Source organism: Halobacteriovorax sp. ZH5_bin.2 (genome assembly GCF_043196375.1).
GTDB lineage: Bacteria > Bdellovibrionota > Bacteriovoracia > Bacteriovoracales > Bacteriovoracaceae > Halobacteriovorax_A.
Genome location: NZ_JBEBMJ010000001.1, coordinates 366,070 through 423,740, shown reverse-complemented (window position 1 = coordinate 423,740; position 57,671 = coordinate 366,070). Strand labels below are relative to the sequence as shown.

The following is a 57,671-nucleotide window of genomic DNA, read 5'->3' as shown; positions in this document are numbered from 1 at the left end:
TTTAATCTTATTGTAAATATCAGAAGGATTGATTCTGTAGCGGGCCATTTTATCGACATTAAGCTTAATATAGAGATCTTTAGTGTAGCCGTAAGTATCAACTCTTGAAACACCATTAACCCTTTCAAGTTCTTCTTCAATTTTTAAAAGCCAATTCTGGTGGAGATCGCTATCTTGATCAAAATTTAAAATTGCATAGTAGTTAAACCAAGAATCTGTTTGCTTAATATGACGAACAACAATATCTTTAGTTTCAGAAGGAAGGTCTCCACGAATTGTTTCAATAGCGTCTTTAATACGTGTTTCGAGATCATCAATTTCTTCAAACTCATCTTTTACATCAACATTGATTCGCATATATCCTTGCTGAGAATTTGACCAAATCTTATCAATTCCAGCACTACCTTTAATGGCACGCTCAATCGGATAAGTGAGAAATCTCTCAACTTGAGAAGCACCTGCACCGGTTAAAGTGGCAGTTATTTGAATTCTTTTTGATGACCAGTTTGATATTAAGTCTCTTTTCATATGGGCAAGGGAGATAATCCCAAAGAGCACCATCATGATACTTAATAAGTTTACTAGAAAGCTATTTCCAACAAAGTATGAAACTAGTTTTTTCACAAGCTACTGTCCTATTTAGATTTTTAAAAACAGTAGCTTGTAGCATTAAAAATGTGAATTTATTTAGTTTTTGAGATGTTATATCGAATTTACACTCACTAACCTATTGAAAATAGGTTAGTAGGCCATGATATAAGTCACCCAAGACTCACAATTTTCTTCAACTGTTGAGCGATAGAAGATCCCGTCACCTGAGCCATCATCATCCTCACCTTCCCAGTATGTGATAATATTCTCAAAACCAGCATCTTTCATGATGTCCTTAATCTCACCAATTGACCAATGTCTCCAATCATAAGAGAAGGCCTTGCGATAAAGTTTTCCATCACTATGTGTTTTAAAGTGAATATAGTATTGAACTTCTTCAGTTAAAGGATTGTAGCTATCGCAATCCCAGAAGTATGTATGATCGTCGTGCTCTGTTTCTTCCTCTAACTCTTGACGACACTCTTCTCCACCAAAGATATCGACCATGAAAACACTCTCTGGCCCCATATTCTTCTTTACCTGCTTAAAGTAATTAAGAAGAACATTTCTTTCTTTGAAAATGAAGTATGAAAAATTAAAGGCAACAGTAACATCTGCTTTAAAGTCGTAATCATCAAGCACGTTTCCATTGATATAATGCATACGTGTTTTCTCTTCATCTGTTAGACGAGAGTAGTGATTTTCAATTCCATACGCTTGTGGCTCTTCATCAAGATCAATCCCCCAAGCTTCACGATCACCACCTTCTTTTACCCAGTCACATGCCATTGCGGCCGTTCCACCAAAGTCTTCTCTTAGAGTTCTTGGAGAGCGCCCAAAAATCTTTTTATACTCTTTGTTGATAAATTCAATATCAGCTTCGTGATTTTGAACTGACTTTTCATAAAGTTGGTACTTCAAATTCGTTGGAATTTTCGACATTAAATACTCTTTTGTTATCTATTTATATGATTTGACTTCTTTTATGCCAGAATTGTAACTCATATTGATTGAATTTTTAACCTTAAATCTCAAATCATTTGTTTTATAGACACTACGTGCCAGAGAGATAAATTCATCACCAAAGTCACTGGCCTTCTCTTTCAAACGAATATCATCTTCAATTACCCAAAGCTTCTCATTAATATCTTTAAGCTCACTGATAAACTTGTCCATACCTTCTAGGTTTAGTTTGGCCAAAGTATTTGCAAGCTCATCATATTCTGCTTGAGCAAGACGGACATGCTCAGCGTCCTCAATTCTTTCCGTCTTAATTTTTAAAATTGTCATTTTATCAACTAGCTCACCGAGAGAAACGGGACATTCAATTATCATCTTATACCTCAATATCAATATAATTAATTTCTACAATAGTGTATTCAAAATCATCACCAGGAGCCTGAACAATAACCTCATCCCCTTCTTCCTTGCCAATCATGGCCCTTGCAATCGGAGACTTCCAACTAACGAACCCTTTGGTCGTATCAACTTCATCAACTCCTACAATGGAGTATTTCTTCTCGTTACCATCCTCATCTTCCAAGACTACCGTTGCACCGAACTGGATCTTATCAGATGAGATAGAAAGTGGATCGACAATTAAAGCCGCGTTTATTCGAGTATTTAAAAAGCGGATACGTCGATCAATTTCACGAAGTCTTTTCTTTCCATATTGATAGTCAGCATTTTCTGATCGATCGCCTAGTGAAGCGGCCCACTTAACAGTCGCTGTCACTTCAGGTCTTTCTGTTTTCATTAGAAAATTCAATTCTTCTTCAAGCTTTGCGTACCCACGAGGAGTAATATAATTATCTTTCTTTATTGCCATATTGATTTAGAATTCCTTCTACTCCATTTTCAACTAGGTCCATTACTTCTTCAAAGCCTCTTGCCCCACCAAAGTATGGGTCAGGAACTTCTTCATATGAAGTATAAGCTCCACTACAAAAACTACAAAATAACTTCACCTTATTCTTATACTTTCCTTCAGTGTCAAATTTAAGAATATTTCTATAATTTGACTTATCCATTGCAATAATAAGATCAAAATTTTCAAGATCTTCTTTAATAAAACCTCTTGAAATACTAGGAAGAGTATAGCCTCTTTTTAAAGCATGCTCTTGCATACGTCGATCTGCACCTTCTCCAGCATGGTATGCACTCGTACCAGCAGAGTCCACCTGAATATGTTCAACCAAATCGAGCTCTTTGATTCGATGAAATAGAACCCCATCAGCGGCCGGTGAACGACATATATTTCCAAGACAAACAAATAAGATTTTCATATTAAAATTATGATAGAATCGAAGGTGAAAGTAAATTTAAAGGAATAAAATTATGACAGTTCAAAGAATCAGAACAATGGGTGATCCCGTATTAAGAGAAATAGCGCAAGACTTTACAAAAGAAGAGATACTAAGCGAAGAAACAAAGCAGCTTATAGAAGATATGAATGATTCAATGATTGCAGTTGGTGGCATAGGTATCGCAGCTCCTCAAATTGGAGTTTCTAAGAAAGTTACAATAATTGATGTACCAGAAGACTCTCGCTACGAAGACGCTAGTCCAAGTGGAAAAATGATTATCTTCAATCCTAAGATAGAATTCTTAACGGAAAAAGAAGATGGCTATTGGGAAGGATGTCTTTCTGTTCCAGGCCTTAGAGGATATGTGGAAAGACCAAACCATATTCGCGTGACGTACTTGAATGAGAAAGCAGAGGAAATTACTTTTGAAGCTAGGGACTTCTTAGCAACTGTTTTTCAACACGAGATCGATCACCTCTACGGAAAACTCTACGTCGACAATGTCAAAGATATCAAGAAACTCGTTTACGAAGAAAATTTATAGCAATAACAAAAGGCCCTCAAAAGAGGGCCTTCTTTTTTTGTAGAAGATATTATTTATTCTGAAACAATCGCACGCATTACATCTAGTGTTTCAGGAGAAAGAGAAGATTCGTAGCGCGCCCAAATTTCTTTAGTCTCTGCTACAGAAGTATCACGATCCATTTGAGCAACAACTTCTTCTAGTATTAAATTCGCTTCTTCAACTTCAGAGTTGTAGATTGCAATTTGATCAGCACTCACTCCTTTAAGAGATCCGTACACTGGACCAAATTCAGCTAAGCCTTCATCATCTAAAAGAATTAATCCTGCTAGACCAATTTTTGCAGCTTTTACCCAATCACTCGGATCACCACTAAAGATTGCCTTAACAGAGTAACCAACGCCTACCTTCATTGCAAGTAGCCCAGTGTAAGCGATATAGCAGTTACCAGTTAACATACCTACTGCTGCAGACGCATTAAACGAAAGACCTGTTGCAAGAATTAGACTTAGAATTACCTTTTTCATTTTTTTCCTCCATGTTTTTTTTGGTTGTAAATAACGATAACGTCCATCCGAATTTTTCTAAACTTAAATAAAGGTAATATGTAGAGAGACATTTTATAAAAAAAGCCCCGTGTTTTTTACAAGTGATAGAGTCTGACTTTACCACCAGATCGTGTTTTCAAGACATTACGAATTAGAAGTAAAGTTTTTGCATTTAAAAACCGACAAGAGAAGAAGGATAATTACTAATTAGAGAGACATATTATGAGTGAAGGTAAGAAACAAAGTTTTATCGCTTTAGCGTGCGTACTTAGTGTTAATACATTTGTCGCGTATCAATTCTTTTCAACATCAAAATTTGATAACGTCTATTCAAAAGAAAAGATCCAAGAGCGAAGGGCCCCTGCCTCACAAAAAGTTCCAGGCGAATACAAAGAATACCAACAACTCTTCCCCTTTGAAGACTTTGTCATCTACGAGGACTTCAACGGAAACGTTGACTACAAGATGTCTGTCGACTTCTGGTCTGACAAAGGCGCAAAGTATTTCACAAAAAATGGAAAAGAAGCAATTGAAAAGGGTCTCACTGCCGGTTTCAAAAGACTCATTGAAAAAGGTAATCAAGGTGGGACAACTCTTAAGTCAGAAGTTCTTCCCGAGCTAACAAAGGAATTCCTTAATACTTTTGTCTATACAATTAAAGTTCACAAACTTATCGATTCAAATTTTGAATTCGATATTATGTTTACGCCTTATAACAAAGATACTATTTCATACAAAGACGAGCTTAAAACAAACCAGCTTATCAACCTTGAATCTCAAGGAACACTTTATGAAGCATATCAAACATATAACAAGAACTTTTCTCATCGTGTACTCGACACTCAGATTCCAATTTCTAATGATGTCTACCAATACCTTGGTGGAGCAATCACACTGACATCGGAATTGATTGATACAGATTGGAAAATTTCTCAACCTATTCCAAAGCCTAAGAAGAATGGTGTTAAAGGATATGTACGACTTCGTAAATACTACAGAGTGAACTACCCTACTGACTTAAAAATTGATTCATTCAAATCGAAGTACCTAAATATTACAGAGCAAGAATTTGAAGCTAAGAAAGAGAAGCCTCATGTTCTTACTGTTGATACAATTTATGAGTACAATCTTGCCAGCCTAATTCCAAAGAAGACAAAAACTATCTTTCACTTTGGTGAAATCGTTTCCCTTGATAAGAAGCACGATAGCTTTTTCAAAAGAATCTTTAGTTTCTTTAGCAAGAAGAACGATATTAAGACATCCAAATTTAAAATCAAAGGCGATTACTCAAACGGTACAATTCGTACAAACTTCAATGGTGAAATTAAAACACTTGTATACAGTCACAAAGACAAGAAGTTCACTAAGAAGAGTCGTATAACAACTAATCCTAGAGATTATGATTTAAGAATGCATGTTAAAGATGCAATCAAGAAGACTCTTCTACAAGAGAATACTGAGTACCTAGTAGAAAAACTTAACTTAGAAAAATTTATTAAATAATAGGATCGACTATGAAATCGACGAAGAAATTATTAACAACAGCTCTACTTTCGACACTTGCAGTACAATCATTTGCCGCAAGCTTCAACATCAAGGATCGACTTGACTCACAAAAATTATTTCTGGAGTCTTACAACTCAGTCTATGGCCAACGTGATTATGCTCATGCGCCGTCTTTCTTTGATACGATCAAAGAGCTGGACAAGTCAAAAGAGAAAGATACTGTTAATTTTTTAAAAGAAGTCGACAGTGTACTTCCAAGTAAGATTGCCATGCCTGTTACTTACTGGACAAAGGTATCACCAAACGAGAAAGAGCTTGGTAAAGTTATCTACTACTTCCTGGCCTACAAACTCTTTATCCTTAGAGACTTTATTGATAATCCACTTACGAAAGACAAGGACAAGAAAGAGGCCCAGAAGCTTCTTTCTAAAATAACAAGAAAGGGAATCAATTCAAATTCTATTTCAACATACTTTCCTACTCTAAAACTTCAAGCAATGAAGATCGCCAGTAGCAAAGATGTTATTGAAAGCATTAAAGAAAATGAAATTGCAACGATCGACTTTTCAGAGACATTTAGTGATATTAATAATTATTCACTCTCTGCTCTTGGCTTTGTGCCATCAAATAAAACAGAGATTGTTTCAGAAAATGAACGCTCTCTAGAGCGTATCGATTGGCTTAATCAAAGAGTCATCTTTGCTGGCGGAACACTTGATTTTGATTCAGATTATATCAAAATGCCAACGGCCGATGATCCTACAGGAAATATCATTTTTCAACAGGATCCAATCTACATCAAAATTCGTGATATGATTGCAAGCTCTAAGGATTCAATCTTTATCGATATTTTTCTCTTTGGAGGAACACTAGGTGCAACTCTTTCGGAGTACCTTCTAGATCAAACCAAAGAAAAACTTAAGGCCAATCCAAATTTTAAAGTTGTCCTACTTCACGACTATGCAACAAACTACAATATGCTAGATGAAATGATGCCAATTTTTGAGTATATCAAAGAGCGTCGTGAAAAAGACCCAGTATTAAAAAAGAGTGTATCTCTACTACAAGCAAATATTCAGCGCCACCCTCCTGGGATTCCTTTTGGTATTACAAAACTAATTCCAAAAACAGCTGAAGCAATCAAGTACTTCGAATCAGGTAGTACGTATTTTGAATCAAAAATCGACCACTCGAAAGTTATTGTCGTTGATGGAAATACAGAAAATGCTCAGGCATATTTTGGTTCAAAGAACTGGACCGATCACAGTGGTGGTTACTATTATGATGACGCTATCTATGTTACAGGAGCTGCAGCTGGACTAGTTCAGGCTTCATACTACCGTGACCTAGAAGCGGCCCTAACAGAAGATCCAAAAGAGCTAATCGGTTTCTACTACAAAGAACAAGGCTTTGATAATCGCGCTTACCTCTCTAAGAAGGATCAAATCCTTGAGGATATGAGGATTAAGAAAGAGAAGTATGAAGTTAAGGGCGACTCAGTTATTCGTCTTGCTGAAGCTGATGTTGATGGAACAATTAAGAATGTTAGAAATATCTTAGTTGATATGATTTCAAAAGCAGAAAAGAATATCTTCATGGAACAACTATTCCTCTATGATTCGTATGTAATTGATGCTCTTGTTAAAGCAAAGAGACAAAATCCTCTTTTAGATATTAAACTTGTTATCGACCACAACGGAAATTTTGGCATGAATGGCCTTCCAAATACTCTATTCGTTAAGAAGCTAGTAGATGCTGGAATTCAAGTACGTGCTCGTAAGACTTATGGTATTACAGCGAATTTCCCAGATGGGTCAACTAAAGAGTATCACCAAGAAAACCACAGAAAGATTACATCAATTGATGGAATCACTGTTCTAGGTGGTTCATCAAATATCAACCCAGACACTCTCCAAGGTTCATTTAGAGAATTTGGTGCACAGATCTTTGATAAGAAGGAAGTCGCTAGTTTTGAAAGACGCTTTAGTCGCGACTGGCACGACTCTGATAAGATGGAGATCTTTGATATCGAAAATTTTGAGGCAAATATTCAAGGTGTTGCTCTTGGCAAGCGCTCTTCGGCAATTATCAACGGTCTTGGAAGTATGATCTACAAATCAAAAGACGATATCGAAAAACGTCACAAATAAAGAGTTCTATATTTAAACAGGTAGCTGTTATCCGCAACAGCTACCTGAATTTCCTTTATCTTCAAAATATTTTTTAATTCTTTTTGGAAGCTCGACAAATACAAGCGAGCGAAGAAGTAACAGTGTAAATGCAACTGCTAGAGAAATCTCCCACCAGCTTGATGAATCATGATTGTGATGAGAAATATTAAAATTAAGTGGCCAAGAAAAAGCACTGTATAGGTAATCCGTTAAGAATGAAAAACCTAAGGCAACAAGTGCAATTGAAAGAAGATTAATCACAACTCCCCTTTTTCCAATATACTGACCAATAACGAGAATATTTGAAATATTAGTTGCAGGACCCACAAGTAGAAATAGTAACGCCATTCCCGGGCTCATTCCTTTCATCACAAGAGAGGCTGCAATTGGCGTCGTTGCCGATGCACAAATGTAGAGTGGTATTCCAACAAGAAGGATCGCTCCCCTTCCTGCCCAACCAGAAAGGCCATCAAAGAAATTTGCAGGAAGAGCAAAGTCAATAAATGCTCCGGCCACAATACCAAACGCAAGCCATATGGCCATATCATCAACAAGTTCAATAAAACCAAAATGAAAAGAAGCCTTAGCTTTTTTTCCAATGCTTTGCTTTACAATTACACTTTCATCTTTTTTATTAGAACTTCCACAACAGCTTGGCTTAACTTCTGCTTGCACCTGTTCAACATCTTTATCAGTTTTAAAAACTAATTGGAGTGCTCCTGCAACAAATGCTGAAACGAAAGCTGCAATAGGGCGGATAATTGTCATCGGAATATCCATCATTCCATAAGTCATGGCGATTGAATCAACCCCAGACTCAGGTGTTGCGATTAGAAACGCAGATGTGGCGGAATTTGAGGCTCCCTGCTTTTTTAGGGTAGCTGCCGTAGGAATAACCGCACAACTACATAGAGGAAGAGGGATTCCAAGAACCGATGCTTTAATGGCACCCATTAGGCCCTTCCCACCCATGGCCTTCTTTATTCTCTCAACTGAGATGAATGCCTTAATAATACCTGCAACAAGAAGCCCAAACATTAAAAATGGGGCAGAGACTAAAATATAATTCCAAAGTGACGTTAAAAAACTCATAATATTTACCTTTTCTTAGTGCCCTAATCTTAACAGAAATAATCTAAAACGTCCTTTATTACTGGCTTTTTCACACTTCCATAGACAAATTTTATAGAAGGGCGAAAAAAAATTGAACTTTTTTTAAATTTTTCTATTGACGAATGAAACCGAAATCCCTATATTAAGTCTTACGAAATGCGGGGGCGTAGTTAAGTTGGTTATAACGTCTGCCTGTCACGCAGAAGGCCGAGGGTTCGAGTCCCTTCGCTCCCGCCATTTTCATTTCGTAACATTCAAGTTTTAATCTCTTCGGAGACTAAGATATTAAAAGCCGAGTTAACCCACTCGGCTTTTTTTGTTTGCGGCCATCTGCAGGAGCAGATGACGCAATTCAACCCAGAAGCGACCACGATGGGAGCTTTCGGGTAACCAGCTCTGCAATCTCACTAACATTTTCGATAACACTAAATTTCAAGTAAGAAGTGCCAGTATGGCAATTTGATGCTGAACAACTCATGGCCGACCACGACGGGGTCTGCTTCGGCTCCTGCCTCTCGCAGACATACCGGTCATCGTGACCATAAGGTCAGGTGAACCAACTAAGCAATCTCAATTACATTTTCGATCAAACTTACTTTTAACCAAAAAGTACCACGTACCTTAAACAAAAAAACAGTACCCTAAAGTACTGTTTTTGAACTCTATCTAACTTTTTCTTGATTAATATGAAGCGGACATATTCGGTGTTGTTTCTTTTTGAGAGTATAGTTCATAAAAATAGCCTAGTGAATCTTCTACTTTACTATATTGGCCTCCAAATATAACTCTAGAAGCTCCATTACGACTAAGCTTGAAACTTACTTCCTTAGCTGAATAAGATATAGTGTTATTGAAGAAAGTACTATGAGACACTTTAATCTCTGTCTTATTTCTATGAATTTCTTTTAAAGAATCAATATAACTATTTTCTGATAAGAAACTAATCGGAAGAAGATACATACTTCTATGTGGAATATATTTAGATTTGTCGTACTCACGTACTGGTTTGTCTTCTAAATGAGCAATGTCTTTAATAATATCAATAGTACAGTTTGTAAGAGAAGTCGAAATACATTTATTACCAGCATGTAATGTTCTACCTCTGATTAGGCTTTCTAAAGTATTGCATAGGTTTGAAGTTTTAGATTTACAAAGCTGTGCAATCTTCTTGTGAGTTCTATTCTCGACATCTTTTTCCCATCCATTAACACCTTCAGACTTAGTTCTAAGTTCAGACATTTCTGAATGAATTTCATTAATCTCCTGAAAAAATTGTGCAATATCATTTTCTAGTGATTCATCTGCTGTGTAAGTATTCTTTCTTCTTTCGTATACAGTTTTGATTTTATTTTTTAGAAGAAGCTTAAGTTCTCCATTGAATGACATATTAATATGCTCAACAAGGTCTCGATAATCAGATTCGTTGTTTTCTTTTAAGACTTTAGATCGCTCTAATGACATAGTTAATATGTTCGTTACTTTTTCTTCGACAAGCTTAACTTTTGCAGGGTTTACTAGTGAGTCAAATGTCAACACAGGTGTTGCTTGAGCTGTAATGCTTGGTAATGTTAAGAGTAGTGAATGTGAATTTGGTACGTCGATACTTTTCGCATAAACAGCTACTTAGCGAACGACTTCCGCCAATATTGACCATATTTTCGCATTTATCACTCTAGATCGATGAAAGAAGCTAAATATCTTGTGAAGAATACAGTTTTCAAATGCAAAAAGAAAAAAACCATCATTCAAAAGAATATAAGTCGTTAAAAATGCCAAAAGTATCGACGTACCGACAAAAGAGATTGCCTGTAGTTTTTACAAAATACTGAAATTATATTTATATAAGTTGCGACTCATATTTAGATTCCTTATAAGAACGTATGTATCTATTATTAGCTCTTGTATCTATTTTCATATCGCTTAGGGCTTTTCCTTATAACTTTGCTAATCAATTTAAAGATCACCGTATGGTCACATGTCATAGTAAAGATTCTCAAGGTCAGATTCAGGTGTTTGACGTTGTTGAAAATATTTATACTGCTCAACAATACCTTCACTCCAAAGAATATAAAGTTACAACTACTACAGGTCACAGCAATGGCAACCTAAACAATGATCCATTGTATTTCCTCTCTGATGATTTTTGGGGAGTACCAGGAAAAATTGTACAATCACAAAATTGCTTATTCTCAAATCCTGCTCTCGTAGATACTCATGTTAACACTATAAAAACAATAAGGATCGTAAAAGAGCACCTAGGGTTTAATAGCTTTGATAATAAAGGGGCGGAAGTAATTTCAGTGCTTTTAAAAAAGGGCTCATTTAATGATAATGCTAAGTGGTGGGATAAAGATAAAAATATAATTACATTCGGGCAGAGTTCAGATATTTCAGATCACACACACTTGTCTTCAAGTATTGGAATCGTTGCCCATGAATTTGCTCATGGCATGTTAGCAAATACAATAGAACTTGCTTCCGATGGTGACCAGGGATCACTCAATGAAGCATTTGCAGATATTATCGGTGTTTTTGTTTGCTTTAAAAATAATCCAAGTGCAGATTGCTATCAGTTAGGACATGAAGCATATATTGGTCAGGGTAATTGCTTACGTGATATTTCAAACCCAGAACAAAATGATCAAGCAAGTAACTTTGACGAATACAAGCCTAATGGCCCTAATGTTTATTATAATGCAGGCATAGTAACGAATGCTTTTTATCTCTTGTCTGAGGGAACAGCTGAATTTGAGGGTGTAGGATATGAAGTTGCAACTGAAGTTTTTTTCAATACTTACATGAAATATCTTAATAAGAGTTCAACTATCAGGGATATAAAGTTGGCAACAGTTAAATATTTAAATGAAGATCAAGACTTAAATCATAAGCAAACACTTAAAACCCTTCTTTCTGTATGGAAGCATATTGGGCCATAAAAGAAGCAATCCCACTAACCTATTTTAATCGACTTCGCTTTACTTGCAGCACGTCTGCGTCTCGCACTTCTTTGTTGATTATTCGACTTACTCGTCTTATTGCCTTTAGACTTCCCACCACTTCTTGAAGATGACTGCTTCTTCTTTTCTGGACGTCGATTATTTTGGGGTTGTGCAGGAGCTCCTGCGACACCATGAAACGGGTGATCCTTATCTTGAGGAATTTGATACTTAATTGTTTTCTCAATATCCTTTAAAAGATTTTTTTCTGTGTCATCACAAAATGAAATAGCAACTCCATCTCGGCCAGCTCTTGCTGTTCGCCCGATTCTGTGAACATAACTCTTTGGATCATCTGGAAGATTGTAATTAATGACGTGAGTGATGTGAGAAACATCAATTCCTCGAGCAGCAATATCTGTGGCAACAAGAACTCTAATGTCACCTTTTCTAAATCCACCGAGTGCCTTCTCACGTGCACTTTGCGATTTGTTCCCATGAATGGCCGCGGCCGTAATTCCCACTTGTTCAAGATGTTTTACGACACGATTTGCTCCATGCTTTGTTTTTGTAAAAACAAGCACGTGCTCAATTGTTTGATCTTCTAAAATACTTTTTAAAAGTTTTGGCTTATTTGTTTTATGAACGAAATTAATTTTTTGATCAATTCTTTCGACAGTTGTTGACTCTGGAGTAACCTCTACTTTCTTTGGCTTCACAAGAAGCTTCTTTGATAGGTTCACAATATCTTGAGGCATTGTTGCTGAAAATAATAGAGTCTGTCTCTTCTTTGGAAGCTTAGCAATGATCTTATTTACATCGCGAATAAAGCCCATATCAAGCATACGGTCGGCTTCATCAAGTACAAAGGTTTCAAGTTGAGTAAATTTGATATGATCATCACCCATGAGATCTAAAAAGCGACCTGGAGTTGCAATAATGACATCCATTCCCTTCTTTAACTGTTGTATCTGAGGTCTTGGTTTAACTCCACCAAATATAACCGTACTTTTTATGCCTAGGCCTTTTCCGTACTCCTCGATATTTTCATGAATCTGTGACGCTAATTCTCTCGTAGGAGTAAGAATTAAAGTTCTCATATGTCTTGGCTTAGTTTTTACTTTATTAGAGCCTAGGTTATTCAAAATAGGCAATGAGAATGCCGCTGTTTTACCTGTACCAGTCTGGGCAATACCTAAGATATCTCCACCTGTTAATAAGTGAGGGATTGAGCCCGCCTGAATTGGAGTTGGTTTTGAATATCCTTTCTGCTTAAGACTTGAAAGAATTTCTGGTAATAGATTAAGAGTATCAAATGAATTGATTGATGACATAGTAAATATCCCTGCTTTTAGCGTTAGTGCCAGTGCTTAATCCAAATACTAGCAGTGGCGAATATTTAAAATGTATCTAGATCAATACCCTTCATCTCTTTATTTATGGTACAAGTCAATCTTTAATAAGCATATTGTAATGTATATTATCTAATCCCCTACATAGAGGAGCATTAGAAAGAATATTCTGAACCTTTACTCGTTACAAATACAACAATCTTCAATAATAACAGAGTTATCTGGTTTTATTGCCGGTTATTGAGCAAAAGACTGTAGAGAAATTAAAGATAGTAATTCCACTTTAAGATTATAAGTTACAATTTTAACAAATTTAGTATCATATACTAGACATAAATTAATGTCGTTTAATAGATACGTTAACGAGAGAGAACTATGAAGATAATTGTTTTTAGTACCCACAATTTTGAAAAAGAATATTTATTAAAGCAAGCGAGTGGGCACAATATAACATTCATCAAAGAGCAGCTTAATCCAGAAACAGCCCCACTTGCCAAAGGTCATGATGTCGTTTGTGTTTTTACAAATGATAAAGTGAATAAAGAGGTACTAGACCAGCTAAGTGACTTTGGTATTAAATTGATCACTCTACGATGTGCGGGCTTTAATAATGTCGATCTTGACTATGCTAAATCTAAGTCCATCCCAGTAACAAGAGTGCCAGAATACTCTCCTCAGGCCATTGCTGAGCATACGATGGCAATGATTCTAACTTTAAATAGAAAAACTCATAAGGCGTATAACCGCGTTAGAGAAAGTAATTTTAACCTCGATGGCCTTGTCGGCTTTGACCTCTATAAGAAAACGATTGGAGTCATTGGTACGGGAAAAATAGGAAAGGCCTTTTGTAAGATAGCCCTTGGTTTTGGATGCCGAGTTCTGGCGTTTGACCTATCAAAAGACTCTGAGTTAGAGAAGCTGGGTGTTGAGTATGTTGGATTTGATGAGATTTTAAAAGAATCGAAGATCATCTCTCTTCATATTCCTCTTAATAAAAACTCATACCATCTCATAAATGAAGTAAATATTTCGAAGATGCAAGATCGTGTCGTCTTCATCAATACAAGTCGTGGTGGACTCGTCGACACAAAGGCCCTTATAAAAGGCTTAAAAGAGAAGAAAATTTTAGCAGCCGGTCTTGATGTATATGAAGAAGAGGAAAACCTATTCTTTGATGACCATTCTCAGGATGTACTCCAAGACGATGATCTTGCAAGACTAATGACTTTCCCAAATGTTCTAATTACTTCTCATCAGGCTTTCTTAACTCATGAGGCATTAAGTAATATTGCGCAAACTACATTTGAAAGTATTAATTCGATTGAGAGTCAGAATTTTAAATATCTTGTTTGATATTATTTTCTGATATCGGCCAAAAAGCGGTCCCATCTAAATGAGATGGGATCAACTGCGTGCTTCATGACATAGTCATAAGACATATAGCCATAGCCTTCATCTCCCCACTCACTTGACCAGCTATTTTTAAATTGAAAGATTCTCTTTTCTTTATCAAAACCAGTAAAGTGAATTGCATGGCCATAGCAGGCCACTTCACCCGACTCGCATTTTGCAAAAGTTTCATCAGGAAGTGTAACATGGGCATTTTCCCAAAGTGGAGAATAAACTAGAACTGTTGCAACAAGGCCATTACCGCTTCTAATTTCATCTTCGTATAAATCTGTTTTAGATTTCCAAGAACTCCACAAATTTGTGACCATTTTTACTTCTAACCCATCCATCTTTACTCTCTTAAGTGAGCTAGTATCGACCGGAGCATGAGAGAAGCAATAAGATGGCGCACTTTCATCGAATGGATCGTATTGTGAGCAAGGGCCATTATTTTCAAAATAACTCATTTGGTAAGGAAGCTGGACCTCCTCGATAAAGAAATATTGATTGCGAAAGTTACGTGCAATTTCGTAAGTATATCCATGCTCAGCATTTGAATATTCACCAAAATGCTCTTTCCCATAGTAAATTTGAAATTGCTCTGAAATATCAAATTCCATATCAAATCTCTTCTTAATAGCACCCTCAAGCATGGCCGTTACCGCAAAGTATGCACATGTATTTCTGTCTTTTTGGTTCTTCACTGGAGTTTGATATTGTCTAATCGACACCATTTCAGCGTTAACACCAAGAGATAATAATAGGCTTAAGATTATGATTTTCATGAATTTCCCTTCTTTATTCTCGCTGAATTTAATAGAAAGGAAGAGCTTCTTCAAACGACTTCTAAGGAATCAGTTACTTTTACAATATTGTTGAACTGTAAAGACTTGAAAATATGTACAAATAAGAGAGCCTCCACTTAAGGAGGCTTCGAAATTATTAAATAATGATAGTTCCTAAATAGTTAAACATGATACGCTCCTAAATTTATCCATCTTGATCGATGATGAATAAATGATAGCTCATACAAAGGAAACGCTAAACAACTGAATTCAAAGTACCAAAATGTGGAACTAATCCAAGTTGTTAGTTTTTAAAAATTAGAAAGCATTTGATCCAAGTGCACACCTTGTAAAACTCCACTTTGTGAATGTGCAAGTTTGGCCTCTTTAAAAATCAGAGTGGTCGGGATTCCACGAATGCCATACTTTACAGAGATCATTGGATTCTTTTCTGTATCAATTTTATAAAATTCAGCAGATTGCCAATTCTTTTGTGCAAATTCAGTAAAGATAGGTCCATACATTTTACAAGGGCCACACCAGTCAGCATATGCGTCAACAAAAACAGGAAGATCTGAATGCTGAATAATCTTCTCTAGCTTATCAAAGGTAATACTTTGAACCTTTGCATTTGTATCTAAATCTTTAGAGCACTTTCCACATACTGCTCCACTGGCCGAAAGCTTTGTTGTATCAATTCGATTAATTGCACCACATGAGTCACAGATAATAATTTTCTTCATTTAATTCTCCTCACTTAACTATATCAAAGAGTATTGGCTTTAATTAGTGAAAAATAATATATAAACAAGCGACAATAGAAAGTAAGCACTCAGTTAGACTTATGTCCTTTATGCGTCCAGCTACAATATATAAAATAGTATGAACAAATAATCCCCACATAATACCCGTTGTAATTGAGAAGCTCAGTGGAATAAGAACAATACATAAGAATGCAGGAATCATTTCTTCAAATTTTTCAAAGTTTATAGATGTGATATTCTTAAACATGAGAATACCAACAAAAATAAGAACAGGAGCTGTTGCATAGCTTGGAATGGACTGTGCAAATGGAGCAAGAAAGAGAAAAGGAAGAAAACAGATTGCTGTAATAATTGATGTTAATCCTGTGCGGCCACCAACACTTACGCCGGCCGAACTTTCAACAAAAGTTGTCGTCGTTGATGTTCCAAAGAATGCAGAAAAGAGAGTCGCAAGCGCATCTACAGTTAGGGCCTGTTTCATATTCTTTATTTCACCCTTTTCATTTTTAAGATTAGCTGTCTCAGCAACTCCAATAAAAGTCGATAAAGAATCAAAAAGATCAGTCATCATAAGAGTCAAAATACTTGGAATATAGGCAATCTTTAAGGCGCCTATGATATCCGCTTGCATAAAGTAGCTAAAGTCAGGATTTGCAAAGAAACTTTTAGGAAGAGTTGATTTGCCAAAGAGTGCTCCTAGTGTCCAAGTAAAAAGTATGCCTATCAAAAGACTTCCCGGAATATTCTTTTTAAATAATGCAATAATAAGAACAAAGCCAAGTATTACGGCAGTCCCCTCACTTGAAAGAGGTGCAGTTTGAACAAGAGTCACTGGATGATCAATGATGATACCAGTATTCTTAAGCCCAATAAATGCAAGGAAGATTCCAATCCCAACGGCCATGGCCATTCTTAAGTTCTTTGGAATCGATTTTACAAGCTTTTCTCTAAATGGCGTCACTGACAAGATAACAAAGACTACACCTGACCAAAAAACTAAGCCTAAGGCTTGTTGCCAAGGTATTTTCTGATCGAGGATTAAAGTATAAGTAAAGAAAGCATTAAGTCCCATTCCTGGAGCGAGGGCAAAAGGAAGCTTTGCAATGAGCCCCATAAGAAGAGTTGCAACAAAGCTTGCCAAGATCGTTCCTGTCATGACCGCAGAAAAAGACATTCCTGTGCCATCTGAAGATAAGATGAGTGGATTGACAAAAATAATATAACTCATCGTTAAGAAGGTTGTTATTCCTGCTATGACTTCCGTGCGAATACTATTTTCTTTCATATATGTATTCTATCATTTAAGTTTAGGACAAAAAAACTTAAATATATTTACACATACGATAATTAATAAAATCTACACCACGTAGAGTCACTACTTGCTTATTCATGATCTCAAAACCCATTTTCAAAAAGAAAGGTTTTGCAGTGATACTGGCTTCAAGAAAGAGCTTTTGAATAGCATAAGATTTAGCACATTTTTCAATTTCAAGATAAAGCTTCTCACCTACTCCTTGTCCTATATGATCTGAAGAGATGTAGAAGCGGTCGATATGACCATTTAATTCAATATCACTAAAGCCTGCAATCACTTGATCGACTTCGATAATAAAGACTTCTCGGCTAGAGAAAGAGTCGCGCCACTCATTGAGATCACGATCGTTGGGGGCCCAAGCATTTACTTGAGTCGAATTATAGTCATTTATATTAACAGTATGGATAGTCTTGTTAAATAGCTTAAGTAATTCGAGACTATCATCTTCTCTATATTTTCTGATACTAATACTCATGGGCCTTCCTATTTTCGATTAAAATACCACAAACAATAATGAAGGCCCCGAACAAGAATGATATCCATTGAATCCTTGCTCCCCAGAAGATGACGTTAACAAGAATAGCTGCAGGTATAACTGCATTATTCATAACAGCAAGCTCCCCATAAGAAACTAATTTAGCTCCGGTGTTCCAAAGGTAGTAGCACACACCAGAGGCGACAAAACCAAGCCACAGTAAAACTCCCCATTGCAAAGTTGAAATTTGAGAAAGATCAACAGTTGGCCTTGAGATTAAAACGAAAGAAATTGGAATTAGAGCACCTAAGAAGAACAGTGCAAAATTCTGCATTTGATTTTGATCTGAAGCTATCTTTCGATAAAGTACCTGCCCAACTCCAAAAGAAATATTTGCTCCCTGAACCAGCAAGAAGCCAATTATATAGTCATTAGAAATATGACTCCATTTCATAATGGCAGCACCAATGACAACTAAGAGAACACTAATGAGTTGTCTTAAGACAAATCGTCTTTCAATGATATTTCCGATGATTGAAATAATTAGTGGTGTCGTCACTGTAAAGAGGGCCACTTCAGAGACAGTTAAGAACTTAAACGAGTTATAATAAAATAAGTACATCACACCAATCTGGAGTGTTCCGATAAGCATCTTTTTGAGAGATTCCACTTTGAAGAAATTTTTAAAATTAAAAAATGGAACAAAGACTATGAATGCAAATAAGAGTCTAAGAAAGATGGCAAGATAAGTGTCCATCTTACCTGCGATATACTGACCTATTAAACTAAATGAGAACGCCCACAAGACGGTGACAAGTATTAACCTCTTCATTCAGTAATACTAGCTTCTAACTAATCGCTTGAAAAGTTCCAGTGAAGAAATAATCGAGTTGCCATTTTTGTGAACTGATTGCCTGTTTACTAGTAGGTTGATCCCATTTTGGGTAAAGGCGAAAGCCACGCTTTCCTTCTTTACCTGCACTAGAAAGTATCCCTTTTTTAACTAGGGCATCTTTTGGAAATAAGAAGTAACCCTGTTCACTTTCCGTATCACAAATAATGACGACATAATCGAGGGAGTCCTTCGAGTGATAAGGAATGGTCTTTCCACCAGAGTCTCTTTTCCACAAAGTAACAAATTGTCCAACTTTCTTAGGGGTGACTTTAGAACAACGTTGAATATAGTGCTTGCCTTCATATGTATATGAACAACCATTATATTCCTGCGCTTCTTCATGAATAATACATGAATCGAGTTTTTCACTTACCTTTTTTATGTCAGTCTCTCCGATAAAAATTCTTCCAATACTTCTAACTTCTTTGAACTAGAAGGTTTTCTTGAAGTTAGAAAGAATAAGCTGTGTGATGGAAGCTCCCAACTCTTAAATAGCTCAATCAATTCACCACTTTGAATTTGTTCATCAACTAAATAGCGAGGAACATTTAAAATTCCAACACCTAGCTCACAGGCCTTTATGAGTGACATCAAATTATTCGATTTATATGAGCCTTGTACTTGAATATGACTGATTTTCTGTCCTTTCTTAAAGCTCCAGATAAAGGGACTATCACCTCTTAAGTATAACAAACAATTATGCTTACTAAGAGATTCAAGACTCGTTGGCCTTTTAAAATGATCAATATAATTAGGAGAAGCACAGATAACACGGTCAATCTGAGTGACTCTTTTCATATATAAAGAGGAGTCCTTTAATTGAAAGGCGGTTCTAATACTTAAGTCGATATTATGCTCTACTGGATCAAGTACACGATCCGTTAAGATGAGATCAATCTCAACATAAGGGTAATGTAGTTGAAACTCAGCAAATATTGGGGCCAAGAAGCTCTGACCAATTGTTGTCGGAGCAGTAATACGGATTACTCCCTTTACCGAATCAACAACTCCATGGAGCTGTTCTTCTAAGTGATTTAATTCCTCTAGCAGATTTTTGGACTTCTCTAGTGTTATTAGCCCCTCTTCAGTAAGAACAAAAGATCGAGTCGTTCTTTTAAAAAGTACAACTCCAAGATAATTCTCTAACTTCTGAATCTCTTTAGTTATATTTGAAGCAGATGTTCCTAAAATCTTCGAAGCTTTTGCAAATGTCCCCTCTCGCGCAACAACAATTGCAACTTGTAGCGCATATAAACGGTCAAATGTTGTTTTTTCAATTATTTCCATATTGGAAATAAATTATTTCAAATTAGCTATATTGTTTCAACTACAAAGTTGATTTAAATTTGGCATGTAGCAGTTCAAGGGGGTCCATAATGAAAAAAATAAAAGTAGTAATCATAGGAGCAGGCTTTGCTGGAATTGCTTTGGCCAAAGGACTTGCCAATAAAGATTCATTTGAAGTTGTTATCCTAGACAAGAAGAATCACCATCTATTTCACCCTCTCCTCTATCAAGTTGCCTCGGCTTCTCTCTCGCCAGGTGATATCTCAATGCCAATACGTGAAATTTTATCACATGCAAAAAATATCAAAGTGCATATGCAAGAAGTTGTTTCCATCGATAAAGATATTAACGTTGTAAAATGTAAAAGTGGTGATAAGTATCAATATGACTACCTTGCTGTAGCAACAGGATCAAGACCTTTCTACTTTGGTAATGATAATTGGAAGAAGAATGCACCAGGATTAAAGACACTAACTGATGCTCTCAATATTCGAGACCGTGTCCTTGATTCATTTGAAAAAGAAGAGATAAAGCTTAATGAAAAAGAAAAGAAACTAAATATTGTTATCATCGGTGGTGGCCCTACTGGAGTAGAATTAGCTGGTGCTTTTGCTGAGGTCGCATATAAAACACTTGTAAACGAATACCATGACTTCGATCCCAAGCTAACTAAGATCTATCTCATTGAAGGGGGGCAGCAGATTCTTTCTAGCTATACTCACCCGATTTCCGAAAAGGCAAGAAAGTACCTAGAAGATCTTGGAGTAAAGGTTTTAACAGATGAGGTTGTAGAGGATATTGGTGACGACTATGTGCAAACTAAGAATCAAAGAATTGAATCGAAAAATATCATATGGGCAGCAGGTAATCGTGCAACAAAATTAATCTCTAAGCTTGGTGTCAAACAAGATCGAATGGGACGGGCCGTCGTTGAAAAAGATCTAAGCTTAAAAGATTATCCTAATATTTTTATTTTAGGAGATGCTGCAAGTTTTAAGTCTCAAGATGGTAGCCCACTTCCCTCTCTTGCCCCAGTCGCTGCTCAACAAGGAAAGCATCTGGCCCAGCAATTATTAAAGGATAGGCGCTTTGTCTTCAAATACCTAGACAAAGGCTCGATGGCAACTGTGGGCAAATATAAGGCGGTGCTAGAGTGGAAAGGAATAAAATTAACGGGACCAATTGCTTGGCTTGCTTGGAGTCTTGTTCATATATTCTTCTTAATCAACTTTAGAAATAAGGTCATGGTCTTTATGCAGTGGGCGTGGTCACTTATTTCTAACAAAAGAAGAATACGAATTATAAAGTAGCGACAAAGCGGCCCTTAAAACTTGCTCTTATGCTGTCTCCTACCATGATTTTCGAGTGAACATTTAAGCGGCCAATCTTTCGGCGCTTAAGTGATCGAATGAAGCTAGCAACTGAAGCTTCATCAATTTCTGCCACAGCTTCAAAGTCTGAATCAACTGGCATAAGATAATCGATTTCACTATTTTGAATAACAAGGGATTTAAAATCAATATCGTGAATTTTCATCGTATGATGAGTTAGGAGGTAGCAAGAAAGGATTGCAAGAGTGTTGATACTTCCACCAAATGCTGTTCCTTCATAGTTTATATTCTTATTTAAAGGAGCTTTTAGTACGATTTTCTGATCTTCTACAGTCTTAATCTCAAGGTTCATTTCTGAGACGACAGGAATCGACTCTAGTAGATCACGCATATATTGTTCGGAAATCTCTTTCATTTCAACTACCTCCACTCTCCATATTATAGCATAAATACCTAATATCACTTCTGTCCAATATTAGAACAGGCCCTCTTTTTTTCACTTTTTTACTCCTGACTTAGGTAATTAGTTAAGATATTCAAAATAATTTAAGAGGACGATATATGAAGAAATTGATAATACCACTAACAATCCTACTTTCTTTCTCAGCTCTTGCTAATTCGCAAGCCGACTCGCAGGCCCTCAGGGATATGCGATTTAACATCAAACCAAATATGATGCTGGCACAAGAAGATTCTTATTCAAGAATGGCCAAAGAGTATGTTGCACTTTCTGAAAAGTACAAAGATATCGTAATTGGAGATAGTGAGGAGTCGGCTCAAGCTGCCTCGATCTTCTTTGAAAAATATATTAAGAATAGCGAAGAAAGACCACAGGACTTTAAAGTCTTAGGATTAAGTCGCAAGTCGGCCCTTTTCTTATCTAACTCTAGATCAGACTATTTCATCGAAAACGATGACCCTTGTAGTGCGCTTCACAATCAAGGTGATATTTCAAATAAATGGTGCCATGCCGGCTTCTCTAAGGTTGCCTATGCTGTGGCCAAAGAAAATGGCCTAGGAGAATTTCTTTCGCAAGGTGCAGGGCTTCTAGTTTTTGTAATCAAAGAATTTGGTGATAAGAATTATGATTTCTCAGATATTAACACTGCTCCAATTGGCGGAAAGATTGGAGAAAACACAGAAGTTTACACGACTTTCATGTTAGATGGTGCAACTTACTTTGAGTTCCTTACGAGATTCTAGAGAATCAAGGATATTTACTTATATCCTTTCTTAGAGAGAATTTTATTTAATGAGTTTGCGAAATTTGCTTTATCCTTGACTCCAAACGAGTCAGGGCCGCCAGTGATAACACCACCATCTCTAAGCTCTTTCATAAAGTCACGCATAGACAAACGCTCACCTATATTTTCTTCGTCATATAGCTCACCTCTAGGATTAATAGCAAGTACTCCATTCTTAACGACTTCTGCTGCCAGAGGAATATCAGCAGTAATAACGAGATCCTCATCTTTGGCGTTTTCAGCAATGTACATGTCAGCGACATCGGCACCACTTTCAACTTTAACAAAGGAAATTAATTCGTGAAGAGGAATATTCATATAAGAGTTGGCCACTAAAACTAGTGGAATTTGCAGACGAATTGCTGTCTTGAAAAGAACTTCTTTTACGGCCTTTGGACAGGCATCAGCATCGACCCAAATCTTCATTTCTTTACTCATTAAAGAAATCCCAACTTAAATCTTCTCTTCTTAATTTTTCCTTTTCGAAGACTGTGAACAACATGCTTAATTAGATCAGCTTTTACAGCAACATAGCTCATATTCTTTGTTACTGATATATCACCAATATCTTGAGAATCAATACCAGACTCACCAACAATTGCTCCCACAAAATCGCCTGGCCTTAATTTATCTCTTTTTCCTGCATGAATATAGATAGTCGCCATCTCTGGCCTAATATTATATTCACCAGCATCATCAAAGGCATCAGGTTTAATAACTTCATAGTTTCGTGCCTGATACTCTTTTATACTTTCTAAGCTGTCTGCTTCTTGTTCGACAAAGAAGCTTACGGCCCTTCCTTCATTACCAGCTCGTCCTGTACGACCAATACGGTGAACATAGACTTCAGGATCATTTGATAAGTCAAAGTTAATAACGAGATCTAGATCTTTAATATCAATTCCTCTGGCCGCAACATCTGTTGCCACGACACCAGAAAGACTCTTATTTGAGAACATTGTAAGAACAGCAGTCCTTTCATTTTGATCAAGATCACCATGAATAGATTCCACGGCTACACCAGATTTATGAAGTTCATCAGCAACGACGTCTGTAATTTTCTTTGTTTTACAAAAGATAATGAAACGCTTGGCCTGGTACTTACCTAAGACTTTAAGAAGCATCGTCATCTTATCTTTATGAGAATCTAGCTTAATGAATTCTTCTTTTATATTTGTTTCTTCGTGAGCGACATCAACGCTTAGCCTAACGGCATCGTTTTGAAGTCTTTTACTAAGCTCTTCAATATCATCAGGAAATGTAGCGGAAAAAAGCAGGGTCTGTCTTTGTTTTGGCACAAATGCTGAAATACGAGAAATATCTTCATAAAATCCCATATCAAGCATTCGGTCTGCTTCATCAAGAACATAGTTTTTAACAAAATCAAGAATAAGAACTTTTCTTTTTAAAAGCTTCAGTATCCTTCCAGGAGTTCCAACAATAATATGGGCCCCATGAGAGAGGGACTTTTCTTGGTGGTACTCAGATCTTCCACCAGTGATGGTTAATACTTTCATATTAGCAATTGAGCGAGCAAGTTTTCTCAACTCCATCGCCACCTGCTCTGCAAGCTCACGAGTTGGGCATAAGATCAGACACTGAGGTCTCGTTTGTTTAATATCAATAGAATTTAGTACGCCTAGTCCAAAGGCCACAGTTTTGCCACTTCCAGTTTTGGCCTGAGCGATAATATCTTTCCCCTCGAGAATAATGGGTAAAGACTTTTCCTGAATAGGTGTCATCGTCTCAAATTTCAAATCATTAAGGTTACTTTTTAATCTCTTATCTATTTTTAAATTAGTGAAGCTATTGCTCATATGCTTATTATCTCTTTTTTTACGTTTTATTAACTCATTAGTCTCTTTTTATGCGCTTCCCGTCAACCAAAAGAATTTAAGCAAAGCACCTTAAGAAAACTTACTAACAATATCGAAAAGATAATGACACTCTTCTTTTGTAAAGTTAACACTGAATGCATCGACTATAGTCTCATAGAGCCCATCTGCTGAGTTAATTTCAATATTTTTACGATCATTTTCACTAATTTCAGAATATAACAAATTGCTAATAAATCTTGTTCCACTTTCAGTTTGTTGAGAGAGAACAAGAGATGTCGTAAATTTTGAATCATCATGTGTATTGGTATAGTAATTTGCCACTTTAAAGTCAGCATCATTATAATTAGCAAGGTTGAATTGATAGAGAGAAAAGAAACCATCTTTCTTTTCAACCTCTAATTGATAATCAATCTCATTTATTTTTGTAACTCGATACACTCGATTATTAAAGCTCTCAACCTCTTCTCCACTCAAAGGTATAGCTGCTCCAGGAGTATAAGGGCCAAAGCCAACATCGACTAGATATTGCTTATTATCAATCGTAATGACTGTAGCCTGATGAGATCTAGGCTTATCATCTGATGTATCTCCATAGACTACTCGACCGAGAACTCTCCTAACCTTGTTTCCACCTTCTTTTAATTGTGTATAGAAGTATTGATTATTTTCAAAGCAATAGCCTCCACGTTTTCTTACAATTAACTTATCGTGAAGACTTTCAGTATCGAGTTTTAAAATGGCCCTATTACTAATTAATATATCAATATTATTGAAAGTATTTTCAACTAAGAATTTTTTGATTTCATTATTTAACTGTTTCATTAATTGCACTCCAATTGATTAAATAGACTCCAGTAAATAAGAAGGCCACGCCAAGAACTTTATAGCGATTTATTTCAATCACAGGTAGCTCAAAAAAACCGAAATGAGAGACAATCATTCCCGTAATAATTTGTCCCGTGATTATACCACTTAGTACTTTTGAGACCCCTAATATTGGCATAAGCCAATAAACTAAAGTTAGACCGATAATACTTAAGATACTTCCAGTAATCCAAAGGTGCAAAGGAATCCCTTTTAAAACCTGTATGCTTGGAGCCTTAAGTCGTGTGCTTAAGAATATCACGATCATGAAGACGGCACTAAAGAAATAAAGCACAAAAGAGGAAAAGAAAGGATTCTGTGTATACTTAGAAAGTTGGCCATTTAGACTACTTTGTAAAAGTATAAGGCCCCCAGATAAAATAGATAGTAGAACTAAAGCAAAGTTTGTCATGTCCTTACTATATAGAAATATCGGAGCGACTTCCTTTACATATGTTGAAAAGAGTCAATTAATAGACTTTCTTATTCGGCTCAATTGAGTTGGCGTAATTCCAAGCTTCGATGCTAAGTGATAAAGAGGAACTCGTTTTGCTAGGCCAGGGTTTTCTTCAATAAACGAGAGGTAGCGCTCTTTAGCTTCCCCATCCAGAAGAGAGATTTCAACAGGCTCTTTCTCTTTTACCCAATGCCTTTCAAGATACTTGATATGGTACCACTTTAAGTCTTCATATTTATCTAGTAGCTGGCGATATTTGGCATGATCAATTTCTACTAGAATTGAATCCTCTAGTGTTTCGATACAGATCTCTGAAGAGCTCTTATCAAGTGAGGCCACTACTGCAGCTGGAAACCTTCCTTCATCAAAGAAATTCTTATTAACTTCCTTGGCGGCTTCATCCTGGCCCATCGAGTAGGCCCTAACAAGACCTTTATAAACAAAGTAGAACTTAGAAGGAATATCGCCAAAGTCGACTAAAACAGTCCCTTTTTTAAACGACTTCACACTAAAGGCTTCTTGTAGTTCATCCCAACAATCACTTGATAGTTCGTGGTATGAATTCATGACTTCATTTAAAAAACTTATGGCTTCCATAGCAAAGATTTTAATGATGAAACTAAGCTCAGACAATAGTCTTGCTAGAGCTTAATAATTTTTGCTTAGAGTTTTTTTATAATATAAATCAGGAATTTTTACCAAAAATCTTCTAACTAACAGTTATTAAAGGGGTTAAACAGCTTCAACAAAAACTATCTATAAAGAAAATGCCAATATATTCTATAAAGTTATTTAGAAAATACTCGATAACTCAGTTAACAATATTATTTTATGCTAATAAAAAAGGATAGTTAATGAGTATTAGTAAATTTTCCCTAAACAAAAAATTGGTTCTCGGGTTCTTATTGGCGGGCCTACTACCTTCATTAACAATAACATTCGTCGTTCTTAACAATGTCGACAAGACACTAAATAAGAATGCTGAAAATATGCTTATTTCGATACGTGAAGGGCGAAGCTTTCAACTCGAAGAATTATATAAGACAATGGGCGGCCAAGTCTCGGCGCTGGCCCAGAATATTTCAACTATTGCTGCTGCAAGAAAGTTCAAAAAATCTTTCCAGACTTATGAAATAGAAACGAGAACAGATTTTAATGCTGCAAAATCAGCACTCACATCTTTCTATGCCAATGACTTTGGCAGCCAATATAATAAAACAAATATTGGGAAAGAATTTGATAGGACAAGTGAGATTATTAGTGAGTTAAGCAAGAATGAATTACTTCTTCAGAACGCCTTTATTAGCTCTAATAACAATCCTCTTGGTTCAAAAGATGCGCTAGTTTCACTTAAAGATGGATCAAATTACTCTAAGACACATGAAAGATATCATGATGCATTTCGTACATATTTAAATAAGTTTGGTTATTACGATATTTTTCTAATTGATGCGCAAAAAGCCGAAGTTATTTACTCTGTCTACAAAGAAGCTGACTTTGCGACAAACCTTAAAACCGGTCCCTATGCAAACTCGGGCCTAGCTCAAGCATACAACTTAGCACTTAATGCTAAATCTAAAGATGCAATCTTCTTCACTGATATTCAAAAATACTACCCAAGTTATGAAGCACCTGCTCAGTTTATCTCAGCACCAATCTATGAGGATGATCAAATAAGTGCAGTGCTAGTTTTCCAAGTTCCTGTTGCTAAGATCAATCAGATATTAACAAGTGGTGAAAAGTGGAAAGAACAAGGTCAAGGGGACTCAGGAGAAACTTATATTATCGGTAAAGATAAAGTGATGAGAAGTGTCTCGAGAGCTCTTGTTGAAGACGAATCTAACTTCTTTAAGACGATGCATAAAGTAGGACTAAGCGAAAGTGCTATCAATTATATGAAGTCGAAGAAAACATCTGCCCTTGCTGCTAAGATTGAGACTCTTGGAGCAGATCATGTTGTAGGCGGAAAAACTGGAGCTGAAATTTTTGAAGATTATCGTGATGTAAATGTTATTAGTGCATTTAAGCCACTAAATATTGCAGGACTTGATTGGTATATCCTAAGTGAAATGGATGAAGATGAAGCACTGGCATCACTTTATACAGTAAGAAAAGTAATCATGACTTTAATTACAATTTCTGGAATTGCAATTTTGTTTCTTGCCCTAACATTTTCAAAAGCGATCTCTAATAGTCTTGTGAAACTTGCAGAAGGACTTAAGCTTGGAGCACATAATGTTCTAAACTCGGCAAACGCTCTTGCACAGAGTTCATCTGATCTCTCTTCTGCAACAGAACAACAAGCGGCCAGCCTACAAGAGACCTCTGCTTCAATTACTGAAATTTCAGCGATGGTCGATAGAAACTCAGAAAATGCTAGTACAACTTCTGAGCTTTCTGAGAAGAGTCAAGCTAAAGCACAACAAGGTAAAGAGTATGTTAGCAGTGTAAAGCATAAGATTGAAGATATTCACAAAAATAATGAAGTTCTAATTCAAAGTGTAGAAGAAAACAATGTTGAGATTCAAAATATTACAAAAGTAATTGATGAAATCTCAGAAAAAACAAAAGTTATCAATGATATTGTTTTCCAAACTAAGCTACTCTCTTTCAATGCTTCTGTTGAGGCTGCAAGAGCTGGAGAGCATGGAAAAGGATTTGCTGTCGTAGCAGAAGAAGTTGGTGCCCTCGCAGCGATGAGTGGTACAGCGGCCCAAGAAATTACAGAACTACTAGAACGAAGTATAGGACAAGTACACCGTACTGTTGAGAACTCTAAATCTAAAATGTCTGGAATTATCGAGCATGGTAAAAAGTCTGTTGACGAAAGTTTAGTTGAGATTAAAACATGTGACTCTGTCTTAAGTGAAATTCTAGAAAGCTTTAACGAAGTTAATAGCTCCGTTAGACAAATTGCTGCTTCATCAACTGAGCAATCAGCAGGTGTAAACGAAATCACAACAGCAGTTCAACAGCTTGACGCAGTAACGCAACAAAATACATCCGTTGCGCATACTTCTTCATCAAAGGCGGCAGAACTTAAAGAGCAATCAAATGACCTTTCAAGAATTGTCGAAGATATTCAAATGATTGTATTTGGTCAAAATGTTTCAGATGCGCAGCCGGTAGCGGCAAGTCCGGTGAAGCCAGTGATCAAGATGCCATTTGCTAAAAAGAAGAAAAATTTAGAATTAGTTGATGCAGATTCAATTAGTGCAGATGACGCAAGATTTAAAGATGTAATATAAGAGATAGCGCCACGTAAGTGGCGCTTTTTTTCTATATTCTATTAAGACTCAAATTTTACACTGATATTCATTTTAGAAGCATCCTTAGGCTCTAGAATAAGATAGACATCATCCTCACCTATAACTCGTCCCTCTATTTTTAAATTCTTATCATCTTTTATTTCGACAACAAGGTCCTTCATTACTTTAATGGTCTTTTCTTTTTCATTAACTTTGATTTTGAATTATTTACTTAGAGAATACGTAGTCTGATGCCCTAAAATCAGTGGCCAGATAAGACATAAAAGTTATATTTTCAAGCTTCTCACTTCCATAAAGAAGCTCCTCTCTCTTTGACCTCTTAGCAAATTCTAATTGTAAATCATCAAGGGCCTTAAGATAGTCAGTAACTGACTCTTTTTTTAAATAAAGACTTCCTCTAGATCCACGTGAAGTTTTTTGCTCTAATTTGAATTGTTCTTGGGCGTATTCGAAGAAATATCGATCAATATCGAAGCTTACCAAAGCACCCAGTTTAGAAGAGATATTGATATCACTTCCTTTAAATAGTAGCTTTACTCGATCATTTTCTCCCAACTCAATAAGATTAACCTTATCTAAGCTTCTTAACATTGATAGAGACTTGCTCTTATCAAGACGGTGCTTTTTAACTACTTCCTTCCAATCTCCATCTTCAGAGAGTAGTTCAGTAAAGAAGTGATAGATAATTGGCTCTTTAAGGAATAAAGCTTCTTGTTTATTATCAAACTTTAGGGCCGATTCATTGGACTGCTGGGCAATCGAAAAGAGCTCTCCTAAGTTAATATTTAGAGCATCACATATTTGGTCTAATTTACTTATAGAACAGTCCTGACTTGCCATAAGCTTCTTAAGCCCAGACTCTGACATTTCAATTCTAGCGGCCAAGTCCTTATAATTAACCTTGCGGACTTTCATTACATCTTTTAGAGCTAAAAATACATCATTTCTCATTCCATTCTCCTTGCTAAGTAAGTTAATGAAGAGAAAATAGTTCACTCTTGAACTTTTTTAAACAAATACCACAAAAGTACCAAGAAACGGAACTCGAAAGTTAATTTAGGATAAAGTTTACCCTCATTTTTAATTTAGGATACGAGATAGAGCGTGAACACCACCAGCATTGACTACATTCTTAAAGCCTAGTCGCTTCAAGTGTAGTCTGGCCATCGAACTTCTTCCACCAGAGGCACAGTAGACAATCACAGCTTTGTTCTTATCAAGTTTTTCGTAATCAGAACCTAAGCGATCAATTGGAATATTTATTGAATTAGGAATTGAGAAGCCTTGAAACTCCCCTTCGCTTCGAACATCGACTAATTGATAATTATTCTCTTTTAATATTCTTTGAACTTCGTTCCTGGCCTTGAAAAAACGATAAACTCGCCACATGACAAAGGCAATAATAAAAACAAAAATCATATTGTGTCGTATAAATTGAATAAGTTCTTCCATATAAATCATCCTATGCCACTATCTTTAATAAATATTTGATGTAGGTCAAATATCATTTAACTATTTAAGTGTATCCTAACTTAAAGTTAAATAAAAAAGGAATTATATATGAAAACGATGACAGCTCTTTTTACAGCTATTCTCATGGCAGTGTTCTTTACTGGGTGCTCAACTTCACATAATGTTGAAAAAACACCAATTGTTACAACTTATGAAGAAGCAAAAGTTGTAAGTCACTTAGCTATTGCCCCACAACCAACAAAGCTTACTTTAAGTAAGGCCAAGAAAGATGGTTATGAAGTCGTAATAAATCTAAGAGGAAAAAATGAATTCAAGGGTTATGATGAAGAAGCAACAGCGAAGATGCTTAATCTTGAATATCATCAAATTCCTTTCTTCAATAAAGACAAAGAGATCGATGAAAGATCTTTAAGTAAGATCTCAAAAGTCATCAACAATAACAAAGACAAGAAGATCTATGTTCACTGCTCAAGTGGTAATCGTGCCGCTGCTTGGTACTTAACTCATCTCTATCAATACGAAGGACTATCAAAAGAAGAAGCGACTAATACGGCCAGAAAAGTAGGCTTAACAAAGGCCCCTTTAGAGAAGAAGGTTATTAATTTTCTAAATGAGAAATAATACCTATTTTAGAATTTAATAAATCCGATATAATGAGTTAATAACGCTATTTTTTAAGAGGGAGAAGACATGAAGAAGTGCATGCTTTTAGGTATGTTCGTACTTGCTATTAGTTGTAATAAGCAAGAGATTAAACAATTTGATGATAAGGGATTACTTTCAGAAGTCGATGGAGTTCTTTCTCCACTGCCTGCATCTTTAATTGATGCAAAATCTAATAAAGATCTTATTCACTTAGGAAAGACACTTTACTTTGAAAAGAAGCTATCAATAAATGACACGATTTCTTGTAATTCATGTCACAAACTCGACCAATTTGGAGTCGATAATCTTCCGACATCACCTGGTCACGACGGAACTCTTGGCGGGCGTAACTCTCCAACTGTTTACAATGCCGCCCTAAACTTCTTACAGTTCTGGGATGGAAGAGCAAAAGACGTCGAAGAGCAAGCACTAGGACCTATTCTAAATCCAGTTGAACATGGTTTAGCACATGCTTCAGATGCAATGAAGAAAATCGATACACAAGAATATCGTGCACTTTTTGAAAAAGCATTTGGTAACAAAGAAGCATTCAACTTTAACAATGTAGGAGTTGCTATTGGTGCTTTCGAAAAAACACTTCTAACGCCTAGTCGTTACGATGAATACTTAAACGGTGATCATTCAGCTCTAAGCTACCAAGAAAAAGTTGGGCTTAAAAAATTCAATGAGATTGGATGTACGACATGTCACGACGGTGCCAACGTTGGTGGTGGAATGTTTCAAAAGCTAGGGCTTGCTGAAGAGTACCCGACTAAAGATGAAGGGCGTTTTGAAGTAACGAAAAATGAAGATGACAAATTTTTCTTCAAGGTGCCAACTCTAAGAAATATCACAAAGACAGCTCCATACTTTCATGATGGAAGTGTCAAAACACTTGATGAGGCCATTACTATTATGGCCAAGCACCAGCTCGGTGTTGAAATCTCTGCAGAAGATAGAGAAAGCATTAAGGCCTTCCTTGGTTCACTAGAAGCTAAAGCTTTACCAAAACTATAAGTAAAAAAGGCGTGAGAAATCACGCCTTTTCTTCAATTTCCTGATAATAATCATCTAAATACCATTAAATTTATCTAGCCCAATCCGATAATATATTTATGGGAATTCTAAAATTTAAAACATATTTCAAAAAAGAAGAACTAGAAACACAACCGACTCAAGAGCATATTGAGCTTACTAATAAATTAGCAAGCTCCCAAGGGAAGGTTCAAGAGCTTGTCAGTGAGAATGAGTTTCTTTTGCAAAAAATTGCACTATTAGAAACAGAAAATTACAAACTTAAAGATGGGCTTTCACAAATTCAAAAGAATTTAGCTGATTCAGTTGGAAACAGCACCCAAGCACTAGATAGATTGACTGAGGTAGACGCTTCTTTTGACAGTATTAGAACAGACTCAAAAGAGATTCTTGAAGATGTCTCAAGCCTTAAGAACAATATGGAATACACTTCGAAATCTTCACTTAATATTGAAGAAGGTGTGAAAGATATTCTTGATGCAATTGAAGGAATTTCAACAATCGCCTTTCAATCTAAGTTACTCTCTTTTAACGCTTCTGTTGAAGCTGCTCGTGCAGGTGAAGTTGGAAAAGGTTTTACAGTTGTTGCAGAAGAAGTTCAAAAGCTTGCAACATCCACAACTGACTTACTTGAGAATATTAGAAGTAAAACAGATTCTTTTATCTCTATTTCAAAGCAACTTCAGAGTTCAGCAAACGAATCTCTTAATAAAACAAATCATATCAATGATAAAATTAATCAATTTGATGAAAGTATTTCTCAAACAACTGTTAAGAATAAAGATGCACTCTCAGATATTTCAGCAACAAATGATGAAGTATTCATGAGTTTAGCTAAGCTTGATCACGTTATTTGGAAAATAAATACTTATATTTCAGTCATCGAAGAAAGACCTGCCTTCAACTTTGTTGATCATCACAATTGCCGTCTTGGGAAGTGGTATTACGAAGGAGATGGAAAGGCCAGCTTCTCTCGCCTATCAAGCTTTCCTTGTATTGAAGGAGATCATGCGGCAGTTCACTCAGGAACAAAGGTTATTTTTAACTACCTAGACGATGTTAAAAATAATATCGATGTTATTACTGATGGCTTTCAGCAAATGGAAGACGCCAGTGAAGAAGTCTTTAGAGGACTTGATCGAATCCTGGCCCAAAAGAAAGAAAGTTAAAAATTTACTATTTTAACTTCTATAATATTTCAAAAGCTTGTCATTCTCTCTAAGGGTGGCAGGCCTAACATCGCAATTTAGGATTCACATCTTGTGAAAACATAGTTTGCTATATCGTGAAATTTTATTTACATAATTCTCACCACTACATAGTTTTAGTTTAGATTTTTAGAACACATGATTCGACAGAGTCAAACTAACTATAGGGAGAATTTAAATGAAAAAGTTAATTACACTAATTGCAGCACTACTTGTCTCAACGTCAGTCCTAGCAGGAATGCCTACTGAACATGACTCTTGGGAAACTATCAAAGACAACTTTATGAAAGTTACTTTCAATGAGCCTGCATTAAATCTAGATAATGGTGGCGCGATTTCTGTATTCTTCGCTTGTCTTGATGGAGACACAATTAGAACGAAGAAAATGCTTAAAAGATGTGTTGAGTGGCAACACCGTGGCGGAGATAGAGATAGTATCTGTACTGCTTATACAAGCTACTATGGAACAGCTGAAATCGTAACTGAAAGAGAAAGATGTGTACGTTGGTCACATCAAGGACAAAGAGATGGCCGTCAGTATTGTATGCAGTACGAAACATATACTTATACACACCCACTTTCATACGATATCGATGTACATAAAACACTTCACGGTAGAAGACATGACAATAAACTGGGTAGAAAACTATTCACGAAAAATTACACAATCGAAGCTTGTGAGTAATTAAAGTTGAAGGGCCCTTCCCTAAAGGGCCTTTCTTCACTTAGGGAACAAATGGAAGAAAAGCTTAAAATAAAAGATCCAAGAGTTTCAATTTTTGACTTTGAAAGTTATTGTGACTTCCTTATTAAGGCCGGTATGCCTGATGGGCTTTATTCCCATACTGCAAATAACTTAAAAACATGGGCAAATCGCCTTGGGTACAAATCCCCTAGTTCACTAACAATGGTCATCAAGGGACAAAGATCACCTAGTCTTGAAATGATCCATGCTCTTTCTGAAGACCTGAAATTAAATATGAAAGAGAAGCAATATTTCATGCTTCTTGTTCAGCTAGAAAAAGCACAAAAGAAGAACAAAGATACTAAAGAGATCTTAAAGAAAATTGCCGCATTAAATTTAAAAGAAAATGCTATTTCACTTAGTCTAAAAGAGTTTAATGCGATAAGTGACTGGTATTTTCTAGCAATTAAACAACTTATCTCAATGCCTTCATTCGTTGAAGATATTCAGTGGATTCATCTAAAACTTAGAAAGAAAGTTCCCCTCAAACAAATTAAGTACGCAATAGAGACAATGCTTGAGACTAAAACTATCGGAAGAGATGAAGAAGGTCGCTTAATTGTTCTTAAAGAAGGACTTATTACAACAAATGATGTCCCAAGCTCAGCAATTAAGAGACACCATCACGGGATGATTAATCGTGCTCTTGAATCAATTGAAGAACAATCTGTAAATGAAAGACAAATAACAGCAGTCACAATGAAAGTGAAAGAATGTGATATTGCTGAAGCTAAGAAGTATATCTTCGATTTTATTAAAGATTTTAATGAGAAGTTTTCAACAAATGATGCTGACAATCTTTATCAGCTAAATACACAATTCTTTTCCCATACGGGTCAAGTTGTTAAGCACTAGGAAGAACGATGAAAATTTACTTAATTTTAACAGTACTACTATTTTCAAATTCTATTTTTTCAAAAGAACTTGAAAGACTCACCCCTTCCCAAAGCTATATCTTAACAAAGAACTTTAATAAAAAATCGATGCCTATCATGAAGGCATTAGGCTCTGGTGATATTGTTGGTAATGGTTCAGGAGTTATTGAACAAAACTTCATCTTTGCTTATCACAATCTTCAAAGCGCAATCTTTAACTGTCTTGGCGATAAGTATGATTGTCAGATAGATGCTCTAGAAGAATCGATCTTAAGAGAGATAAATCAGCTATTCATCACTAAAGCCTATATGAAAAGACCTCTTATCTTTGTTAGCAAAGAGTTTGCTGGGGATTTCTTTCACAACGAAGTCGATATCACTTCTCGTATTGCAAAAACGGGCTTTAGTCACCGTGGTCATATCTTTATAAACTTAGAAGATTCTAAATTTATTGCTAATGATATTCCCGCCATGATTGGTATCTTGATACACGAATTAGGGCACCAAATTGGAATTATCAGTCATAGTTTTCTAGATCAATTAGGAACAAAAGTTAGGAATCAATGGAGTAAAAATTGGCAATCTTTTGAATTTGTAGTTAATGGGACACCATTAACACTTCGTCTACTTTCAAATGCAAATAACTATATTAGTTCGAACCTTAGTTATACGTATAATGGAAAATTTGAACATTTAGGAGAGGCCATTTATAAGAACTTGTCTTGTGGAGATAAAGAAGTTGTTTATGGTTTTAATTTGAATAATGGCCATTGGCAAAGGCCTACTTACAGCGACAACGAGATGATGATTAGAATGAATTTTTGGTTGGACACTTATTGTGAGAACCAAGACAAGATGATGAGAGTTAAGCAAAGCGACCTATCAATTCAATTCACTCACAAAGATGGTAAGATTCAAACAAAGATAATCATTTTTTAGTAAGGCCCTATTATCTACATGATCGCTGCTTTAAGTACCAAGTCGTTGATATTGTATTTTATAATTCTAATAAAAACTATACTTAACCTTTCTTAAGATTTGGCCGACCAAGCTTCTGTACTAAAATCTAAACAATAACAAAGGAATTGTGATGGAATCTAGAATTGAGACAGATAGTATTGGTGAAGTTAAAGTTGAATCTTCTCGCTACTGGGGAGCACAAACTCAACGTTCATTGCAAAACTTCAAGATTGGCAAAGACCATTTTACACGTGAAATGATAAGGGCCCTTGGAATTCTAAAAAAAGGTGCAGCTCTTGCAAACCTAGAACTAGGAAAACTTCCAAAAGAAAAAGCCACTCTCATTATACAGGCAGCTGATGAAGTGATAGAGGGAAAGCTTGATGAGCACTTCCCTCTTGTTATCTGGCAAACGGGCTCAGGAACACAAACAAATATGAATGCAAATGAAGTTATCTCAAATCGCGCTATAGAAATTAGTGGCGGTATCATGGGGTCAAAAAAACCAATTCACCCCAATGATGATGTCAATAAATCACAATCATCAAACGACACCTTCCCGACGGCGATGCATATTGCAGCTGTTGAACAAATTGAAGATCGATTAATCCCATCACTAAATGGCCTTATCACAATCTTTGAAAAGAAAACGGAAGAATTTCAAGATATCGTAAAGATAGGAAGAACACATTTAATGGATGCTACGCCTCTTACTCTTGGACAAGAATTTTCTGGTTACAAAGCACAGCTTCAAGGTGCAAGAAGAGATATTCTTCACTCAATTGAAAATCTAAGAGAACTTGCACTAGGAGGAACTGCTGTTGGAACAGGCCTTAATACACACCCCCAATATGCAAAACTTGTGGCACAAAAAATCTCAGAAATTACGGGAAGAAAATTTATCACTGCACCTAATAAGTTTGAATCCCTTGCAGCACATGATGCTCTTGTTGCAGGTTCAAGTACTTTGAGAAGACTTGCAATTGCCTTAATGAAAATTGCAAATGATATTAGATGGCTTGCTAGTGGGCCACGATGCGGGATTGGAGAGATCTCAATTCCTTCAAATGAGCCGGGGTCTTCAATCATGCCAGGAAAAGTAAACCCCACACAATGTGAGGCCATCACGATGGTTTGTGTACAAGTTTTAGGAAATGATGCGGCCATCGGATTTGCTGGATCTCAAGGAAATTTTGAACTCAATGTTTATAAGCCCGTGATGATTCACAACTTCCTACACTCTCTCACATTACTTGCCGATTCAATAGATTCTTTTAACAAGAATTGTGTTAGTGGAATTGTCCCCAATCGTGAGAATATAGAAAAGAACCTAAATAACTCACTTATGTTAGTCACCGCTCTTAATCAATATATTGGCTATGATAACGCTGCTAAGATCGCAAAGAATGCACATACTAAAGGTACGACCCTTAAGGAGTCAGCAATTGAATTAGGACTTCTAAGTGCAGATGATTTTGATAAATACGTTGTGCCATCTAAGATGACACAACCTTTATAAAAGATATTATTGTTTATTGTAGTGATAAATTGGTGAACCGCCGGCTTCACGACATGTTTTATAATTTGTAAAAGTGTCTTTCACACTAAGGACAAGCTTTCCATCGTTATACTCATAGTCAAAGATTGATCCATTTGATTCAACACCAAAGTGTTGCTTCTTTAAAATTCCTTCCCATACACCAAGGTTACATTTAACTTTAGTCATTTCAAGTCCACCTTGATACTGACCTGGGCCAACATACTTAAACTCACCTGAATTAACTTGAGTACAATTTAGTAAGTATGGTGCCCACTTAGCGCTTTTTGCAACTGCCGTCATTTCAGCTTTTTCTTCTTCAACCTTAAGAGTCACATTATATCTCATAAATGCTCCACCAAGTTTAAGAGTCTCACCTGTCGTACACTCAATACGATCAAGAAGATATGTCCCTTGAGGGATCGATGCAAACGCTGATGCTGCCATTAAGAATGTTAAAATTGTTTTCATTGAAACTCCGTTTATTAAAAATGCTTTATTTTATATTGAATACTCATTTTAAAATTTTGACCAACTTCATGAATATAAGAGCCGTGTCTTCGATATGACTTATCAGTTAAATTATCAAGCCTAGTCGTCACCTTTAGACCGTTAAGCACTCCAGAAGAGAACTCTTTTGAAGCAAAGATATTATGAAGTGTATAACCAGCTGTGGCCGTTGTTCTTTCAAGGGAAGCAGGATTTACACGATCTTGCTTCATGGCCATTAGAGCATCGTAGCCAAGTTTTATACCATATTGATCAAGGTGATAATTGAATCCTAGAGTATAAGTATTTGCTGGCATATTAGAAAGCCACATCTTTCTTGAATTGTCCCAACCAACACTTCGCGAATAACCGATAGCAAACTCAACTTGATCATATAGATACCTAAGGTCAAACTCCTGTCCATAAAGAGTCACTTCATCACGGTTAACAAATTGAGTTGTTCCATTTTTTCCATCAAAAATGGCATAATCAATAATCTCTTGATCAATATAATCACGGGCCTTTGAGACATAACCGCTTGCCCTAAATGTAAGAAGATCTAAATCAGAAAAGATTTGCTTCTTAAATTCTGTTCCAAATTCAAGTGTGGTTGATGTTTCTGGTTTAAGGTCTAAGTTTGTCACAAAGTAGTTATCAGATATAAAGAATCCATCTCCTGGACGATGTAGACCAGTAGCATAGACTTCTTGAACATCTGGTGAATTAAAACCTTGTGCAAAGTTAGAGAAGAAATTAAAACCATTGTATTCGTAATTCACTAAGATTTTTGAAGAAAGATTATTATCTTTTACATCCTTAAATCTTGAATCCTTTGACTCAAGCTTATAGTCACTAAAACGGACACCTGGTGCAATGCTAAGTCCGCCTATTTTATAATCCAGCTGAGCAAAAGCCGCGGCTTCAGTAATTTGACCATCTGGATAATCTGAAACACTACCAGTTGTACTCTTACCAGTTACCTTATCAACTGTTGCGTCAGCACCGATAACAAGTTTTAAATCATCTCTTAAAACGAGTTGATCTTTTAATCGAGTACCTATTGTTTCGATATTTCTCTCTTCCTTACGGCCATCACTATCACGCTCCTGCATATTAAATTGCTCAGAGAAATAGAGATTTCCTACAAGGCCCTTTCGCTTATACTCAGCACTAACAGACTCACGCTTTATGATCGTTTTTCCGTGAAGAGTTGTTAGATCACTTGGTGGATCAAGAGTTGCATTTAGCGGAGATTCATCTTCAAGATGATAAAGTTCTGCACTAAGCTTTATTTTTTGAGAATTCTTTAAATCAAAATTAAATTTCGTTGAAATATTATATGTTTCAAAAGCAGAATTTTTTAAAGTAGTCTCATCGCTAAGTTTTAGATCTTTTGAATCTTTAAAGCTAGCACTCAGAAGATAGTCTCCACCACTCATTAGTCCAAAAGTTTTCACTGACTCAGCATTCATATTTGAAGCTTCTTCAAAAGAATACTTTACGATACTCCCAGACTTTTCACCGGTATTTAGATAGTCGCGTCCATCTTTAGTCACAAAAGACATTCCACCACCAAGACTAATTCCTTGTGAGTAGTCTGTATTTGACTTAAATATATCTACTTTTTTAATGCTATCTGGATCAACTGCAAGATGAGAATAGTTGTGATTTGAAAAATAAAAAGTTTGTTTTACACCATCGATATTTACAAATAACTTATTTGCTTCGAGACCACGAACTTGTGGGGTTTCGCCAATGGCACGTGGACCACCTTTAGTTGTAGCACCAGATGTATTCTTTAGAACATCATCAATACTTTGAGCGACTTCTTCTTCAAGTTCATCAGAAGAAATCTCATCCTGTAATCCTAAAGCAGCACTTTGCCCATCTTCATAGACCTCTACCTCATCGGTAATATAAATCGACTCAAGACGGTTCACGTCTTGCGCAAAGATAAGTGAATTTGTGAGAAGGCCCAGAAAGACAAATTTGTATTGGCCATCAAACTTTTTTATCATGCAGGCAAACTATCATATTTGAACTGATTTTTGGAATGGTTTTAATAAAGAAGTTAGTTTTTACAGTGCGTTACTATAATTACAATAACTCATATTTAATAGGAATTGCGACCTTTAGAACTTCTGACTTTAGAAAGTCTGGCATGTGAGGAAGATCCCCAAGGGCCTCTATTGTTTCAAGGGCCGACTTATCGAGAATGGCATGACCACTTCCCTTTTGAATTTGAATATTAGAAAGGTTACTTGGATACGAAACCTCAAAGTAGATATCAACAACCCCTTGTTTTTTTAACATCTTGGCCACTTTTGGATAGCGTTTCTGGGCAAGTATTTGATCTCTAATCGTTTTGAGGTACTTGGCCTTCTCACTTGCTTCTCCAGCATCGACGACTTTTTTAATCACTGGAGCATTCTCTAGGGACTGCTCAACTACCTTAGTAGCTTTCTTCTGTTCTAGCTGCTTTGAACGGGCCTTCTTTTGAATGAGCTGTTTTGGTGATTCAGTAACTGTCTTTACCTTCACCAATCGTCTAACCTGAATGGCCTGGGCCTGATTTACTGAAAAATGCGTATTCGAAGACTTTGGCTTCAAAGCTGAAGCTGTCCCAAATATTAATAGTCCATGAATTCCTATCGAAAAAATTGTCGAATAGAGAAAACGATTCTTGCGCATAGCTCTTATTATCACCAAATGGGCCTAAATTCACAAATGCTTTTCTATTCATGAAGAATTTTCAAGAAATGAGAGGGAGTTAAGGCTCCCTCAAGACTAAGCGGCTTTGTTCTTTTGCTCGGCCTCTTCTTTTTTTTGATCTTTTTGTTTAGTTTCACTGGCCTTAATATCATTTGGACCAATGATATCAAAAGTTGGAACAATGGTTTTCACACGAGTTCGATAGTCCATATAGCGATTCCCCCATTGCCTAACAAGATCTCTTTCTTCAATAGACACCCCACCGACAATATAAGCAGAAAAGATTCCGCTAAACATCAGATGGTCTACGGTCATCTCTGGAGTAAACCACATTCCGATAAGTGCGCCTGTCATAATCGGGTGACGATCAAAACTGTACATCCAACTCTCTTGAAAAGGGACACGCTGAATTGGCCTTCCTCGATAATAGTTATAAGCTTGTTCTAATCCAAATAACTCAAAGTGATTTAAAGCAAAGCTTGCAACAAATAGATAGGCCCATCCAGCAACTCCAATACTCATGATGAGAGTTGAGGCCATTGTGTTTTCGATACTCCACATAACAACACCATTTTTTGGCCAAAATAAAATGGCACAATGAAGTGTGATTCCAGACATCATTACATAGAGAGATCGTTCCGCGGCCGCTGGAATATATTGATTTATAAATTTTTTAAATCTTTTCCTGGCCATTATTGTATGTTGAATCGCAAATAAACTGGTAAGACCGATGGCAATAGCAAATGCACTACCAAGAGAGTCCGTTGTGTAATCCACAATTCCATATTGAAATGGAATTAAACCTAACATGCTGCCGATCCAACCAACGAGAGCGGAAAAGCCTACTAAATAACTAATCACCCCAAATGCTAAAACACCTGTCTTGTTCGTCATATTATCCTTCCTATGTTGTTGTGAGTTCCTTCATTATAAATTGAATAACAACACGGAAGTAGAGCACCAAAATCGCCATACGAAATAAGTATAAACACTTAATTGCACAGTAAGTTTAGACAAATTAGTAAAAATTGGCTTTTTATAAATTCTTAATTACTTTGCATCTCTCTTAGAACCATTTGCAGAATACCACCATGTATATAATAATCGACTTCCGCTTGAGCATCGACTCTTAGAATGACTTCAAAATTCTCGACACTACCATCTTCACGTTTCATCCTAATTGAAAGCTCTTTACGAGGTGTAATTCCCTCTTCAATCCCTTCGATCGAAAATGTTTCAAGACCTGTGATCTTGAGAGACCTTGCATTTTGACCTTCTTTAAACTGCAAAGGAAGTACACCCATGCACACAAGGTTACTTCGATGGATTCTTTCATAACTTTCAGCTAGAACGGCCTTAATCCCTAAGAGAGTTGTTCCTTTGGCCGCCCAATCGCGAGAGCTACCTGATCCATATGCTCCCCCGGCCACAACAATTAAAGGAACTCCCTCTTTTTGATAGCGTTTAGAAGCATCATAAATGCTCATTTGTTCACGACTTGGTAAATGGGTTGTCCAAGGCCCTTCGGTTCCTGGGGCCATTTCATTTCTTAAGCGAATATTTCCAAATGTCCCACGAATCATAACTTCATGATTTCCTCGTCGTGAACCAAAGCTATTGAAATCTTTTTGCGAAACACCTTGTTCTATTAAGTACTTACCAGCTGGAGAATCTTTTCCAATCGTTCCTGCCGGCGAAATATGGTCTGTTGTAATTGAGTCACCGAGTAAACACATAACCCTTGCATCACTAATATTTTCTAATGGTGCAACTCTTTCAGGTAGATTTACGAAGAAGTCTGGTTCTCTTACATAAGTTGAGTCATCTTGCCACTCGAAGAGGTCTCCTTTAGGAACGGCCATGCTCTTCCACTTTTCATCTCCTGCAAAGATTCGTCCATACTCATATTCATATTGTTCAGAGCTTACAGAGGAAGAAATGAGATCTTGAACTTCGTTTGCAGACGGCCAAATATCTTTAAGGTAAATATCTTTACCATTTGCATCCTGGCCAATTGCTTCACTAGATAGATCGCAAAGAAATGTTCCAGTCAGAGCATAGGCAACACACAGAGGAGGAGAAGCCAAATAACTAGCTTTAATCTGACTATGTACTCGTCCTTCAAAATTTCGATTTCCGGACAAGACAGAAACAACAGCAAGATCATTATCAGTAATATCTTTAGCAACATCTTCTGGCAGTGGCCCAGAGTTACCGATACAAGTAGTACAACCGTAACCAACAAGATTAAAGCCTAACTCTTCAAGATATGGTAAAAGCCCAGCTTTTTTTAAGTAATTAGTTACCACTCGAGAACCTGGAGCTAAAGAAGTCTTAACCCAAGGTTTGGTTTTGAGACCGGCTTCAACGGCCTTCTTTGCCACAAGACCTGCTGCTAACATGACAGATGGGTTTGAAGTATTTGTACAACTTGTAATTGCAGCGATTGCAACATCACCGTGTTTGATAACTTTGCCATCATTTTTTTCTACTTTAAAATTATCATCAAATGACTGACGAGCATTATCAAGACCAACTCGTTGCTGAGGAAGCTTTGGTCCAGCTAAACTTGGAACAACAAGACTTAAATCGAGATCTAGGACTTCACTAAATTGTGGTTCCTTGTCTCCATCTCTTCTAAATAGCCCTTGTTCTTTTGAATACTTTTCGACTAGTTCTACCTTATCACCTCGACCAGTCATAACTAAATAATCGAGAGTCACTTGATCCACTGGAAATAGCGTTGCTGTCGCACCAAATTCTGGAGACATATTTGAAAGAGTTGCGCGATCTGCGATACTTAAATTACTTAGACCATCTCCAAAGAATTCAACAAATTTCCCAACAACACCGTGAGTTCGTAACATCTCAGTAAGTGTTAGTACTAAATCAGTAGCAGTAGCACCGGCCGGAAGAGTTCCCTTAGTTCGGACACCAATAACAATTGGTTCAGGTAGAAACATCGGTTGCCCAAGCATTGCCGCTTCTGCTTCGATACCACCAACTCCCCATCCGAGAACTCCTAGTCCATTAATCATAGGCGTATGAGAGTCCGTCCCAACTAAAGTATCAGGAATGGCCCAGCCTTTTTTTCTTTGGACAACATGACCAAGATGTTCCAAGTTTACCTGGTGACAAATTCCCATGCCAGGAGGAACAACACGAAAGTCTTGAAAAGCTTGCTGTGCCCAATTTAAAAGAGCATATCTTTCAGCGTTTCTTTCATATTCAAGCGCAAGGTTTTTTTCATAAGCTTGCGCATTACCAAAATTATCAACTTGGACAGAGTGATCGATAACAAGATCAACCCCTACGTAAGGATTTACTTTCTTCGGATCACCACCTGCTCTTGCCATGGCACTTCTCATTGCTGCTAAATCAACGACAGCAGGAACTCCCGTAAAATCTTGCATTAAAACACGTGCGGGCATAAATGCCAGTGATGCATTCTTATCGTAACCACTTCCCCACTTAACTAAAGCCTCAACATCAGTTAACTTCACATCCTTTCCATCAACTCTTCTAGCGATATTCTCAATTAGAATTTTAATGGTATGTGGAAGAGTTTCTAACTCGACATCATACTTTTCACATAAGTTTTTAAGACTTACATATGAAAGTTTTTCGTTTTCTATCTCTAATAACATCTCTATTTCTTTGGCCATATTTTCCATGAAGAACCCTTGATATAAATTTAAAAATGTTTTTCTATATTTTACTTTTCGGATAAATATTAATGATATTAAATTTTTATCATTTATTTTTTTTTGATTTAAGTGATAGAATAAGAGTAATTAACTAGACTAATAAGGAATGTATATGAGTTACGAATTACCTCCGCATAACGTCGGTGTTGAAGAGTTTAAAGGCAATAAGATTTTTAAAATTTATAAAGTCGATGATGAAGGTAACGAGCTGGAAAAGTACGGTACTGTTATGAGCTTTGGTTTAACAAAGGCAAAGTATATTCTTGAGCACGTTGATGAAATCAAAAAATTTGTTGATACTTTTTCTAAGGAATAGAACAAGGAAGTTTTAAATGAAAAAAGTAATCGTTATTTTATTAATAACAATGCCTATTTTTGCTAGTGAGTGCTACAAGTCGCTTTGTAAAGATGATAAGGTCATGGATATCTTTGGCTGGTCAGGGTTTGTGACTAGCTTTGATGAAGTAAAGGATATGGTAGAAGTAGAGCTTGCCCATGGGCCAGGTACATATTCTTTCCCATATGCGCAGCTAGGTAAATCTGTTGAATGTTTTGAAAAGATCTGTGTCGAAGATAAGGTCATCGACAAATATAATGAAGTCGATATCGTTCTTGAGATCTATACTCACGGGAAGGCCCGTGTCTACTCGCCTGATCGCGATGGTGAATTTATCATGGATATATCAACTCTAATCAAATACTAATAAGTGATGCCATTCTGACCAGGAAACTGGTCAGATTACTTAATTTTTCTTAAGTTTCTTACTTTTGACAGTTTCTACTCCAAAAGTCTCCTCTCATATTTGCAATAAACAATTTGAACTACTATAGTTTTTCCAAATTAACTTAGGGATAAAAATTTTAATTTGTAATACATAGGATAGTAATATGAAGTACTTTTTATTCCTTGCCGTTTTAGTGCAAAGTTATTCATTCGCGTTTTCTCATGAAAGCACTCTCAACAACGAATTAAAGTCATTATTCAATGGTTTCAAAAAAGATATTATTTTCAATATCAATAAAGAAGTTAAAGAAAATTTTAACAATAAAGAAATTGGAAGCAATTTAAAGCTTATGAGTGCAAATATTGCTGAAACCAATATTCTCGACTTTCCTATTGAGTTCTATGAGATTACAGATAATAAAATTGTTGTCGGGATTCCGGACTCTAATAAGTGGAAGTTAAAGCTTAGAACTCGCTTAAGATATAAAACAAAATGGTTTCGTATGACAAAACTTATTAAGCTAAATATTAATGAGCTTAAGTTTAAATACGTTATCAACTACGTCAGAGACGAAAATAGTGTCATTAGAGTGAAGTCAATTGATACCATCGATAAAAAATTAAAAATTGACCTTAAAGCGTCTAATGTTCTGATAAATGGTATTCTTGTTGCTGCCAAGAAAGTATTAAAAAAGAAGATAAACAAGTCTTTTGATAAGCTCCTTATTCAAGGTAGTGAGAAGCTTAAAACAGTGTTTGTCCTAAACGAGCGTTTTAGGCAAGCAACACCAGAACGCCTTAAGTCTCCCCCTAGATATAGTTTTTCGGACCTCGAGGAAACGATTGAGAATATCGAAGATAAAATTGCTCAAAAGCATATGATAAATGGAACAGTTTTAAACCTTAGATATAATCAAAATGACTATATCTCTTGGTTTGATGCCTATGGGCCGAATGGACAAGGAACAAAGGGTGAAGTTGTTGGCTTCGGTACATTTTCAGATGCAGCGATTTGGAATGGTGCCTATCTTGCTTCACAGGCCTTTCGTTATAGTGTTTCACAAAATGAGAAGGCCATAAATAATATCAGGACAAATCTAGAAGGAATTGGAAACCTTCTTGGTGTAAATGGCTTTAGCGGCCTCCTTTCAAGATCTGCTCAACCTCTAAATAGCATGGCCGGCCGTGCTCTAATGAAAGACAGAGACCCCCTTGATTATGAGATCGTCGACTACAAAGGTGAAAAATGGGTTAACCATCACGAGAAAAAAGGTATTACAAGAGATCAGTATACTGGAATTATCTTTGGCCTAACAATTACTTATGACTTAATTGAAGATGAAGAGATTAAGACAAAGGCCGCTTCATATTATCGTATGATGCTTGATTATCTAATAAGAAATAATTGGACGATATCTGAGGATCGTGAAATCAGCATAACTCCTGCAAAAGTTATCGCACCGACAGTTTGGTTTGGAAGCCCTGAGCAGCAACTTAATATGCTTGTCATTGGCGAACATATGTTCCCAGGACAGTATACGCAAGAGCTCAATCGTATGTCAGAGCTTAGCAAGACGGCCTATATTTTTCATAATATTACGGCCAAGGATAATGTTAATAAGTATTACAAATTCAACCTGCTTAATATGCACTTTTATAACTACTTTAGGTTAGAAAAAGATCAAGAGCGTCGTGCGGATATGCTTAGGTCTTATAAAGTCATTAAATATAGTACAGGTCATCACGACAATTCTTTCTTTAATTTAATTGAGTATTCTTTTAACCCTGAAGCTGTTTCTCAGGAAAAGATCACACGCATTCAAGAAAACCTTGTGCGTTTCTTAGAGCGTTCGCCAAGGAATGTAAGTATTGTAAAACCACCACTTGAGGATATCGAGCTTGTCCAATACCCTGAATACGGAGGAAAAGGTTTTATGTCGATCTCTGCGGATCCTCTTGATATCAGACATCGCTACCCTGGAGGATCATTCATGTGGCAAAGAGAGCCTTATACTGTTGGTTATGATAAAAGAGGTGCAGCCGCAGATGAAAACCCTGGCTACGATATCACGCTAATTTATTGGATGAGTAAGTACTACGGACTATAAAAAGTTAGAAATTCATAATTGGTATACTTACTATTCTAGGTAGGAATAAAACCTGACCGAGTTGTTTCACTCGGCCAGGCATATTGTATTATCTTTTCAGATCAAAACGATCCGCTTGCATTACCTTAGTCCAGGCCTTAACGAAGTCTTGCATGAATTTTTTCTGACCATCATTAGAAGCATAAACTTCTGCTACAGCTCTTAGTTCTGCGTGAGAACCAAATACTAAGTCAACAGGAGTTGCTGTATACTTAACCTTACCAGACTTTCTATCGACTCCATTATATAGACCAGGAGTACTCGACTTCACCCATTTGTTATCCATTGTTAAAAGATTAACAAAGAAGTCATTTGAAAGCTTCCCTGGACGATTTGTGAAGACACCATTTTTTGATCCATCAGCATTTGCATCAAGAGCACGCATCCCACCGACAAGAACAGTCATTTCAGGAACAGTTAATCCCAACATATTTGCTTTATCAATTAGCATATAGATTGGTGTTCTTCCTGACTCTTCAGCGTAATAGTTGCGGAAAGCATCAGCTTTTGGCTCAAGATAAGCAAATGAAGTTACATCTGTTTGTCTTTGAGTCGCATCACCTCTCCCAGAAATAAATGGTACCTTAACTTTGTTACCAGAAGCCTTCTCAATTGCAGCGGCTCCACCAAGAACAATTGTGTCGGCCAGAGAGACTCCATATCTTTTACTAATTTTTTCAAGCTTAGGAATGACTTTATCTACATTAGATACTTTATTAATGGCCCAATCTTTTTGAGGAGCCAAGCGAATACGTGCACCATTAGCACCACCACGCATATCAGTTCCACGGTATGTAGAGGCCGATGCCCAAGCAGTTCTAACAAGATCAGATACAGATAACCCTGACTTTAAAATATCAGATTTAATTGCCGAAGCTGTTGTCTTAGATATCTTCTTACCTTTAGGAGTTGGATCTTGCCATTTAAACGACTCCTTCGGAACTTCCTTACCAATATAGCGTGCCTGTGGTCCCATATCACGGTGAGTAAGTTTGAACCAAGCTTTAGCAAATGCATACTCAAATTTCTTTGGATCATCTAAGAAACGTTGTCCAATTTTGTTATAAATAGGGTCTTCTTTTAAAGCTAGGTCAGTTGTGAACATAATTGGTGCATGACGCTTACCCTTTATATGAGCATCAGGAACCATTGCCGCAGCACCGTCATCAGTTGGTATCCACTGGTGTGCTCCTGCTGGAGACTTAACTAACTTCCATTCAAAAGAAAATAAATTATCGAGGTAACCTGTTGTCCACTGAGTAGGTGTTGCATTCCATCCACCTTCAAGTCCTGAAGTGATTGTATCTTCAGAGTGACCTTTTCCACACTTATTCTTCCAACCAAGGCCCTGGTTCTCGATTGGAGCTCCCGCTGGATCAGATTCTAAACAATCTTGTGGCCTGTGAGCACCGTGTGCCTTACCGAAAGTGTGACCACCAGCAATTAGAGCTACAGTTTCTTCGTCATCCATTCCCATTCTTCCAAATGTTTCACGAATATCTTTCGCTGCTAGTAATGGATCTGGCTTTCCGTTTGGTCCTTCAGGGTTAACATAAATTAATCCCATCTGAACTGCCGCAAGAGGTCTTTCAAGCTCACGCTCACCTTTATATCTCTTATCTCCTGCTAGCCACTGAGTTTCTGGCCCCCAATAAACAAGATCGGCTTCCCAGTCATCTTCACGGCCACCAGCAAAACCAATTGTTTTAAATCCCATATCTTCAAGAGATACGTTCCCAGTAAGAACCATTAAGTCGGCCCATGAGATTTTATTTCCGTATTTCTTTTTAATAGGCCAAAGTAGCCTCCTGGCCTTATCTAGTGAAACGTTATCTGGCCAACTATTAAGTGGTTCAAAACGTTGTTGACCACCACCGCCACCTCCGCGGCCATCATGACTTCTATATGTACCAACACTGTGCCAGGCCATACGAATAAAGAATGGCCCATAGTGACCGTAGTCAGCTGGCCACCAGTCTTGAGATGTCGTTAATATTTTTCTGATGTCTTCTTTAACTGCAGATAGATTTAGTTTTTTAAATTCTTTCGCGTAGTTGAATTTTGGCCCTAGTGGATTTGACTCTGTAGCATGCTGCCTTAGAGGTTGGAGATCAATGCGCTTCGGCCACCAAAAGCTATTCGGCTTGGCTTCTCCGCTTGCAAATTGCTGGCCCATATTCTCATTTGAGTTAGAGTTAGAGTTAGACGCACAACTTAAAAGCGTAACAGCAGCAATTAACAAAGGTATTTTACTTTTCATATTTTGCTCCTTTAAATATCTATGTTTCGATGCATTCAGTATCGATGGAAGACAGGTCTAAAGATAATATATTTTTTCTATATCAGGATAGATTTTGACTATAGAAGCTCAAACTTAATTTTTCTTAACTATCAAATCAATAGGTCAAAGGATTGGTAAATAAATAGAATGATTAGGTATGATGAGGAAAATTGAAAGACTACCCTCAATACAAAAGTGTATCGAGGGCATTGATATTTACTTTTTCTTTTGTAGTTGGGCCAATTTTTTAGAGACATGGTCTGCATCAAGCATTGGATCAACATCACGATCAATCGCAACAATTTTTAGATTTGGATCAATGATAAAGGTCCATCTCTTTGAAATATTGAAAACGGCCATCTTCGCTCCAAACTTCTTTGTCACTTTACCATCCTCGTCAGAGAGAAGATCAAACTGAAGAGCGTGCTCTTCATGAAATGCAGCTTGATCCTTTACAGAATCAGTACTGATTCCATAAACCTCAGCGCCTAGCTTTCTAATTGATTTTATACTATCGCGAAAAGCACAAGCTTGTTTTGTGCATCCAGGAGTTCCTGCTTTTGGATAGAAATATAGAACAGTCCACTTCCCTTTTCGTGACATCATTGAAAAGTTTTTGCCTTCGTGATTCTTAATCGTAAACTTTGGAACATTTTGTCCTAGCTTAATTTCTTCCCCGTAGGCAAAAGAGAACATGATACATATTGCAATAAATAAACGACTGATAACTTTCATCTTTCCTCCAGGAATTAAAAATTAGTTAATTTTATCTCTCTTAACTATATATACGCAATAAACTTCAAAATAGATCACTTAAACATAAGTTCTTTTTAAGATTTGATAGTGCTATAATCCCCCCATGACTGATAGACAGATTGAATTCCATTCAAAATTTGGCACTCTCTATATTTGTGCAAATGAAAATGGCCTCTCCTACCTTGGTTGGCAGGAGCAAGAATACGATGGGCCACATTATGAAGACGATGAAAGAATTGTGAAGTATCTCAATACCGCCCACGACCAACTTGAAGAATACTTTGCAGGAAGTCGTAAGAAATTCTCAATCCCTCTTAGTATTTCAAAAGGCACCGACTTTCAAAAACAAGTTTGGGCACAACTTCTCGATATTCCTTATGGAGAAGTGACGACATATGCCGATATCGCTAAGCGCGTAGGCTCTCCTAAAGCTGTCCAAGCGGTTGGCAGTGCCAATGCGAAAAATCCAATTAATTTAATCATTCCTTGTCACCGCGTCATAGCTAAGTCAGGAGAACTCTCAGGCTACGCAGGTGGAGCTGATATCAAGGAAGCCTTACTCAATTTTGAGGGTGGCACACGAACACTTTTCTAATAGACGAAGATAGGCTCAGAGTGTTAAATTACTCCCTATGAATAATGAAGTAAAAAACAAAAAAGACATGCGTCCGAAGCAGGACATTCCAACAATTCTATCTCGTGTAAGCCGCCCGAAAAAAGCAGTTATTACAGCAGGTATGCCATATGCAAACGGGCCAGTTCATATTGGCCACTTGGCCGGTGCCCATGTTCCAGCAGATATTTACTCTCGTTGGATGAGACTCCTTATTGGTAATGACAACGTACTATTTGTTTGTGGTACTGACGATCATGGATCAACAAGTGAAGTTGCGGCCAAAAAACTTGGGAAGACGACACAAGAATTCATTGGTGAAGTTCATGCAAAACAATCAAAGACAATGGAGCGCTACTCGATTGGCCTAGATACTTATACAGGAACTTCGAAGGAAGAAAATTACGAAGCTCACAAAGAGCTTTGCCAAGACTTTCTTAGAAAAATGCACGCTAATGGAATGCTAGATAAGAAAACAAGCCAGCAATGGTTTGATCCAAAACTTAATATGTTCCTACCTGATCGCTATGTTCAGGGAGATTGTCCAAATCCAGATTGTTCAAATACAAAAGCATATAGTGATGAATGTGATGTTTGTGGAAAGAACTACGACCCACATGAATTAAAGAACCCAGTTTCTGCAGTAAGTGATGCAACCCCAGAGCTAAGAGACACGGACCACTGGTATCTGAATATGTGGAAAGTAACTGATCAATTAATTGAGTGGTTAAATACAAAACAAAGAACTTGGAGAAAGCCTATTCTTCAAGAAGCTTTTGGTACAGTTTATCCTTGTGTAACTTTCACAAATAAGTCTGAACCAACATATAAAGAAATTAAAGAAGAACTTCCAAAGCATAAGAGTCGTTATGCTCCAGGAAGAAAAGTTCTTGTTCAATTTGAGAACTTAGCTGATCTTGCATCAGGTAAGAAACAATTAGAAGATAAAGGAATTGAGTGTGAACTGAATGATGGTTGGGCACATAGAGCGATTACTCGTGATGTCTCATGGGGGATCCCTGTTCCGACCGATATTGAACCAGGCATGGAAGGTAAGACTTTATATGTATGGCCAGAGTCTTTAATTGCACCGATTTCATTTACAAAAGTTGCTCTTAAGAAGAAAGGTCTAGACCCTGATCTTTATAAAGAATTTTGGACTGATCCAGAAGCAAAGGTCTTCCAATTCCTTGGAACTGATAATGTTTTCTTCTACGTTCTTATGCAGGGAGCGATGTGGTTTGGAGTTCAAGAAGATCCAATGAGACAAGCGCTAAAAGGTGAATTCCAACAAACTGACGTCTTCTCTAACTTCCACCTACAAATCAATGGTGAGAAGATGAGTAAATCAAAAGGAAACTTCTATACAGGAGATCAGCTTATTGATGAAATGGGATATACAGCAGACCAAGTTCGCTACTTCCTATCAACTCTAAGCCTTTCAGAGAAAGCTTCTAACTTTGACTTTGAGGTTTTCAAGGCAAAGAATGCATTTCTAGCAGGCCCTATGAACGCTGCGTTTGAAAAGCCAATCTCAGCTTGTCACAAGCAATTTGGTGGCGTGGTTCCAAAGGGTGAGCTTATTGGCAAAACTGAAAAAGAAACGCTTAAGATTGTTCAGCAATATACGAAATTCATGGAAAAGGGAGAATACCCGAAAGCACTTGGTGCCCTTGAGAATTATGCTCGTATTATTAACGGACTATTTAATCAGTACAAGCCTCACGATGACCGCTTTGATGAGAAAGAAAGAACAGATGCACTTTACTCATGTTTCTATATTCTAAGAAATATCTTAGTAATGCTTAGGCCATTTGCGCCAGAGACAATGGATAAGCTACGTGTGTCTCTAAATCTTCCAGAGAGTGTCTATTCGATTGATGAGCTTGCAAAAGAATTCCCTGAGAATCATAAGATTGGGGAACAAGCAGAATACTTTCCAGCAGTTGATGCTGAGTAAGAAATAACAAAGGGCCTTTTAAAGGCCCTTTTTTATTATTCTAAATCTTCTAACTGACTTTTAATTTTATTTTTCAATTGTTGGAAATTAATATCTTCAATTTCAACGATCATCCCATCCTTAATCTGTTTTGCTTCCACATCATCAAGATCGTCTTCATCTGCAACACCGATAACTTGCTCTAGAGCAATAGACATATCACGATGAACAAATGGATCAAGCTCATCAAGACCTGCTGCAAAAGTTGTTCCTACAGCTGTACCTGACGGAACACCAAAGAAGAAACCACCGACAGCGGCAACACCACCATCAAGACTCACCCCAGTTCCAATATAGTAAGCGGCCGTGGCCTTTGCTCCAATAATTAACCCAAGATAAGCTGAAACTGCTAGGATTGCAACATCAGCACCAGCGGCGTATAAAGCATGACGCCCATTCATATCGGCCATTTTCTTAATGTCGCTTCTTGCAAAAGTTCTGTAATCAGAAAAGAGATTGCGGCACTTTAGCTCTTCCCTATTCCCGTGACACTCTTCGAAGATATAACGGTCATTAACAATTTCCGTTGCCTTAATATACTTATAAGGAGTCTCTTCGGCCTGAATAAATGTCGAGGCTTGATTAAGTTGTGAGAGTAAAAGAACTCCCGTTAGAACAATTTTCTTTAGTTTTGGGCTTAGTGTTTTCATAGCTTAAATTTATCAAAAAAATACATCGAGATAAGCTATTTGGTAAAAATTCCAGAGGGTGCATAATACTTATTCACCTGTATAAGTCTCTGAAACATGGCCATCGACAAGGAAAATCTCTCTATCGGCCATTGCTGCATAATCGGGATCATGGGTAACGAGAGCAATAGTCGTTCCCTTTTCTTTATTAGTCTCTTTTAAGATATTCATGACAATCTCAGCATTTGCTGTATCGAGGTTTCCTGTTGGCTCATCTGCAAAGATATAACTAGGCTCCATAATAAGGGCCCTAGCAATGGCCACTCGTTGCTGCTCTCCCCCCGAAAGTTGTCCAGGAAGCTTATCCCTTGTGTATGGAATATTAAGCTTTTCAAGTAGCATATTAGCCCGAGGCCCATACTTCTTTAATAAACCAAGATTACGAGGAGGTAGCAAAATATTTTCTAAGGCCGTAAGCTCTGGAAGTAAGTAGTGAAATTGAAAGATAAAACCAATATGACGATTTCTAAACTCGTGGATCTCATCAACACTCATATGAGTAACATTCTTTCCATCAATATGAATATGACCCGAAGTCGGCTCATCAAGGGAGCTAATAATATAGAGGAGTGTGGATTTTCCACTTCCAGAACGCCCAGATATTGAAACAAACTCTCCCTTCTTAATCTCCATTGAAATATTGTGAAGGATACGTTGAGGTGGATCTCCAAATTCTTTAATAATATCTTCTGCTTTAATCATCACTCTCCCCTAATGATATCAATTGGAGTCATTCGACTGGCCGAGAGAGCTGGAAGAAAACTTGCAACTAAGGACGCAAGAAGGGCCGCAACAAATGCTATGATATACGTTGAAGGTGCGTAATCCATAAGTAGATGGTTATCGCCACCAATATTAATATTTAATTCAATACTTTCTACAACTCGACAGATTGTAAATCCTAAAGTCAATCCAACAATTCCACCACTCACACCAAGGAATATACCTTGATACATAATAAGCTCAAGAATTCGTTTTGGGCCATAGCCAATAGAGCGAAGGATTGCTATCTCCTTTCTCTTTTGATTAATCATAATTGTTAAAACATTATAAACTCCAAAAGCCGCAACAATGAGAATAGCAATTGTGATGAAGTAACGAACTATATCTTGCATCATAATCATTTCCATAAACATGGGGTTAGACTCTTTCCAATCTTCAACTTTATCATGACTTAAGAGAGACCATTGATCGGCAAGCTCTTGTGATTTATTCATATCAAAGAGAGACACTGCAATTTCAGAAACTCGCCCAGGTGTTTTATTAAGCTTCTGAACATCTTCAAGATGAGAGAATGCTATCGCTTTATCGGCTCGATCATCTCCAAAAGAAAAAAGTCCTACAATCTTAAATGAGTTTTTGTGAGTTAGGCTTCCAGCAATGACCTCGACAAATTGGCCAACACGGGCTCCAATTTCTTCCGCGGCTGCAGCACCAAGAATGATCTTATTTCCCCCACTAGCTAGAGAAGAAAAGTCTCCCTCCAACATATAGTCGGTAATATCACTAATTCTAATTTGGCGCCTAGCATTTGTTCCTATAAGCCCCATACTGTGTGTTAGATCACCTCTCTTTAACATCACCTGTATTGTTAGGCGTGGACTAAAATCATAAACATCTGGATGGTGAGAAAGGCGATCGGCCCAGCCTTGGTAATTTTCTAGTTTTGATTCACTCCTTTTCCCATATGGAGGATTAATCCAATTGACTTGCTTGTTATCATAAAACCACTTATTGACGAGTGGGCGATCAATGAGATCTTCTTTTCCAGAGATTAATATATGAGCAGTATTATTTAAAAGTGCTTTAATGATATATTGCCTAAGCCCTAGTTGAATGCCAGAGATAGCGACGAAGAGCATTGTTCCAAAACTAATTCCTAAGAGAATAAGAAGTGTTTGCTTTTTTTTAGAAAATAATTGCTTCATCGATAAGAACAGCATGACTACCTCTTGATGAATAAAAGGTCTGTAAGTTTAATATCTCCAGAGATAACCTCAACCCACATACCGTCATTATTACCTGTAACGACTTCGACTTTTTCTCTCTTTTTGTCTCGCATACGAAGGACTTTTCCATTACTAATGGCCTTTACAGGAATTAAAAGAACTCCTTTCTTCTTCCCCACTTCAATAACCACATCAGCAGTCATTCCAGGAAGAATACTTTTTTCAAGGCCCTTAACTTCGATACGGGTGATGAACTCACCTTCTCTTGGATAAATCGTTTTTACATATCCTTCATATTTTTTTTGAGACTGGCTTTCAAAAATGATTCTCGTTTTCTGGTTTGGAATCACTCTTAGAGCTGCCTCTTGCTCTAGTGAAACTTCAATAAATTTCTCATTGAGGTTTTGCATTCTAAGGACAGTGACTTGTGGGAGGACAACTTCTTTTTCTTTATTTGCGATGAGAGTGACAGTCCCGTCAAAAGGCGCTTTAAAAAGAACACGGCCATCGAAGCTAACAAGTCGATCTCCTTCTTTAACTTTCTGCCCTTCTTTAACGTAGAGTTTTTCAACTAGAGATAGGACTCCAATTTTCACATTAAACTCTTTATCAGTATCAACTCGCCCTAGGCCATAAATGGCCTCAACAACATCGCCTTTTTTAGGAGAGATTAATTCATAGTTATTTTTAAAATAGAAAACTCTTAAAAGGATTGCAGATAAAACAAAGATAACGACAATGGTGAAAATATATATCTTTTTCAAGCAAGCTCCTAGAGTATGCGTTTTTTATTTATTTTCGCATACCCTAGAGGCCAATATCAAAGAGTTTCTTATTCTTTATTTCGCCTTTCTTTCAAAATAAACAAGGTCGATAAAAACAGATGTTGCAAGGACTATTTTCCTTTCTTCAGTCGTTAACGACTGACTTTTTAAATCAATGGCGAAATTGTCACGATCTGTGAACATTTCTGAGAATAGTCCCGAAAACTTTTTTAAGACACAGGCAACCTCTTGCCCACGAGAATAAAAAGGATAAGTCCAAGGCTTCCAAATTGGCGAGCGCATCTCCATGATGACATTTCCCTGAGCATCTAAGACATCAAATTTCTTAGTTATTAAAGAGAATCTTTGCTGAAGTGAACCAATCATTTGGCCATTTAAATCCAGTATTTCAAGGCGCTGAAAAAAGAAGCAAAATGGGTGTTTAGCAACCATATACTCATTGCGACTTTGATCAAAGAAGTGAAGGTCAAATGTCCTCCAATGCCCTAAGAACTGGCGCATCATAAAGCCAAGAAAACCTTTTTGTTGTTCTGCTGCGTAACCAATAGGATTTTGCGCTTCGTCTAAGAATTGATACTTATTTCTTGTCTCATAACCCAAAAGCTCCCAATTTTCTCTTACTTGCTGAACTAATAGCTTATCGTGTTGATTTAAATCCATCTTCCCTCACGTCTTTTTAATAAATTATGAATGAATTTTAACATAATATTTCAGTTAAAAATTATTGAACTCAGTTTATTATTACGGTAAATCTATAAATGAGCTCACATTTACAGGACAAGAATGAATTTAAACATAAATCCCAAGAGGCCAACAGAGAGTATCAAAGACATCCTAAGAATTATGGACTTTACTCTCGGTCCGTTTACAATGCTCTTCGCCATTATTGTCGGGGTTTATGAGTATCAAGACACCCAAAGATTAAATAGCTTCTTTGGAATCTTCTCTTTTCTTATTTTCAATCTCACAATTTCTCAAATAAGTATTCGAGCTAAGAACTCACTACATATCGAAATTTTTAGACAGATTTTTGCTACCTGTGTCCTCTGCCCTTTTGCTATTTATATCGTTGACGGGCCATTCTCACCATTCTGGTATCTCTATTTAATTATGATCGTTGCCAGCAATAATATTTTCTTTGAAGTAACTGGAAAGCATATCTACAGTGGGCTTATCACTCTCCTAGCAATTATTAGCTATGTCACTTCAAGTTACTTACTTCTCGATGGGCCAGAAACTTCTCTTATCATCATTCATTCTCTAACTATGATTATGTTAAGCCTTCTATTCTACAGGCTCCTTAGTCTTGTGGATCGCACTTATCGAAGTGAGGTAAATAAATCCATCGCCTTACAAGAGACTATGGATAAGCTTAATAGTACT

58 protein-coding genes and 1 tRNA gene (2 of these 59 only partly in view) are annotated in these 57,671 nt (G+C 36.8%); 22 read left to right on the top strand and 37 right to left on the bottom strand.

The genetic code is table 11. The features are described 5' to 3' along the window. The 5 genes from ABMA76_RS02090 to ABMA76_RS02070 form a co-directional block, all read right to left on the bottom strand. Nucleotides 1-624 carry the beginning of an efflux RND transporter permease subunit gene (locus tag ABMA76_RS02090; RefSeq protein ID WP_392912681.1) on the bottom strand. It extends 2,559 nt beyond the left edge of the window, so 624 of the gene's 3,183 nt are visible here — the first part of the coding sequence; it begins with the start codon at nt 622-624; its stop codon lies off the left edge, out of view. Nucleotides 625-741: 117 nt separating this feature from the next. Beyond that, on the bottom strand, nt 742-1,533 hold the full coding sequence (locus ABMA76_RS02085) for a class I SAM-dependent methyltransferase (RefSeq protein ID WP_392912679.1): 792 nt from the start codon (nt 1,531-1,533) through the stop codon (nt 742-744). Nucleotides 1,534-1,551: 18 nt separating this feature from the next. Further along, nucleotides 1,552-1,926 (bottom strand): DUF6165 family protein, encoded by a 375-nt coding sequence (locus ABMA76_RS02080; protein ID WP_393060764.1) that lies wholly within the window; start codon nt 1,924-1,926, stop codon nt 1,552-1,554. A gap of 1 nt (nt 1,927) precedes the next feature. Next, entirely contained in the window at nt 1,928-2,419 is a 492-nt protein-coding gene (gene greB, locus ABMA76_RS02075; RefSeq protein ID WP_392912675.1) for a transcription elongation factor GreB, read from the bottom strand. Continuing rightward, complete coding sequence (locus tag ABMA76_RS02070) at nt 2,400-2,876, bottom strand: low molecular weight protein-tyrosine-phosphatase (RefSeq protein ID WP_392912673.1); 477 nt, start codon at nt 2,874-2,876, stop codon at nt 2,400-2,402. Before ABMA76_RS02070 ends, greB begins: the two co-directional genes overlap by 20 nt. 52 nt (nt 2,877-2,928) lie before the next feature. Between ABMA76_RS02070 and def the strand changes: the two genes are divergently transcribed. Next, the gene (gene def, locus ABMA76_RS02065) at nt 2,929-3,441 is read left to right on the top strand and encodes a peptide deformylase (protein ID WP_392912671.1); all 513 of its coding nucleotides are present in this window, start codon (nt 2,929-2,931) and stop codon (nt 3,439-3,441) included. A 53-nt stretch (nt 3,442-3,494) separates the two neighbouring features. Here the strand turns inward: def and ABMA76_RS02060 are convergent, their stop codons facing one another. Beyond that, a complete protein-coding gene (locus ABMA76_RS02060; protein ID WP_392912669.1) occupies nt 3,495-3,947 on the bottom strand; it encodes a hypothetical protein in 453 nt (150 codons plus the stop codon). 243 nt (nt 3,948-4,190) lie between these two features. Between ABMA76_RS02060 and ABMA76_RS02055 the strand changes: the two genes are divergently transcribed. Then, nucleotides 4,191-5,471 (top strand): hypothetical protein, encoded by a 1,281-nt coding sequence (locus ABMA76_RS02055; RefSeq protein WP_392912667.1) that lies wholly within the window; start codon nt 4,191-4,193, stop codon nt 5,469-5,471. An 11-nt stretch (nt 5,472-5,482) separates the two neighbouring features. Continuing rightward, entirely contained in the window at nt 5,483-7,624 is a 2,142-nt protein-coding gene (locus ABMA76_RS02050) for a phosphatidylserine/phosphatidylglycerophosphate/cardiolipin synthase family protein (protein WP_393060762.1), read from the top strand. Nucleotides 7,625-7,651: 27 nt separating this feature from the next. Here the strand turns inward: ABMA76_RS02050 and ABMA76_RS02045 are convergent, their stop codons facing one another. Beyond that, nucleotides 7,652-8,737, bottom strand: coding sequence for an SO_0444 family Cu/Zn efflux transporter (locus ABMA76_RS02045; RefSeq protein WP_393060760.1), 1,086 nt, complete (start codon nt 8,735-8,737; stop codon nt 7,652-7,654). A 181-nt stretch (nt 8,738-8,918) separates the two neighbouring features. Here ABMA76_RS02045 and ABMA76_RS02040 point away from each other — a divergent pair. Continuing rightward, a tRNA-Asp gene (locus tag ABMA76_RS02040) sits at nt 8,919-8,995 on the top strand. A 444-nt stretch (nt 8,996-9,439) separates the two neighbouring features. On the opposite strand, the gene ABMA76_RS02035 is transcribed toward ABMA76_RS02040, so the two are convergent. Then, nucleotides 9,440-10,219, bottom strand: coding sequence for a hypothetical protein (locus ABMA76_RS02035; protein ID WP_393060758.1), 780 nt, complete (start codon nt 10,217-10,219; stop codon nt 9,440-9,442). Between the two features lie 419 nt (nt 10,220-10,638). Here ABMA76_RS02035 and ABMA76_RS02030 point away from each other — a divergent pair, with 419 nt between their 5' ends. Then, nucleotides 10,639-11,694 carry a M4 family metallopeptidase gene (locus ABMA76_RS02030; protein ID WP_392912483.1) on the top strand — a complete coding sequence of 352 codons (1,056 nt, stop codon included), beginning with the start codon at nt 10,639-10,641 and terminating at the stop codon, nt 11,692-11,694. 14 nt (nt 11,695-11,708) lie between these two features. On the opposite strand, the gene ABMA76_RS02025 is transcribed toward ABMA76_RS02030, so the two are convergent. After that, nucleotides 11,709-13,028, bottom strand: coding sequence for a DEAD/DEAH box helicase (locus ABMA76_RS02025; RefSeq protein ID WP_392912481.1), 1,320 nt, complete (start codon nt 13,026-13,028; stop codon nt 11,709-11,711). A gap of 393 nt (nt 13,029-13,421) precedes the next feature. Here ABMA76_RS02025 and ABMA76_RS02020 point away from each other — a divergent pair, with 393 nt between their 5' ends. Beyond that, a complete protein-coding gene (locus tag ABMA76_RS02020) occupies nt 13,422-14,399 on the top strand; it encodes a 2-hydroxyacid dehydrogenase (protein WP_392912479.1) in 978 nt (325 codons plus the stop codon). Nucleotides 14,400-14,401: 2 nt separating this feature from the next. On the opposite strand, the gene ABMA76_RS02015 is transcribed toward ABMA76_RS02020, so the two are convergent. The 7 genes from ABMA76_RS02015 to ABMA76_RS01985 form a co-directional block, all read right to left on the bottom strand. Continuing rightward, the gene (locus ABMA76_RS02015) at nt 14,402-15,220 is read right to left on the bottom strand and encodes a C1 family peptidase (protein WP_392912477.1); all 819 of its coding nucleotides are present in this window, start codon (nt 15,218-15,220) and stop codon (nt 14,402-14,404) included. Nucleotides 15,221-15,531: 311 nt separating this feature from the next. Further along, entirely contained in the window at nt 15,532-15,963 is a 432-nt protein-coding gene (locus ABMA76_RS02010; RefSeq protein WP_393060756.1) for a thioredoxin domain-containing protein, read from the bottom strand. Nucleotides 15,964-16,006: 43 nt separating this feature from the next. Next, on the bottom strand, nt 16,007-17,269 hold the full coding sequence (locus tag ABMA76_RS02005; RefSeq protein ID WP_392912473.1) for an NCS2 family permease: 1,263 nt from the start codon (nt 17,267-17,269) through the stop codon (nt 16,007-16,009). Nucleotides 17,270-17,306: 37 nt separating this feature from the next. Further along, nucleotides 17,307-17,774, bottom strand: a complete 468-nt coding sequence (locus tag ABMA76_RS02000; protein ID WP_392912471.1) for a GNAT family N-acetyltransferase — start codon at nt 17,772-17,774, stop codon at nt 17,307-17,309. Further along, nucleotides 17,764-18,606, bottom strand: a complete 843-nt coding sequence (locus ABMA76_RS01995) for an EamA family transporter (protein WP_392912469.1) — start codon at nt 18,604-18,606, stop codon at nt 17,764-17,766. Before ABMA76_RS01995 ends, ABMA76_RS02000 begins: the two co-directional genes overlap by 11 nt. 16 nt (nt 18,607-18,622) lie before the next feature. After that, entirely contained in the window at nt 18,623-19,015 is a 393-nt protein-coding gene (locus ABMA76_RS01990; RefSeq protein ID WP_392912487.1) for a MepB family protein, read from the bottom strand. 32 nt (nt 19,016-19,047) lie between these two features. Then, entirely contained in the window at nt 19,048-19,956 is a 909-nt protein-coding gene (locus ABMA76_RS01985; protein ID WP_392912467.1) for a LysR family transcriptional regulator, read from the bottom strand. A gap of 89 nt (nt 19,957-20,045) precedes the next feature. On the opposite strand from ABMA76_RS01985, the gene ABMA76_RS01980 reads away from it, so the two are divergent. Further along, the gene (locus tag ABMA76_RS01980; RefSeq protein WP_393060754.1) at nt 20,046-21,266 is read left to right on the top strand and encodes an NAD(P)/FAD-dependent oxidoreductase; all 1,221 of its coding nucleotides are present in this window, start codon (nt 20,046-20,048) and stop codon (nt 21,264-21,266) included. Here the strand turns inward: ABMA76_RS01980 and ABMA76_RS01975 are convergent. Then, on the bottom strand, nt 21,256-21,702 hold the full coding sequence (locus tag ABMA76_RS01975; RefSeq protein ID WP_392912463.1) for a YiiD C-terminal domain-containing protein: 447 nt from the start codon (nt 21,700-21,702) through the stop codon (nt 21,256-21,258). The genes ABMA76_RS01980 and ABMA76_RS01975 overlap by 11 nt on opposite strands. Nucleotides 21,703-21,848: 146 nt before the next feature. Between ABMA76_RS01975 and ABMA76_RS01970 the strand changes: the two genes are divergently transcribed. Next, nucleotides 21,849-22,490, top strand: coding sequence for a hypothetical protein (locus ABMA76_RS01970; RefSeq protein WP_392912462.1), 642 nt, complete (start codon nt 21,849-21,851; stop codon nt 22,488-22,490). A gap of 14 nt (nt 22,491-22,504) precedes the next feature. Here the strand turns inward: ABMA76_RS01970 and ABMA76_RS01965 are convergent, their stop codons facing one another. The 5 genes from ABMA76_RS01965 to ABMA76_RS01945 form a co-directional block, all read right to left on the bottom strand. Then, nucleotides 22,505-22,957: a YaiI/YqxD family protein gene (locus tag ABMA76_RS01965; protein ID WP_392912485.1), complete on the bottom strand. Its 453-nt coding sequence runs from the start codon at nt 22,955-22,957 to the stop codon at nt 22,505-22,507. 11 nt (nt 22,958-22,968) lie between these two features. Next, entirely contained in the window at nt 22,969-24,348 is a 1,380-nt protein-coding gene (gene dbpA / locus ABMA76_RS01960; protein ID WP_392912460.1) for an ATP-dependent RNA helicase DbpA, read from the bottom strand. 90 nt (nt 24,349-24,438) lie between these two features. Then, complete coding sequence (locus ABMA76_RS01955) at nt 24,439-25,191, bottom strand: arylamine N-acetyltransferase (RefSeq protein WP_392912459.1); 753 nt, start codon at nt 25,189-25,191, stop codon at nt 24,439-24,441. Then, nucleotides 25,175-25,645: a DMT family transporter gene (locus ABMA76_RS01950; protein ID WP_392912458.1), complete on the bottom strand. Its 471-nt coding sequence runs from the start codon at nt 25,643-25,645 to the stop codon at nt 25,175-25,177. Before ABMA76_RS01950 ends, ABMA76_RS01955 begins: the two co-directional genes overlap by 17 nt. Before the next feature lie 54 nt (nt 25,646-25,699). Then, nucleotides 25,700-26,287 carry a Crp/Fnr family transcriptional regulator gene (locus ABMA76_RS01945; protein WP_392912456.1) on the bottom strand — a complete coding sequence of 196 codons (588 nt, stop codon included), beginning with the start codon at nt 26,285-26,287 and terminating at the stop codon, nt 25,700-25,702. 257 nt (nt 26,288-26,544) lie between these two features. On the opposite strand from ABMA76_RS01945, the gene ABMA76_RS01940 reads away from it, so the two are divergent. Next, nucleotides 26,545-28,938: a methyl-accepting chemotaxis protein gene (locus ABMA76_RS01940; protein ID WP_392912454.1), complete on the top strand. Its 2,394-nt coding sequence runs from the start codon at nt 26,545-26,547 to the stop codon at nt 28,936-28,938. A gap of 41 nt (nt 28,939-28,979) precedes the next feature. Here the strand turns inward: ABMA76_RS01940 and ABMA76_RS01935 are convergent, their stop codons facing one another. The 3 genes from ABMA76_RS01935 to ABMA76_RS01925 form a co-directional block, all read right to left on the bottom strand. After that, complete coding sequence (locus ABMA76_RS01935; protein WP_392912451.1) at nt 28,980-29,120, bottom strand: hypothetical protein; 141 nt, start codon at nt 29,118-29,120, stop codon at nt 28,980-28,982. Between the two features lie 46 nt (nt 29,121-29,166). Further along, on the bottom strand, nt 29,167-29,910 hold the full coding sequence (locus ABMA76_RS01930; RefSeq protein ID WP_392912449.1) for a helix-turn-helix domain-containing protein: 744 nt from the start codon (nt 29,908-29,910) through the stop codon (nt 29,167-29,169). 129 nt (nt 29,911-30,039) lie between these two features. Next, nucleotides 30,040-30,411: a rhodanese-like domain-containing protein gene (locus ABMA76_RS01925; protein ID WP_392912447.1), complete on the bottom strand. Its 372-nt coding sequence runs from the start codon at nt 30,409-30,411 to the stop codon at nt 30,040-30,042. Between the two features lie 108 nt (nt 30,412-30,519). Between ABMA76_RS01925 and ABMA76_RS01920 the strand changes: the two genes are divergently transcribed. The 7 genes from ABMA76_RS01920 (at nt 30,520) to fumC (ending at nt 37,419) form a co-directional block, all read left to right on the top strand. Beyond that, nucleotides 30,520-31,053, top strand: a complete 534-nt coding sequence (locus ABMA76_RS01920; protein WP_392912445.1) for a hypothetical protein — start codon at nt 30,520-30,522, stop codon at nt 31,051-31,053. Between the two features lie 69 nt (nt 31,054-31,122). After that, entirely contained in the window at nt 31,123-32,094 is a 972-nt protein-coding gene (locus ABMA76_RS01915) for a cytochrome-c peroxidase (protein WP_392912443.1), read from the top strand. A 98-nt stretch (nt 32,095-32,192) separates the two neighbouring features. After that, nucleotides 32,193-33,281: a methyl-accepting chemotaxis protein gene (locus ABMA76_RS01910; protein ID WP_392912441.1), complete on the top strand. Its 1,089-nt coding sequence runs from the start codon at nt 32,193-32,195 to the stop codon at nt 33,279-33,281. A 217-nt stretch (nt 33,282-33,498) separates the two neighbouring features. Further along, nucleotides 33,499-34,005, top strand: a complete 507-nt coding sequence (locus tag ABMA76_RS01905; RefSeq protein ID WP_392912440.1) for a hypothetical protein — start codon at nt 33,499-33,501, stop codon at nt 34,003-34,005. Between the two features lie 51 nt (nt 34,006-34,056). Next, the gene (locus ABMA76_RS01900) at nt 34,057-34,920 is read left to right on the top strand and encodes a DUF4423 domain-containing protein (RefSeq protein WP_392912438.1); all 864 of its coding nucleotides are present in this window, start codon (nt 34,057-34,059) and stop codon (nt 34,918-34,920) included. Between the two features lie 8 nt (nt 34,921-34,928). After that, on the top strand, nt 34,929-35,879 hold the full coding sequence (locus ABMA76_RS01895) for a hypothetical protein (RefSeq protein ID WP_393060752.1): 951 nt from the start codon (nt 34,929-34,931) through the stop codon (nt 35,877-35,879). A gap of 151 nt (nt 35,880-36,030) precedes the next feature. Continuing rightward, complete coding sequence (gene fumC / locus ABMA76_RS01890) at nt 36,031-37,419, top strand: class II fumarate hydratase (RefSeq protein ID WP_393060750.1); 1,389 nt, start codon at nt 36,031-36,033, stop codon at nt 37,417-37,419. A gap of 6 nt (nt 37,420-37,425) precedes the next feature. On the opposite strand, the gene ABMA76_RS01885 is transcribed toward fumC, so the two are convergent. The 5 genes from ABMA76_RS01885 to acnA all read right to left on the bottom strand — a co-directional run bounded on the left by ABMA76_RS01885 (nt 37,426) and on the right by acnA (nt 44,312). Further along, complete coding sequence (locus tag ABMA76_RS01885; protein WP_393060748.1) at nt 37,426-37,908, bottom strand: hypothetical protein; 483 nt, start codon at nt 37,906-37,908, stop codon at nt 37,426-37,428. Between the two features lie 14 nt (nt 37,909-37,922). Then, complete coding sequence (locus ABMA76_RS01880; protein WP_393060746.1) at nt 37,923-39,944, bottom strand: TonB-dependent receptor domain-containing protein; 2,022 nt, start codon at nt 39,942-39,944, stop codon at nt 37,923-37,925. 79 nt (nt 39,945-40,023) lie between these two features. After that, nucleotides 40,024-40,617 carry an energy transducer TonB gene (locus ABMA76_RS01875; RefSeq protein WP_392912428.1) on the bottom strand — a complete coding sequence of 198 codons (594 nt, stop codon included), beginning with the start codon at nt 40,615-40,617 and terminating at the stop codon, nt 40,024-40,026. Between the two features lie 96 nt (nt 40,618-40,713). Then, a complete protein-coding gene (locus ABMA76_RS01870; protein WP_392912426.1) occupies nt 40,714-41,532 on the bottom strand; it encodes a methyltransferase family protein in 819 nt (272 codons plus the stop codon). A 152-nt stretch (nt 41,533-41,684) separates the two neighbouring features. Next, complete coding sequence (acnA, locus tag ABMA76_RS01865) at nt 41,685-44,312, bottom strand: aconitate hydratase AcnA (RefSeq protein WP_392912424.1); 2,628 nt, start codon at nt 44,310-44,312, stop codon at nt 41,685-41,687. A gap of 145 nt (nt 44,313-44,457) precedes the next feature. Here acnA and ABMA76_RS01860 point away from each other — a divergent pair, with 145 nt between their 5' ends. The 3 genes from ABMA76_RS01860 to ABMA76_RS01850 all read left to right on the top strand — a co-directional run bounded on the left by ABMA76_RS01860 (nt 44,458) and on the right by ABMA76_RS01850 (nt 47,177). Then, on the top strand, nt 44,458-44,661 hold the full coding sequence (locus ABMA76_RS01860) for a hypothetical protein (protein ID WP_392858733.1): 204 nt from the start codon (nt 44,458-44,460) through the stop codon (nt 44,659-44,661). Nucleotides 44,662-44,677: 16 nt separating this feature from the next. Next, nucleotides 44,678-45,049: a hypothetical protein gene (locus ABMA76_RS01855; protein ID WP_392912422.1), complete on the top strand. Its 372-nt coding sequence runs from the start codon at nt 44,678-44,680 to the stop codon at nt 45,047-45,049. A 184-nt stretch (nt 45,050-45,233) separates the two neighbouring features. Then, nucleotides 45,234-47,177 (top strand): hypothetical protein, encoded by a 1,944-nt coding sequence (locus tag ABMA76_RS01850; protein ID WP_392912421.1) that lies wholly within the window; start codon nt 45,234-45,236, stop codon nt 47,175-47,177. Nucleotides 47,178-47,265: 88 nt separating this feature from the next. On the opposite strand, the gene katG is transcribed toward ABMA76_RS01850, so the two are convergent. Both katG and ABMA76_RS01840 read right to left on the bottom strand, forming a co-directional pair. Next, complete coding sequence (gene katG / locus ABMA76_RS01845; protein WP_393060744.1) at nt 47,266-49,476, bottom strand: catalase/peroxidase HPI; 2,211 nt, start codon at nt 49,474-49,476, stop codon at nt 47,266-47,268. A 237-nt stretch (nt 49,477-49,713) separates the two neighbouring features. Further along, nucleotides 49,714-50,232, bottom strand: coding sequence for a peroxiredoxin (locus ABMA76_RS01840; protein WP_392912418.1), 519 nt, complete (start codon nt 50,230-50,232; stop codon nt 49,714-49,716). 124 nt (nt 50,233-50,356) lie between these two features. Between ABMA76_RS01840 and ABMA76_RS01835 the strand changes: the two genes are divergently transcribed. Together ABMA76_RS01835 and ABMA76_RS01830 are read left to right on the top strand one after the other, a co-directional pair. Continuing rightward, nucleotides 50,357-50,848 carry a methylated-DNA--[protein]-cysteine S-methyltransferase gene (locus ABMA76_RS01835; protein ID WP_392912416.1) on the top strand — a complete coding sequence of 164 codons (492 nt, stop codon included), beginning with the start codon at nt 50,357-50,359 and terminating at the stop codon, nt 50,846-50,848. Between the two features lie 37 nt (nt 50,849-50,885). Next, nucleotides 50,886-52,826, top strand: a complete 1,941-nt coding sequence (locus tag ABMA76_RS01830; protein WP_393060742.1) for a methionine--tRNA ligase — start codon at nt 50,886-50,888, stop codon at nt 52,824-52,826. 35 nt (nt 52,827-52,861) lie between these two features. Here the strand turns inward: ABMA76_RS01830 and ABMA76_RS01825 are convergent, their stop codons facing one another. From ABMA76_RS01825 to ABMA76_RS01805, 5 genes are all read right to left on the bottom strand, one after another. Next, a complete protein-coding gene (locus ABMA76_RS01825) occupies nt 52,862-53,515 on the bottom strand; it encodes a hypothetical protein (RefSeq protein ID WP_392912412.1) in 654 nt (217 codons plus the stop codon). Nucleotides 53,516-53,584: 69 nt separating this feature from the next. After that, complete coding sequence (locus tag ABMA76_RS01820; RefSeq protein WP_392912410.1) at nt 53,585-54,256, bottom strand: ABC transporter ATP-binding protein; 672 nt, start codon at nt 54,254-54,256, stop codon at nt 53,585-53,587. Beyond that, entirely contained in the window at nt 54,256-55,497 is a 1,242-nt protein-coding gene (locus ABMA76_RS01815) for an ABC transporter permease (protein WP_392912408.1), read from the bottom strand. The genes ABMA76_RS01820 and ABMA76_RS01815 overlap by 1 nt, the downstream gene beginning before the upstream one ends. Before the next feature lie 2 nt (nt 55,498-55,499). Beyond that, nucleotides 55,500-56,267: an efflux RND transporter periplasmic adaptor subunit gene (locus ABMA76_RS01810; RefSeq protein ID WP_392912406.1), complete on the bottom strand. Its 768-nt coding sequence runs from the start codon at nt 56,265-56,267 to the stop codon at nt 55,500-55,502. Between the two features lie 75 nt (nt 56,268-56,342). Next, nucleotides 56,343-56,948: a phospholipid scramblase-related protein gene (locus tag ABMA76_RS01805; protein ID WP_393060740.1), complete on the bottom strand. Its 606-nt coding sequence runs from the start codon at nt 56,946-56,948 to the stop codon at nt 56,343-56,345. A gap of 123 nt (nt 56,949-57,071) precedes the next feature. On the opposite strand from ABMA76_RS01805, the gene ABMA76_RS01800 reads away from it, so the two are divergent. Continuing rightward, on the top strand, nt 57,072-57,671 hold the beginning of the coding sequence (locus ABMA76_RS01800) for a sensor histidine kinase (protein ID WP_393060738.1). It continues 711 nt past the right edge of the window; 600 of the gene's 1,311 nt are visible here — the first part of the coding sequence; it begins with the start codon at nt 57,072-57,074; its stop codon lies beyond the right edge, outside the window.

Bases quoted from the DNA above. Each gene is read 5' to 3' on its own strand.
- ABMA76_RS02085 (WP_392912679.1), bottom strand. From the start codon at position 1,533: ATGTCGAAAATTCCAACGAATTTGAAGTACCAACTTTATGAAAAGTCA.
- ABMA76_RS02080 (WP_393060764.1), bottom strand. From the start codon at position 1,926: ATGATAATTGAATGTCCCGTTTCTCTCGGTGAGCTAGTTGATAAAATG.
- greB (WP_392912675.1), bottom strand. From the start codon at position 2,419: ATGGCAATAAAGAAAGATAATTATATTACTCCTCGTGGGTACGCAAAG.
- ABMA76_RS02070 (WP_392912673.1), bottom strand. From the start codon at position 2,876: ATGAAAATCTTATTTGTTTGTCTTGGAAATATATGTCGTTCACCGGCC.
- def (WP_392912671.1), top strand. From the start codon at position 2,929: ATGACAGTTCAAAGAATCAGAACAATGGGTGATCCCGTATTAAGAGAA.
- ABMA76_RS02060 (WP_392912669.1), bottom strand. From the start codon at position 3,947: ATGAAAAAGGTAATTCTAAGTCTAATTCTTGCAACAGGTCTTTCGTTT.
- ABMA76_RS02055 (WP_392912667.1), top strand. From the start codon at position 4,191: ATGAGTGAAGGTAAGAAACAAAGTTTTATCGCTTTAGCGTGCGTACTT.
- ABMA76_RS02050 (WP_393060762.1), top strand. From the start codon at position 5,483: ATGAAATCGACGAAGAAATTATTAACAACAGCTCTACTTTCGACACTT.
- ABMA76_RS02045 (WP_393060760.1), bottom strand. From the start codon at position 8,737: ATGAGTTTTTTAACGTCACTTTGGAATTATATTTTAGTCTCTGCCCCA.
- ABMA76_RS02035 (WP_393060758.1), bottom strand. From the start codon at position 10,219: ATGTCATTAGAGCGATCTAAAGTCTTAAAAGAAAACAACGAATCTGAT.
- ABMA76_RS02030 (WP_392912483.1), top strand. From the start codon at position 10,639: ATGTATCTATTATTAGCTCTTGTATCTATTTTCATATCGCTTAGGGCT.
- ABMA76_RS02025 (WP_392912481.1), bottom strand. From the start codon at position 13,028: ATGTCATCAATCAATTCATTTGATACTCTTAATCTATTACCAGAAATT.
- ABMA76_RS02020 (WP_392912479.1), top strand. From the start codon at position 13,422: ATGAAGATAATTGTTTTTAGTACCCACAATTTTGAAAAAGAATATTTA.
- ABMA76_RS02015 (WP_392912477.1), bottom strand. From the start codon at position 15,220: ATGAAAATCATAATCTTAAGCCTATTATTATCTCTTGGTGTTAACGCT.
- ABMA76_RS02010 (WP_393060756.1), bottom strand. From the start codon at position 15,963: ATGAAGAAAATTATTATCTGTGACTCATGTGGTGCAATTAATCGAATT.
- ABMA76_RS02005 (WP_392912473.1), bottom strand. From the start codon at position 17,269: ATGAAAGAAAATAGTATTCGCACGGAAGTCATAGCAGGAATAACAACC.
- ABMA76_RS02000 (WP_392912471.1), bottom strand. From the start codon at position 17,774: ATGAGTATTAGTATCAGAAAATATAGAGAAGATGATAGTCTCGAATTA.
- ABMA76_RS01995 (WP_392912469.1), bottom strand. From the start codon at position 18,606: ATGAAGAGGTTAATACTTGTCACCGTCTTGTGGGCGTTCTCATTTAGT.
- ABMA76_RS01985 (WP_392912467.1), bottom strand. From the start codon at position 19,956: ATGGAAATAATTGAAAAAACAACATTTGACCGTTTATATGCGCTACAA.
- ABMA76_RS01980 (WP_393060754.1), top strand. From the start codon at position 20,046: ATGAAAAAAATAAAAGTAGTAATCATAGGAGCAGGCTTTGCTGGAATT.
- ABMA76_RS01975 (WP_392912463.1), bottom strand. From the start codon at position 21,702: ATGAAAGAGATTTCCGAACAATATATGCGTGATCTACTAGAGTCGATT.
- ABMA76_RS01970 (WP_392912462.1), top strand. From the start codon at position 21,849: ATGAAGAAATTGATAATACCACTAACAATCCTACTTTCTTTCTCAGCT.
- ABMA76_RS01965 (WP_392912485.1), bottom strand. From the start codon at position 22,957: ATGAAGATTTGGGTCGATGCTGATGCCTGTCCAAAGGCCGTAAAAGAA.
- dbpA (WP_392912460.1), bottom strand. From the start codon at position 24,348: ATGAGCAATAGCTTCACTAATTTAAAAATAGATAAGAGATTAAAAAGT.
- ABMA76_RS01955 (WP_392912459.1), bottom strand. From the start codon at position 25,191: ATGAAACAGTTAAATAATGAAATCAAAAAATTCTTAGTTGAAAATACT.
- ABMA76_RS01950 (WP_392912458.1), bottom strand. From the start codon at position 25,645: ATGACAAACTTTGCTTTAGTTCTACTATCTATTTTATCTGGGGGCCTT.
- ABMA76_RS01945 (WP_392912456.1), bottom strand. From the start codon at position 26,287: ATGGAAGCCATAAGTTTTTTAAATGAAGTCATGAATTCATACCACGAA.
- ABMA76_RS01940 (WP_392912454.1), top strand. From the start codon at position 26,545: ATGAGTATTAGTAAATTTTCCCTAAACAAAAAATTGGTTCTCGGGTTC.
- ABMA76_RS01935 (WP_392912451.1), bottom strand. From the start codon at position 29,120: ATGAAGGACCTTGTTGTCGAAATAAAAGATGATAAGAATTTAAAAATA.
- ABMA76_RS01930 (WP_392912449.1), bottom strand. From the start codon at position 29,910: ATGAGAAATGATGTATTTTTAGCTCTAAAAGATGTAATGAAAGTCCGC.
- ABMA76_RS01925 (WP_392912447.1), bottom strand. From the start codon at position 30,411: ATGGAAGAACTTATTCAATTTATACGACACAATATGATTTTTGTTTTT.
- ABMA76_RS01920 (WP_392912445.1), top strand. From the start codon at position 30,520: ATGAAAACGATGACAGCTCTTTTTACAGCTATTCTCATGGCAGTGTTC.
- ABMA76_RS01915 (WP_392912443.1), top strand. From the start codon at position 31,123: ATGAAGAAGTGCATGCTTTTAGGTATGTTCGTACTTGCTATTAGTTGT.
- ABMA76_RS01910 (WP_392912441.1), top strand. From the start codon at position 32,193: ATGGGAATTCTAAAATTTAAAACATATTTCAAAAAAGAAGAACTAGAA.
- ABMA76_RS01905 (WP_392912440.1), top strand. From the start codon at position 33,499: ATGAAAAAGTTAATTACACTAATTGCAGCACTACTTGTCTCAACGTCA.
- ABMA76_RS01900 (WP_392912438.1), top strand. From the start codon at position 34,057: ATGGAAGAAAAGCTTAAAATAAAAGATCCAAGAGTTTCAATTTTTGAC.
- ABMA76_RS01895 (WP_393060752.1), top strand. From the start codon at position 34,929: ATGAAAATTTACTTAATTTTAACAGTACTACTATTTTCAAATTCTATT.
- fumC (WP_393060750.1), top strand. From the start codon at position 36,031: ATGGAATCTAGAATTGAGACAGATAGTATTGGTGAAGTTAAAGTTGAA.
- ABMA76_RS01885 (WP_393060748.1), bottom strand. From the start codon at position 37,908: ATGAAAACAATTTTAACATTCTTAATGGCAGCATCAGCGTTTGCATCG.
- ABMA76_RS01880 (WP_393060746.1), bottom strand. From the start codon at position 39,944: ATGATAAAAAAGTTTGATGGCCAATACAAATTTGTCTTTCTGGGCCTT.
- ABMA76_RS01875 (WP_392912428.1), bottom strand. From the start codon at position 40,617: ATGCGCAAGAATCGTTTTCTCTATTCGACAATTTTTTCGATAGGAATT.
- ABMA76_RS01870 (WP_392912426.1), bottom strand. From the start codon at position 41,532: ATGACGAACAAGACAGGTGTTTTAGCATTTGGGGTGATTAGTTATTTA.
- acnA (WP_392912424.1), bottom strand. From the start codon at position 44,312: ATGGAAAATATGGCCAAAGAAATAGAGATGTTATTAGAGATAGAAAAC.
- ABMA76_RS01860 (WP_392858733.1), top strand. From the start codon at position 44,458: ATGAGTTACGAATTACCTCCGCATAACGTCGGTGTTGAAGAGTTTAAA.
- ABMA76_RS01855 (WP_392912422.1), top strand. From the start codon at position 44,678: ATGAAAAAAGTAATCGTTATTTTATTAATAACAATGCCTATTTTTGCT.
- ABMA76_RS01850 (WP_392912421.1), top strand. From the start codon at position 45,234: ATGAAGTACTTTTTATTCCTTGCCGTTTTAGTGCAAAGTTATTCATTC.
- katG (WP_393060744.1), bottom strand. From the start codon at position 49,476: ATGAAAAGTAAAATACCTTTGTTAATTGCTGCTGTTACGCTTTTAAGT.
- ABMA76_RS01840 (WP_392912418.1), bottom strand. From the start codon at position 50,232: ATGAAAGTTATCAGTCGTTTATTTATTGCAATATGTATCATGTTCTCT.
- ABMA76_RS01835 (WP_392912416.1), top strand. From the start codon at position 50,357: ATGACTGATAGACAGATTGAATTCCATTCAAAATTTGGCACTCTCTAT.
- ABMA76_RS01830 (WP_393060742.1), top strand. From the start codon at position 50,886: ATGAATAATGAAGTAAAAAACAAAAAAGACATGCGTCCGAAGCAGGAC.
- ABMA76_RS01825 (WP_392912412.1), bottom strand. From the start codon at position 53,515: ATGAAAACACTAAGCCCAAAACTAAAGAAAATTGTTCTAACGGGAGTT.
- ABMA76_RS01820 (WP_392912410.1), bottom strand. From the start codon at position 54,256: ATGATTAAAGCAGAAGATATTATTAAAGAATTTGGAGATCCACCTCAA.
- ABMA76_RS01815 (WP_392912408.1), bottom strand. From the start codon at position 55,497: ATGCTGTTCTTATCGATGAAGCAATTATTTTCTAAAAAAAAGCAAACA.
- ABMA76_RS01805 (WP_393060740.1), bottom strand. From the start codon at position 56,948: ATGGATTTAAATCAACACGATAAGCTATTAGTTCAGCAAGTAAGAGAA.